This window comes from Methanothermobacter tenebrarum, assembly GCF_003264935.1.
Taxonomy (GTDB): domain Archaea; phylum Methanobacteriota; class Methanobacteria; order Methanobacteriales; family DSM-23052; genus Methanothermobacter_A; species Methanothermobacter_A tenebrarum_A.
In genome coordinates this window covers 1-57,404 of record NZ_QLOE01000001.1, presented here as the reverse complement: position 1 = coordinate 57,404, position 57,404 = coordinate 1, and the positions used below count along the sequence as shown (strand labels likewise).

Genomic DNA, 57,404 nt, shown 5'->3' with positions numbered 1-57,404 from the left:
TTATTCAAAAGAAAATCCCAGTTAACATTCACCCCACATCCCCTCACAGTCGAAAAAGTCTATAACGATCTTAAAAAACTGGCATACATAACAGGCAAAGGAGCCCAATCAAAAAAAATAGACATACTAATAGGCATACTCTCATTAGCCTCCCCAATCGAGGCCAAATATATAACAAGAACAATACTTGAAGAATTAAGGGTTGGGGCTGGTGAGGGTATTATAAGTGATGCCATATCACTAGCATTCAACATCGACAAAGAAATTGTTGAAAGAGCCTACATGCTCACCAACGACCTTGGGATGGTGGCCAAGGTTGCCAAGAGTGAAGGCGAAGCTGGACTCCGCAGACTCTCACTAGAACCTGGAAGGCCAGTGAAGCCAATGTTAGCCCAACTTGCAGAAAGCATAGAATCTGCCATAGAAGAACTAGGGGAGGCGCTCTGCGAAACCAAATATGATGGTGTGAGAGTCCAAATACATAGAAAAGATGATAAAATCCTCATATTCACCCGCAGGTTAGAAAATATAAGCAATGCTGTGCCCGAGATCATCAAGCGCGTGGAAAAATCGTTACCCCAAGAAGATTTCATAGTAGAAGGGGAAATCATCGTAAACATTGAAGGAAGACCCGGTTCATTCCAATACATCCTCCAAAGGGTGAAGAGAAAATACGACATCGAAGAAATGATAACCAGGATACCCCTCACACTCTACCTCTTCGACATCCTATATTATAGGGGGCCCCTCATAGACGAACCCTTCAAAGAGCGGCGCAAGATCTTGGAGTCTATAATCAGGCCCATAGATGGTAAGATAGAATTAAGTAGACAATTGAAGGTCACTACCGAGAATATCAAGGATGGCATATCACTCTTCAGGGAATCTATAAAAGAGGGACATGAAGGTATAATGATAAAAGATCCAAACGCACCATATATACCCGGGATACGGGGCAAAAAGATGCTTAAGTACAAGGCAGAACCCGAAACTTTGGATTTGGTGGTTATTGGTGGAACATACGGCAAAGGAAAACGTGCACACCTTATAGGATCATATCTGCTAGCGGCGAGGGATGATGAAACCGGTGAACTGAAAACAGTAGCACATGTTGCAACAGGCCTAGATGATAAAACACTCAAAGAACTCACAGAAAGGCTAAAGGAGATAACGATAGAGGAAAAGGGGAGAAAAATCAGGGTAAAACCTGAAATAATCATAGAAGTGGCATATAGTGAAATAGTAAAAAGCCCAGAGTATGAAAGCGGATATTCCCTTCGATTTCCAGTGGTGAAAAGGATAAGGGATGATCTCAGCCTAGAAGACGTTGACACCATAAAACGTATAGAATCACTCTTCAAACCATAAAAAATCCCACAATTATCCCAGATTTTGCGGCTTTTCTAAAAAACTTTTGATGTGCAGGCCACAAAATATAATAATACTTAATAGCCTATAATTAATATGGTGTTTATAGTGGAGGATGAGAAGATATTTAAAATTGTCATTTTCATGGCATTAGTAGGCCTTATAGGGATGATAGTGTCGGCTGGTAGTATCACGCCTCGGGAGGTTAAAATAAAAGAAATAGACAAGGGCATGATCGACGAAGAAGTCACAGTAACAGGTTTTGTGGAGGATATAAAAAATTCAAAGACTGGTAAAGCGTCATTCATCACATTAAATGATGGTACTGGGAAGATAACAATCGTAATATTTGAATCTGTTAAAAATGAGATTGAAAGATCCGACCTGAGTATAGAAATGCTCAAATACAGAAAAATAAAAATCATAGGGAAAATAGCAGAATACAAGGGTTCAATGGAAATCATACTTGAAGAGCCCCAAAACCTAAAAATATTATGAAACAACATTTAAGAAAACCTGGGATAATAGGGATTCCCAAAGCCCATTATTCCAGCGAATGATGCTCTCGATTCCATCCATGACAGTTTATATTCTCCCCCCTTTCTTGAGTATTCTTTAGCTCATCTCCCTCTATAAAAATTATGGTTCCAAGTAAATATCCCCCCACTTCCACAAAAGAAAAATGATAAGAGAAAAATAGGCTATATAATCCTTAAAACTAATATTAATCTACAACTCATACTCAAGATTAATAATGATTTCAAAATTCCACGAAAAGGTTGATAACAATGAAAAAACTATTCGGCACTTTTGGTGTTAGGAGGATCGCGAACAAACAATTAACACCAGAATTCGCATCAAAGCTCTCAGCAGCCTTCGGCTCTCTCATAGATGGAAAAGTTGCTGTGGGTGGTGATACAAGAACCTCCACCCCCATGATAAAACATGCTGTTATAGCAGGCCTCCTATCTAGTGGATGTGATGTTGTAGATCTTGGGATCCTCCCAACCCCTACTGTACAATATGCTGTTAGAAAATACTATGATGCAGGGGTTATCATCACAGCATCCCATAATCCCCCAGAATACAATGGGATAAAATTCGTCGATGAACACGGTATCGGAGTCAAAGAAGAAATAGAAGAAAAAATAGAGAAAATTTTCTTCGAAGAAAAAGTTGAAAGAGTTCCATGGGAGAATATAGGTTCCACAACCAGAAATAGGAGGATTATCAGAGAATACATAGATGAAGTTATAAAGAGAGTTGATGCCGACATTATAAGAGAGGCTAATTTTACTGTTGTAGTTGACTGCGGATCAGGAGCAGCCTCCTATACAACACCATACCTTCTAAGAGAGCTTGGATGCGAAGTCTTATCATTGAATTGTCAACCAGACGGCTTTTTCCCCGGACGAAACCCCGAACCAACCCCAGAAAACCTGAAAGACCTAATGAACACGGTTAAAGCCAGTGGAGCCGATCTTGGCATAGCCCATGACGGCGACGCTGACAGGACAATCTGTATAGATGAAAATGGAGAGTTCATCTTCGGCGATAAAACCTTCGCATTAGTAGAGAAGAAAATGTTAAAGGAAAACAAAGGAGGCTTAATTGTAACAACGGTAGCAACCACTTCAGCCATCTACGATATTGCAAAAGAAAACAATGGAAAGGTTATAACAACTCCAGTAGGCGATCTAATCGTGGCAAGAACCCTCAAAGAAAAAAAAGGACTCTTCGGCGGTGAAGAAAATGGCGGCCTAATATTCCCAGATTTCGTATATGGTAGGGATGGAGCCCTCTCAGCCGCCAAAATACTTGAGATCATGGCCGAAGAAGGCAAACCAATCTCTAAGCTCGTGGCTGAACTACCAAAATATTATTCTGAAAAGATGAAAATAAGATGTCCAGATGAACTTAAACCCAAAGTAATGGCCACCATCCAAGAAAAAGTTGAAAAGGACCCTAAAATAGATAGAATAGACACCACAGATGGCGTTAAAATATTTAAAGAAGATGGGTGGGTGATCATAAGACCATCGGGCACAGAACCCATATTCAGATGCTTCGCAGAAGCCAAAAGCCAAGAAAAAGCCACCCAAATGGCCAAATGGGGTATTAGTATCGTTAAAAAGTCCATCAATGAGATGAGCTAAAAAGTGAACCTTTTTATAATATAAATGAACATAATTATAGTAAAATTCTGCTGGTTGTTTAAAAAATGGACTCTAAGTATATCCTATTGGCCCTTGTAATAATTATTATACTGATTCTAGTTGGAGGCATATTCTACTTTTCTAAAGAAGAAAAGGAGAATATCACCCAAAATGTCACAAAACCCCAAGAAATCCAAAATAATCAAACAGTTACCACTAGTGGGATATCAGCAGAAGAGGCTCAGAATATCGCAGCTAATTACATGGCAGCAAACCCTGCGGAATTTGGGAATACCACAACTGGCACACCCTCATTAAGAGATGGAGTATATTATGTTCCAGTAGTTGTAATTACAAGTGAGGGACAACATCCACCAGGGACCATTGTAGCCTACATCCGAGTAGATGAGAAAACGGGGACAATATTAGGCATAGAACCCATAAAAATGTACTAGAAAAAATATAAAAAGGTTTTATAATTTTTGGGGCAGGTAAGTGTCTGCTATTGCAGCTACGCCTACACCCATCTCCACATCGAATCCAAGTTCTCTTAGGGTCATTTCAAGTGCTGAGAACGTTGTTATAAGTTCCCTGTGTGTTATGTTACCCATATGTCCTATCCTGAATATTTTACCCTTCAAGTGATCTTGTCCACCTGCAAGTTCCACATGATACTTGTTTCTCATGGTACCCCGCAGTTCAGCGTCTGTCACACCCTCTGGTAATTTAACCGCTGTAACAGTTGTGGATGAAACCTCCTCGTCAGGGAACAACTCGAGGCCCAAGGCCTTTATAGCATTCCTAGTGGCCTCAGCAGCCAATTCATGCCTTTTAATCCTATTTTCGAGGCCTTCTTCCTTCACAACCTTCAATGCTTCATGTAATGCGTATACTAATGAGACTGCTGGGGTGTAAGGCGTCTCTGGGGGTTCCATGCTGCTGGTCTTCCTATACTTTTTAAGGTCTAGATAGTAGCATCTTGAATTTGTGTTATCAACAACATTCCATGCATCATCACTTAATGTTATCGCGGCTAAACCTGGAGGTGCTGCGAGGCATTTCTGCGAACCAGTGACACAAATATCTATATTGTATCCATCAACGTCTACTTCAGCCCCTCCTAATGAGGAGACAGTATCAACAATATAAAGTGCATCATAATCATCTAGGATCTTACCTATTTCTTTTATGGGATTAGCAACCCCAGTAGAAGTTTCATTGTGCACTACAGTAACTGCTTTTATATTCTCATCCTCTTCAAGGGCTTCTTTAATATCATTAGGGTTTGCCGCTTTCCCCCATTCGACCTCGATCCTCTTTGATTCGCCCCCGAACGCTTCAACAATATTACTGAATCTTTCTCCGAATTTTCCACCGACCACATTAAGTATCTTGTCACCAGGCTCCAATATATTAACTATGGCCGCTTCCATGGCCGCAGTACCGGAACCTGTGAGTATATAGGACTTATTAGTGGTTCGGAATATGTCTGAGATCATCTCACTTGTTTCTGTTAAAAATTTGCCGAATATTGCGCTTCTATGGTTCACTATATTCTCTGACATGGCCTTTAATACCCTGGGGGTGACCCTAGTTGGACCTGGGATCATCAATAATGTTTCATCCATGAAAAACTCCTCCCAATCTCTATCACTTTCATATTAATAAAGAGGATTTTAAAAAGATTTATACTTATCCAAAGACCATGACTTAATAAACTTGGTCTTTTTGAATGTGATTATAATGGATCTTAAAACATGGATAGGCTGGTATGAGAAAATCATAGAAGATTTCAAATTCGACCCCCTCGCTGATATGGAAGCCGCCGAATACCTTAATGATTTCCTCCAAGAACATGAGAATATAAAAGTTGATATGGATGAACTGCCACATAATGATAAGTTCATAATCTTTGGAGCCGGACCATCCATTAAAAAGCATTTGAAGTTCTTAAAGGAGGATTTTGACCTTGGGGTTTTCACGATGATAGCTGCTGATGGGGCTACAACCGCCCTCCTAGAAGAATCCATACTACCCGATATTATTGTAACAGACCTTGACGGTAACATTGATGATATAATCAGGGCAAATAAGGCCGGTTCTTTCGTAGTGGTACATGCACATGGTAATAACCTGGAAAGGTTAAGATTTTATCTTCCAAAGCTTAGGAACATCCTTGGAACGACCCAGACGCCACCAATAGGAGATTTGCACAATTTTGGCGGTTTCACTGATGGTGATAGGGCTGTTTTCCTCGCGGTTGAATTAGGCGCCAAGCTCATAATCTTGGCTGGTATGGATTTTGGGGATATCATCACAAAATATTCAAGGCCCCAGATAAGTGAAAAGACAGAAAAAGCAGATAAGATCAAAAGGTTGAAACTGGAATATGCCAAGAAGCTTATAGATTGGATAATGGAAAACGAGGATGTTAAAATTTATAATCTCGTGGAGGCTAAATTATTGAAAGGTTAATATACTTTGAAGGATAATTATCATATCATGGGAATAGATGATATCCTCCTACATGATGAGACAATATTCAGGAATATGCAAGCCTTCGACCCTGATTATATCCCTGAGAATTTTAAGTACAGAGATTCGCAGATGGAAGCTCTTGCAGTTTGTATAAGACCTGCCTTGATGAATGGGAGGCCCATTAATGCTGTTGTACTAGGGGCTTGCGCGACTGGTAAGACCACAGCCATAAAGAAACTTTTTGAAATGGTTGAGAATAGTTCAGAGAAGGTTATATGCTCATATATTAACTGTCAATTGCATACTACACGTTTCGGCATATTTTCACAGATATATTATAAGATCTTTGGATATTATCCTCCAGAGACTGGGGTTCCATTTTCTAGGATATACCATGACATAATGCATAAACTTTCAACAGAGGATAAGGCCCTTATAGTTGCATTAGATGATGTTAACCACCTATTCCATGACAGGAAAGCTAATAGGATATTCTATGATATTCTAAGGGCGTATGAGGCTTTTGATAATGTTAGGACGGGTATATTCGCTGTATTATCTGATATTGAGTTTAGGTATGCTCTTGATAAAAATGTTGATTCAGTGTTCATCCCACAGGAGATAATATTCCAACCCTATAGTTATGAGGAAATATATGATATATTAAAGGATAGGGCAAGGATAGGATTCTATGATGGTGTAATCTCTGATGAACTAATAGATGAGATAGCAATTTTAGCATTTGAAACAGGAGACTTAAGATATGGTATAAACCTTTTAAGGGTCTGTGGGAACCTTGCCGAGGCGGAAGCCTCTCCTAGGATTAAAAAATCACACCTTGAAGAGGCTATAAAAGACACAATATCCACAAGTTTCAATGACACAATAAAAAATCTTTCAAAAAATGAAAGAGAATTCCTAAAAATTATCATAGATGCTGGAAGTGAAAACTTAACAGCAGGCCAAGCCTATAAAGAGTTTAAAAGGAGAACAGGATTAAGTTATTCATCATTTAATAGGATACTAGAAAAACTTGAATTTCTAAGACTTATTGACACCCCATTCACAGGTAAAGGTAGGCGTGGTAACGCGCGTCTTATAATCCCAAGATTCAAAAAGGAATTAGATAAATGAAGAACAGGTTCGCTGGATAATTAGAATTTGGCGTGCTCGCGAAAAAATACACACCCCCTATTATAAGTAAAAGGACAATGAATATTATAATACAAGCTTCAATATTAAGGTCAGTGAAATTCCCTTTTTTCCTTGACCTATCCAACCTATACATTTCATTTCACCTCCATAGTATGATTGTCAAATTTGGGAGAATATAACAAAAGAGGAAGAGAGCATATGAAAACTAATAATAGGTTGGAGAAAAACATGAAGAAAAAATTCGAATATTTCGAAGTAACAGCAGACGCCGGCTATTGGGCATACGGGTCAACAATGGAAGAAGCTTTTGAAAACGCGGCCCTTGCAATGTTCGAATTAATGACAGACACGAGGAAAGTCCAACCAAAAAAAGAAAAAAGGATAAAATTAGAAGCTGAGGATGAAATATCACTCCTACATGATTGGCTCGACGAACTCCTATTCCTAAAGGATACAGAATTCCTATTCTTCTCAAAATTCAAAGTTAATATACAAAAAAATAGATTATATAGACTAGAAGGAAAAGCCGTAGGCGATAACATAAATCCTAGTATACATGAAATTCGCGATGAAGTAAAAGCAGTCACCTATCACTTGATGGATGTGCGAGAAGAAAAAGGCCAATATAAAGTTAGAGTGATAGTAGACCTATAAAAAAGAGAGACCCTCCTTTGGTGGTGGATTATAATGAACGTGAAAAATATCCTGATAAAAGTTAGAGAATCGGTATGGGAAGTCCCCACAGATTATAAAGAGTGCATGCGCGTCCCTGGGCGAATATACCTAGACGAAGAAGCACTAAAAGACTTGGAGAAAGGAGCCATTGACCAAGTGGCGAATGTAGCATGCCTCCCAGGCATACAAAAATTTTCAATTGGCCTTCCAGACATACACTTCGGCTACGGATTCAGTATAGGGGGCGTTGCAGCATTCGACGCCAGAAATGGTATCATAAGTCCAGGTGGTGTGGGATTCGATATAAACTGCGGAGTCAGACTATTAAAAACAAACCTAGACCATGAAGAAGTCAAACCAAGAATAAAAGAACTCATAGACACACTATTCAGGAACGTGCCATCAGGCGTTGGAAGCAAAGGCAAAATAAGACTAAAAGAGGGTCAAATTGATGAAGTGCTAGAAAACGGCGCTGAATGGGCTGTTGAAAACGGATACGGTTGGGAAGAAGACCTAAAACACCTCGAAGAAAACGGTAAAATGGAAGAAGCCGACGCAACAAAGGTAAGCGAAAAAGCAAAAAAGAGGGGCATACCCCAACTAGGCTCATTAGGCTCAGGCAACCACTTCCTAGAAGTCCAAAGAATAGATAGAATCTTCAACGAAAAAGCAGCAAAAGCCTACGGCCTAGAAACTGGGAAAGTAACAGTACTAATCCACACAGGATCCAGAGGCTGCGGCCATCAAATCTGCTCAGACTACCTAAAAATCATGGACAAAGCCTACAAAAAATACAACATCAAAATACCAGACCGACAATTAGCCTGCGCCCCAGTAGACTCAGAAGAGGCAATAGAATATTTCCAGGCAATGGCAGCAGCAGCAAACTATGCATGGGCCAACCGACAAATGATAGTACACTGGGTGAGAGAATCCTTCGAACAAGTATTCAACAAAAGCGCAGAAGACATGGAAATGGAAATATTATATGATGTGGCCCACAACATAGCCAAAAAAGAAACCCACCCAATAAAAGGATTGAAAAGGGAAGTCTACGTTCACAGAAAAGGGGCTACAAGAGCCTTCGGCCCGGGGAGGAAAGAAATACCCTCCGAATATAGGAAAATAGGCCAACCAGTCATAATACCAGGTACGATGGGAACATCATCCTATGTACTCCACGGGACAGAAACTGCAATGAAAGAAACATTCGGATCCACAGCCCATGGAGCAGGGCGTAAAATGAGCAGAGCAGGTGCAAAGAGGACATACCGTGGCGAGCAAGTCCAAAGGAACCTTTCAAGGATGGGAATATACGTAAGGGCCACTTCAATGCCAGTGATCGCGGAAGAAGCGCCAGGAGCCTACAAAGACGTGGACATGGTCGTTAACACATCCCACAGGACAGGAATATCACGACTAGTCGCAAAAATGATACCATTAGGCGTCGCCAAAGGGTGACATAGTTGATAGGGATAATAGGTGGAACAGGAATCTATAAAACACCACAAGATGTGAAGGTGGAAAAAAAGATTATAAAAACACCCTATGGGGATTCACCCCCAATATCAATTTTCAAAATCCATGACAAAAAAGTCGCATTCATACCCAGACACGCAGAAGGCCACGACTATCCACCACACAAGATAAACTACAGAGCAAACATATGGGCCCTTAAACACTTAGGTGTCAATAAAATAATCGCAACCAACACCGCAGGATCACTCCACAAATTCATCAAACCAGGGACAATAGTCACACCAGATGACTTCCTAGATTTCACGAAAACGAGAATAGGAACATTCTATGATAAAAATACAGTCCACGTGGATGTTACAAAACCATACTGTCCAAAACTCAGAAACATACTACTATCCTCTGGCGAAGTGGAGGATGGTGGAGTATACGTGTGTACAGAAGGGCCCCGTTTTGAAACTGCAGCTGAGATAAGAATGTTCAAAATCCTAGGAGGCACAATTGTGGGGATGACAGGATTACCCGAGGCCGTGCTCGCAAGAGAACTTGAAATGTGCTATGCGAGCCTCTGCCTGGTATCAAATTATGCAGCGTCAATCTCAGAGGATAAACTCACCATAAAAGAAGTCTTCAATGTCCTGGAGGAGAAAAGGCCCATTATAGTGGATATTATAAATAGGAGTGTTGAGATGATTGATGAATCCCCATGTGAATGTCATGAGGCGCTTAAAGGCGCCTCTGTAGATGAAATACTCAAAGGGGAGATGCCAAAATGAAAGTTTTATTATTATGTGGAAGTCCGAGGAAAGAAAGCAACACCATGACAGCCCTAGAAAGATGTGCCGAGAAAATCAGGGAAGAAGGCCTTGAAACCGAGATAATTTCTTTAAGGGGAATGGACATTAAATCCTGTAGAGCATGCTTAACCTGTGCGAAGACGGGTGAATGCGCAATAGATGATGGACTCAACACCATCATCCAAAAAATAAAAGAATCAGAGGGATTCATAGTAGGATCTCCAGTATACTTTGGAACAGCACGTGGCGATGTCATGTCAGCACTACAGAGGATAGGGATGGTTTCAAGGGCCTCTGACAGGTTCCTAAAATGGAAGGTCGGCGGACCCATTGCAGTGGCCCGTAGGGGTGGTCAGACAGCCACAATACAAGAGATGTTAATGTTCTATCTCATAAATGATATGATAGTCCCAGGTTCAACCTATTGGAATATCCTATTTGCTTGGGCTGCTGGCGAAGTTGAAGATGATAAAGAGGGTATTGAAACTGTAGAACATTTCGGCGAAAACGTGGCTAAACTAATCAAAAAAATATACTAGACCCCCCCCATTGAACACCCCATTTTAGGGGGATTGTAGATTGAAGATAGCCGTCGCATCATCTGATGGTGAAAATGTGGACTTGCATTTCGGCAAAGCATCTAAGTTTATTATCTACGAGTTCGATGGTGAAAAAGTGGAGATGATTGATGAGAGGAAAGTTAACGTTGACTTTGCTGAAAAACATCAATGGATGAAAACATTAGATGCTGTTAGAGATTGTGATATTGTAATAGCTGTCCAGGCTGGATTAAGGGCTAAATTCGGCCTTGAAGAGGCGGGTATAAAATTCGTATCAGATGAAGGGCCCATAGATGATGTTATCAGGAGGTATATTAAACATTACAAGTTCATGAAAAGCTAAATATTTAAATATCTTCTAGGCTAATAATCTACTTCAATATTTTGGAAAATTAGGACCAAAGTTTTGTAATTCTAATTTTTCATGGAAAAATTCACAATTTTAGGGTGATATAATGGCTAAAGTGAGAAGAAGAAGAGCAAGAGACACTTGGAAAGAAAAGAAATGGTATACTGTAACAGCCCCGAGTTTATTCGGGGAAAAAGAGATAGGTGTTACACCTGCACGTGATCCTAAACTATTATCTACTAGGAGAGTAGAGGCTACGATGCGAGAACTTACCGGTGATTTTTCAAGACAATATGTTAAATTAAAATTTGAGATAGAGAACGTTACAGGAGACAAGGCAAGTACTAAGTTCATAGGCCATGAACTTACAACAGATTACGTGCGAAGCATGATAAGAAGAGGTACTAGTCGTGTTGACGCTCCAAAGATAGTGAAGACAAAGGATGGTTACAAGGTAAAGATTCACACCCTCGCCATAACAACCCGACGAGCCAAATCATCACAGCAAAGATACATGCGTAAGATCATAGAGGACAAGATAGAGGAGCTCGCAAGTGAGAAAACATTCAACGAGCTCGTGGAGGGTATTGTAACAGGGAAAATAGCCTCAGAGATATACCATGAAGCCAAGAAAGTCTACCCCCTCAAAAGGGTTGAGATAATAAAGACTAGGGTATTAGAGGAGCCAGCCTAGAAAAGGAGCCCAATGATGGGGGGTCCCCCATATGAAAGACTTTAATTGGATTTATATCATTATATGCATACTTATAGGCTTTTTAACTTACAATCGGTGCGCCTTGGACTTTTGGGGGTCCCTCCTAATGGTTATAATGGGTTTTCTTATAATAGTAGCTGCTGGGTTTAATTGGCTGATTTTAATATTCATTTTTTTGATTCTAAGCCTTTTAGCCACAAAATATAAGAAAAATTATAAGAAGTCCATGAAACTCTATGAAGGTAGAAGGAACGCTCGAAACGTCATCTCCAATGGTATAATACCATTTATAATGGCCAGCTTCAGCTACTATGACGGGTTCCTCGGGGGATTCATAGGATCCGTGGCAACTGCAACAGCAGACACGCTAGCAAGTGAAATAGGAGTGTTACAGACGCCTAGACTAATAACAGATTTGACAAGGGAGGTTAAACCTGGAACAGATGGTGGTGTATCACTCCTAGGAACCGCTGCAGGCATCATCGGAGCAGGTATCATCGGCCTATCAGCATACTTTCTCAATATATGCCCTAACCCACTAATATCTGTTAAAATAGCCGTGATAGCAGGCACCATAGGATGCTTCATGGACAGCATACTAGGCGCTTTATTTGAACGAAAAAATTACATTAACAATGAACAAGTGAATCTATTAGCAACAGTTACAGGGGCAGCTGCAGGGATAATCCTCCTCCATTTCTAACATAAACAAGGTGGGAAAATTATGAAAAGCCTGATAATGATAATTGATGGGATGGCAGACCGTCCAATACCAGAACTTGGAGAAAAAACACCCTTAGAAGCTGCTGAAACCCCAAATATGGACAAGTTAGCGGAAAATGGTATTAATGGTATCATGGACCCGATAAAACCTGGTATAAGGGTTGGGAGCGACACCGCACATCTTTCAATCTTGGGATACAACCCATATAAAGTCTATACTGGTAGAGGACCATTCGAAGCCGCTGGGGTTGGAGTAGAAGTGAAACCAGGAGACATAGCATTCAGATGCAATTTCGCAACCCAAGACGAGGATGGGATAATAATAGACAGGCGAGCCGGCCGAATAAGGGAAAAAACTGACAAGATAGCTGAAACAATCAACTCCATGAAAATAGAAGGCTTCGAAGACGTTGAAATAATCTTCAAGGAATCTACAGGCCACAGGGCAGTACTAGTTTTAAGGGGTGAAAATCTTTCAGATAAGGTATCCGATTCAGACCCTAAAAAGGAGGGCAAACCCCCAAAGGCCGTTAAACCCTTAAACGACTCCCCGGCCGCTGAAAAAACCGCGAAACTCCTAAACAGACTAGTCGAAAAGTCATACAAATTACTTAAAGAACATCCAGTCAACATAGAACGTTTAAAAAGGTCTGAAAACCCTGCTAACATCATACTACCAAGAGGAGCTGGAGAAGTACCCCATATAAGAAAATTTGAGGAAAAATATGGGCTAAAAGCAGCATGTATAGCCGAAACAGGGCTCATAAAAGGTATAGGGAACCTGACAGGCATGGAAATCATAGAAGTGGAAGGAGCAACCGGGGGCATAGACACCAACCTAAAAAATATAAAAGACGCAATCATTGATACAATAAACAGCCAATATGATTTCATACTCGTAAACATTGACGGCGCCGATGAAGCAGGCCACGACGGAGACCTGAAAGGCAAAATAGAATTCCTAGAAAAAGTTGATGAAATACTCGAAGACTTCCCATTAGATGAAATGTTTTTTGTCTTCACAGCTGACCACACCACCCCAATAAGTGTAAAAGACCATACCGGAGACCCAGTACCCATCGTAATTAACGGTCCAGGTATAAGAGTGGACAACATAAAAAGATTCAATGAAAGAGAAGCAAGCAAAGGCGGACTCTGCAGGATAAGAGGATCAGATATAATGAACATATTACTCGACCTAATGGATAAAACAGAAAAATTCGGTGCATAAAAATGAAACTTTTTGGAACATCAGGCATCCGAGGAAGATTTAAAGAAAAACTAACAGCATCATTATCGTTAAATGTTGGGAAAGCCATCGCAACCTACCTCAAAGGAGAAGGTGAAGTCGTAGTAGGATATGATCCGCGCACATCAAGCCAACTCATAGAAAACGCATTATCCGCGGGGCTGATGGAAGGAGGGTGTAACGTCATCAAAATAGGAATGGTCCCCACACCACTCATAGGATATGCCACTTCCAAACTCGAAGCCAAGGCAGGTGTAATGATAACAGCATCACACAACCCACCAGAATACAATGGAATAAAAGTATGGAACCAGAATGGAATGGCATACTCACCAGCACAAGAAAAGGAAATAGAAAGAATAGTCCATGAAAAAGATTACATTACGGTAGACTGGGACAATCTAGGAAGTTCATATCACTTGGACATTACAAAAATGTACATGGAAAATGTCCTAGAACATGTTAAGATAAAACCCGGTCTTAAAGTAGTTGTTGATTGTGGTTGTGGAGCAGCATCACATATAACCCCAATAATTTTAAGGAGAGTTGGATGCGAAGTCTTATCATTGAATTGTCAACCAGACGGCTTTTTCCCCGGACGAAACCCCGAACCAACCCCAGAAAACCTGAAAGACCTTTATCATTGAATTGTCAACCAGACGGCTTTTTCCCCGGACGAAACCCCGAACCAACCCCAGAAAACCTGAAAGACCTCATGAACGCGGTTAAAGCCAGTGGAGCCGATCTTGGCATAGCCCATGACGGCGACGCTGACAGGATGGTGGCAGTTGACGATAAAGGCAGGTTCGCAGACTTTGATAAACTTCTAACACTCATTGCGAAAGAAAAAGGTGGGAAGATCATCACCACAGTAGACGCATCCATCAGCCTTGATGAATGTTTAAAAGAAGTCGGGGGAGAGGTCATAAGGACAAAGGTTGGGGACGTGCATGTTGCAGAAGCCCTAATCAGAGAAAAAGGATCATTCGGAGGGGAACCATCCGGCACATGGTTACACCCAGAATTCTCCCTATCACCCGACGGAATATTCTCCGCCCTCAAACTCGTTGAAATAGTATCAAAGAAAGGCCCATTATCCAAATTACTCGATAGAATACCATCATATCACAATATAAGGGATAAAGTACCCTGTCATGATACGAAAAAAGGTAATGTGATGGACAAAGTTAGAAAACAACTACCAAAACAATTCAAAGAAAAAATCGAAAAAGATAACATAGACGGTACAAGAATATCACTAAAGGATGGCAGCTGGGTACTCATAAGACCATCAGGCACAGAACCATATATAAGAATCAGAATAGAAGCTAAAGATGAAAAAACAGCCAAAAAACTTCATAATATAAGCCGATCATTCATAGAAAAAGTTATAAGGGGATTATAATGCAAGCAGTCATCCTAACTGCAGGTGAAGGGACAAGGATGAGACCCCTCACACTCACAAGGCCCAAGACAATGCTCCCAATAGCAGGCAAACCCATACTACAATATAACATAGAAGCCCTAAGAGAAAACGGCATCAAAGACATTATAATGATAACAGGATACCATGAATCAAAGGTGAAAGAATATTTCGATAACGGGGACAAATTCAACGTAAATATAAGATACCATACACAAAAGGAGCAACTAGGAACAGCACACGCAATAAAATATGCCAGAGAATACATAGAAGATGATTTCATAGTACTCAACGGCGACATCATCACAGAACCAGCCACCATCACAGACCTACTATCACATTATAAAAAAGCAGACACCACCATAGTACTCAGAGAAGTTAAAGATCCAAGCCAATTCGGAGTTGTTACACTAGAAGGAGACAATGTAAAAGATATCATAGAAAAACCACCAGCAAATAAAGCCCCAGGGAACCTAATAAACACTGGAATATACCTATTCAACCATAAAATATTCGATTACATTGAAAGGACAGAAAAATCACCCCGCGGAGAATACGAGATAACAGATTCCATCAAAATGCAAATAAAAGACAATTTAACAATAAAAGGTATAATATCCAAAAGGCATTGGGTAGACGTTGGAAAACCATGGGAACTACTAGAAGCCAATGAAACACTCCTTAAAAACATGAAAGAGGATATAAAAGGTGAAATAGAGGACAACGTCACAATCCATGGGCCGATCATCCTAGGAGAAGATAGCATAATAAGATCAGGAACATACATTATAGGCCCCGTCTACATAGGAAAAAACTGTGAAATAGGACCCAATTCCTACATCAGAGCAAACACGTCAATAGGAGACGATGTAAGCATAGGAAACGCCGTTGAAATCAAAAACTCCATAATAATGGATAAAACAAATATAAACCATTTATCCTATGTAGGAGATTCTGTCATCGGAGAAAACTGCAACCTCGGCGCGGGAACAAACATAGCAAACCTCAGATTCGACGATAACCATGTAAAGATGACTATAAAAGGGGAAAAAATAGACACAGGCCGCCGCAAGATGGGGGTGATCTTCGCAGATAATGTTAAAACTGGTGTCAATTCCTCCTTTAACCCAGGCATTAAGGTAGGTGTTGGATCCCACATAGGACCTGGGAGTATAATATCACATGACATACCATCAAACAAACTAGTAATAGTAAATCAAGAACATATAATCAGTAAAAGAAACTAAATTCGCAACCTAACCCCCACAAAATTTAAGGTTTAGAAGCCCTCCTACTGTATCTATAGGATGGCCCAAAAATCCTATTATACGGATTCTTATCACGTCCAAATAAAAGTTTTATTTTAATCCTTCACACCCTAGGCGTGGGAATAGATTCTTAAGAAAATACTTATTAACTCTATATACTAATTATATCATAACGGCCTCTAATTCAGGTGTAGAAGATGGGAAAGAACTTTAAAGTCTTCAGTGGAGCTAAAATAATAGGTGAAGTCGAAATAGGGGATCATTCATCAATCTGGTATAACGCCGTGGTGAGAGGTGACATCGAACCCATCAAGATAGGCTCATATTCCAATATCCAAGACAATTGTGTAGTACATACAAGCAAAGGCTTCAAGACCATAATAGGAGACTATGTATCTGTAGGACATGCAGCTGTATTACATGGTTGCAGGATAAAGGATAATGTACTTATAGGGATGAACGCAACCATCCTCAACGGCTCCACCATCAACGAAGATTCCATTATAGGAGCGGGTACTGTTGTAACCGAGGGAAAAGAATTCCCACCAGGGAGTCTAATACTCGGCGTCCCAGGGAGGCTAATAAGAGAACTTACAAAAGAAGAGATAAAATCTGTAAAAGACAATGCACTAAGATACTCTAAACTCGCCAAGAAGGGGTTATAATGGCCAAGATAAGGGATACCATACTACAAATAGAACCATATGTACCTGGAAGATCAACTAAAGAAATAGCTGAAGAATACCATCTTAAAGAAAGCGAAATCGTGAAACTCGGATCCAATGAAAACCCCCTCGGACCTTCACCTAAGGCTGTTAAAGCAGTGAAACGCGAAACCAAGAACATGCATAGATACCCCGAATCGGGATTGGATGATCTTAAAAAAGCAATTGCAGACTATTCAGGAACATCCCCCAATCAGATAATAGTTGGGGGTGATGGCGCCGATGAGATAATAGATCTACTCGGTAAAACCTTCATGGAAACTGGCACAGAATTCATCGTACCAATACCATCCTACATGTATTATGAATATACTCTACGCCCATATGGTGCAAGACCAGCCTATGCAAAATGGGACATGGAAAAGAATACCGTTGATACAAAATCTGTCATAGAATCCATAAATGATAAAACACGGCTTATATTCTTGTGCACTCCCAACAATCCTACCGGTGGCCTGATCCCAAAGGATGATATAATCAAGATACTTGAGTCAACCTCTGCATTAGTTGTGGTGGATGAAGCCTATTTTGAATTTGCACGTGTCAGTAACATAGAACTTCTCGAAGATTATGAGAACCTGCTCATCCTAAGAACATTTTCAAAGGCTATGGGCCTTGCTGGTATGCGTATAGGTTATGGTATTTCAAATCCCAGGATAATAGATTATATGCATCGTGTTAAGCCTGTTTTCAGTTTGACTAGACTTTCGCATGTAGCCGCCCTTGCAACATTATCTGACAAGGATTATATAAAGAGATCTGTTGAATTTTCAATTAAAAGTAGAGAATATCTATATTCCAGACTTCTACAAATGGATAAGATCAGAGTCCTCAGATCCTATGCAAATTACCTACTAGTAGATATACGCGAAACTGGCATGAACGCGGGTAAATTGACGGATGAGCTGCTGAAGAGGGGTGTTATAGTTAGAGATTGCACATCATTCAAGGGCTTGGATGAATATTGGATACGTGTGAGTGTGGGGACAATGAAAGAAAATGATAAGTTCATAGAAGCCCTTGGGGATATCATAGAGTGATTTTATGAAGATTGGAGATTATAGTATTTCTACAGTGGATTTTCCAGGCACGCCATCACTTGTAATATTCCTCGCTGGTTGTCCGCTTAAATGTCCATATTGCCATAATCCAGAACTAATAAAAGGAGGAAAAAATGTTTCACTCAAAGACATTTACAAAAAGATAATAGAATCCAAGGATTTAGTGGATGCTATTGTGATAAGTGGTGGCGAACCACTCCTACAAATAGACGAACTAGTGAAAGTTCTAGAATTCGCCAGGTCACAAAACCTTAAAACGAAATTGGACACCAATGGCTACCAGCCAAAACATGTCAAGAGGATAAAGGACTTATTAGATTATGTTGCACTTGACGTTAAATCCCCATTTGAAAAATATCGGAAGCTCTTCGGTTTGGATGGGGATAAGGTTAAAGAAACAATGAATATATTATCAGAATCCAAGGTCTTTCTCGAGTGCAGGACTACCTATGTCCCTAACCTGTTAAAACCAGGAGACATTGTAAGGATTGCTTCTCAAATCAATTGCGACCTTTATGTGATACAACAGTTCAGGAACAAGATGGTACTCGACCCCAAACTCAAGAATGTTAACCCACCATCGCCTTCCATTTTAAAGGACATCGCAAAAAAAGCTAAAAGGTATTGTGAAAACGTGAAGATCAGAACGCAAGAATTTGGAGAAGAAAAAATATAAGTAGCAGTGGAGGGGGTGAATTGCCCATCCTATCATTCAACAGCCGCCAAATCAACCTTATAACCGGCGAAAAGAACATGACAATACGTAAACTGTGGAAGAAACGCCTAAAGGTAGGTGATAGACTCCACTGTTACTGGAACCTCATATCAAAAGAGCGTCAAAAAGTTTTCGAAGCCGAAGTTACAAGTGTAGAAATCATAAAATTCAAAGACCTTATAAAAGATGATAAACTAGCCCAAGAAGACGGTTTCAAAGATGCTAATGAACTTAAAAGAGAATTTGAGAGGATATATGGGGAAGTGGATGATGAAACCGAATTTCAGATTATAAGATTCAAAAAATTGCCAATCGAAGAATGGGAAGGCGAAAAAATAGACCAAAAGGCCATGATAATCCAAAAAGCAGACATACTATTCGACCTTGGAAAATATAAAGAATCAAAAACATGCTATAATGCAGCTTTAAAATTAGACCCAGAAAATGTCTACATACTAAATAGGCTAGCAGACAACCTCACAAGACTTGGAAAATTCCAAAAGGCAATAGAATACTATGACAAGGCATTAGAATTAGAACCAGAAAACGAACACATATGGAACAACAGGGCAATCACATTACTCAACGCAGGTAACATAAAAGGAGCATTAAACTCCAGTAATAAAGCTCTCAAAATAAATCCAAAGGATACAACCATATTATACTGGCATGGAGTGATACTAGAGATTATGGGAGAAAAAAAAGAAGCACTCAAATACTATGATAAAGCTATTAAAGCAGATAATAAAAACGTAGGAGCATGGAACGCTAGGGGCGATCTACTATCAGAACTCGGAAGAAAAGAAGAAGCCATAAAATCTTATGAAAACGCATTAAAGTTCGCATTAGAAGATGATGAAAGTGCAACGCTCTGGAATAGGAAGGGCAATGCACTATTCGAACTTGGAAGATTTCAAGATGCCCTAGAATGCTATGACAGGGCATTAGAGTTAGAACCGGAAAATGATATATTTTGGAGCAACCGTGGCGTCACATTACTCGAATTAAACCGCTTCGAAGAAGCCCTCGAATCATTCAACAGAGCACTTAGAATAAACCCAAAAAACGAAGACGCCAAAATACTTAAAGAAGAATGCCTAGAAAACCTCTGAACACCCTCAAACCCCATCACAACTAATATAAGCTCTGCAAACATCCCATAAACCCTCCAAAAAGGAGATTCACCCCCATCAGTTGGAAGCCCCCTTTAATCGATAAAATTTGGCGGCAATGGGATATCTTCTTCCTCAACTTTTATTTCAACCAAAATTGGCTCATTCATCTGAAGAATACTTGAAAATGTATCATCTAACTCTTCTGGCTTTTCTATCCTAAAAGATTTTATATTATATGATCTTGCTAATTTAACAAAATCCGGATTTTTAAGATGGACTTGGTAGCTTTCGCCATACTCCATCTCCTGCCATTGCCTTACTATACCCAAACTGGAATTATTCAATATGCATATTATAATAGGCAGTTTCCTCTCCATTATTGTCCCAAGCTCTTGCATGGTCATCTGAAAACCTCCATCACCTACTATCAAAATTATCTTCTTTCCGGGTCTTGCCAAGCCGACTCCAACTGATGCTGGAAGTCCATAGCCCATAGGCCCGAACGCCCCTGAATATATTAATGAACGGCTTTCCAAGACCCTCCTATAAAGTGTAACCCACGTTGTATGGCTTCCAGCATCATTCACTACAATAGCATCAGGGGCCAGATCAAATATCCTGGATATAACTTGGCTGGGTTTAAGGGGATAATCTTTCAAGAGCGGCGGATCATCATATGCTGGGGGATTCTTAGTCGAATACTCCTTCAATTCTCTGATCCAATCAGTATAGGAACTCACTTTGGATTTTATTATTTCTATGAATTCCTTAACATCCATTTGGAGATTAACATCGCCTTTGAATGTTTTCTTGTCGATATTCACATGTATTATTGGCGAATCTCCAAACCCTATTATGGTTCTTTCAGATATTCTGGAACCTAATGCTATGATCAAGTCACAGTTTTTCCCGGCATAATTAGCTGTGGGAGTGCCCCTCGTGCCTATCATACCCAAACATAGTGGATGATCTTCACCTATAACACCTCTCGCAGGATATGTTGTCGCAACTGGTATATTATGGGCTTCTATAAGTTCTCTGAGATCATCTTCGGCCCGACTCCAGAGCACACCAGCACCTGCAACTATGAGAGGCCTTTTAGACGATTCTAATAAGCTGATAGCCTCTCCCATGCTAGTATAATCCCTCATGGGAGAATATTCTACCTCCTCTATTAGTAAATCTTCCCTTATCTCCTCTTGGAATATGTCCTTATTTATGTTAATGTGGATGGGGCCCATAGGTTCTCTACTAGAATATACTAGGGCCTTTTTCAACATTGATATGGTTTCTTCACCATTTCTTGGTTTGAAGGTGTATCTTGTGATTGGCTTGAATATTTTCTCCAATTCAACTTCCTGGAATACGTTTAACCCTATCTGGTTCCGTGGAATATCCCCTGTGATCACGATTAATGGTATGGAATCCTTATAGGCTGTTGCAACACCCATAACAAGATTCAGGGCACCTGGACCCCCTGTGGATATGCAGACGCCGATTTCCCCAGATGCGCGCGCATACCCATCCGCTGCATGCGCAGCCCCTTGTTCATGCCTTAAAAGTATGTGTTCAATGCTTGAGGTCCTCATGGAATCATAAAGGGGTAATACATGTTCACCTGGATGACCGAAAACATATTTTATACCAGCGTCTTCTAATAATTTTATGATAGCATCGGAACATTTCATAGACCAAATCCCCTAAATATAACTTTAAAATATTATCTCAAACCAAAAATACATATAAGGTGAGAATTTATGAGCGACCATCTAGATGCATTACTCCATGAGAAGAGAATATTCTATCCACCAGAAGAACTTGTTAAAGAAAGCAATATTAGGAAATGGATGGACGAAAGGAATATAAAAGGTTACTCTGAACTCATTAAAAGATGTGAAGAAGACCCAGAATGGTTCTGGGACGAGTTAGCACAAGAATTGGACTGGTTCGAACCCTATACTAAAATATTAGAATGGAATCCTCCATATGCCAAATGGTTTGCAGATGGTAAATTTAACATAGTCCACAATGCACTTGATAGGCACGCTAAAGGGTGGAGAAAAAATAAAATAGCCTACATATGGGAAGGAGAGGATGGTAGGCGAAGGAAATTAACATACTTCGACCTCTACAGGGAAGTGAACCGATTAGCAAATGCTCTGAAAGGATTAGGAGTCAGGAAGGGGGATAGAGTAAGCATTTATCTTCCGATGATACCAGAACTGCCCATTGCAATGCTGGCATGCGCAAAAATCGGGGCAATACACAGCGTAGTCTTCTCAGGATTCTGGGCCAAAGCATTCAAAGAAAGGGCAATAGACGCGGGATCGAAGATAGTGATAACAGCTGACGCGTTTCACCGACGAGGAAAACTTATAAAACTCAAAGACACATTAGACACAGTCATAGATGATATACCGACCATAGAGAAGGTCATAGTTGTAGAACACTTAAAGACAGAAGTGGATATGAAAGAGGGAAGAGACGTCTTCTGGGACGACCTCCTAAAAGGACAAGAAAAAGAATGCGAAACCGAAATACTAGGAGCCGAGGACACATTGTTCATACTCTACACCTCAGGAACGACAGGCAAACCCAAGGGCGTGGTACATACACATGGAGGATACGCTGTGGGAACCTACACAACAATGAAATTCGTCTTCGACATCCGAGACGATGACATCTATTGGTGCACAGCAGACATAGGATGGATAACAGGCCACAGTTACGTAGTTTATGGACCCTTGATAGCAGGGGCCACATCAATTTTATATGATGGCGCTCCAGACTATCCAGACCCTGGAAGACTTTGGAAGATGATAGAAGATTACGGGGTTACAATATTCTACACTGCACCCACCCTAGTGAGGATGTTCATGAAATACGGTGAAAAGTGGCCCCAAGATCATGATCTGAGCAGTTTGAGGTTGCTAGGATCTGTGGGGGAGCCTATAAACCCAGAGGCGTGGATGTGGTATTATGAAAATATTGGTGGAAGAAGATGTCCTATAATGGATACATGGTGGCAGACCGAAACAGGAATGCACATTATAACACCTTTACCTATAAGCCCATTGAAACCAGGTTCAGCATATAAACCCTTCCCAACGATAAAAGCTGATGTATTAGATGATGATGGTAACAGTTTAAGGGGTGAAGGTGGGCACCTTGTAATTAAGACTCCATGGCCGGCGATGTTCAGAACACTTTACAAGGATGAGAAACGTTACATTGAGTCCTATTGGAGTAAATTCCCCAACATTTACCTTACAGGGGATGTTGGGAGGATAGACGAGGATGGTTACTTCTGGATACAGGGTAGGGAAGATGATATCTTGAATGTTGCAGGTCACAGGATAAGTACTGCAGAGGTTGAATCTGCGCTTGTAAGCCACCCCCTTGTGGTGGAGGCTGCAGTTGTTGGGAAACCAGATATTCTCAAAGGAGAGGAAATAGCGGCTTTTGTAATATTAAAAGAGGATGTTAAACCGACCCAGCACCTTAAAGGAGTGCTCAGAGAGCATGTGCGGAAGGAGATAGGCCCTATAGCAACTCCAAGTTATATTGGGTTCGTGGATGATCTTCCCAAGACTAGATCGGGTAAGATAATGAGGCGGATAATAAAAGCGAAACTTATAGGGGAAGATGTGGGTGATACGAGCACCCTCGCGAACCCCGAGGCCGTTGATGAACTGGAGAAAGCATTATAGTGGTTCCTGGTAGCTTCCGTTATATTCTCCAGAGCCCTTAACTTTGAATACAATGGCCTGCGCTATTCTCTCCCCTCTTTTTATTTTATATTCAAAGTCCCCGTAATTATAAACCAAGAATCTTAATCTTCCTTGGAATCCTGGATCTCCAAGTGCTGTGTGTACTCCTATAAAAGATCTTAGTAGTGTTGAACGAGGGAGGTATATCATAGCATAACCCTTTGGGATTTTTATTTTTCTGTCCACGGTTACAAGGTAAGCTTTTTTAGGTTTTAAATTATAAAGTGGAGGTTTTAACTTTCGGAGTTCTGGTAATCTTTTTTTATCATCTAAGAGCGATGCGGGGCCGGCTTGTTCGAATACTTCGTCAAGGCGCAAGTCTATACCAGCTGGTTGTATTAGATCTTCGAATTCCGGGAAAAGCTTTATAAGTTCTTTTTCTCCTAACATCTTATTTTGCTCCCGTCAATATGGTGAATTTCGGGTGTGTTCCTATGATGATGGTTTTTCCCAAATTTTTTTAAGTTCTGGGTGTATTCCATCTATTATTCCAAGTTTTTCCATCGCCTTGCCATACGTTTCATGGATTGTTTTAAATTCTGGCCTTATCATACCCCTAAACGCATCATATCCCATTACTCTACCATAATTTTCTGTTATAGACCATATTATTTTATTAAGATCTTCTATGATGTCTTCTGGTTTGTATTGGGATCTTTCTACATTAGATTTTATGGTGTTGAATTCTATGGCTGCATTTGCTTTAACTTCAACGTCTTCGAGGATCTGTGGACATTCTTTGTATGGTAATGACTTTTTTAACATTCCCCTGGCTGGTGCCACTCCCATTATTTTACTGGCTCCAATTGACATTGCAAGTAGTATGTTTTCATATATTTCAAGGGTTAATCTGGTTTTTTCTTTTTCATTAGTGGGTATTTTAACCTCTTTTTCCATCCTGGGGAGTGAAATTGGCGGTTTTATTTCAGGTAAACCTTTAACCTCCTCCTTTGGATGGGTTAATTCCCCTTCTTCCTCGGGTAAACTTTTAACTTCTTCTGGAATGGTGATTTCTTTTTTTATCTTGGGTGGAACTTCACCAGCCTTCTTTTTGATTTTTGGTGTTTTTTCTATCTGGTGGAGTTTTTTTCTATTTTTTTCTGATACGAGGATTATGTGGCCGAGTTTGGCGCCTTTGTCTGCTATTACTATAAGGTGGATCTCTTCAATACCTAGTAGTATCATGTTATTCTTTTGGAATTCTAGAATTATTTTCTTGCAGCGGCCTTGTCCTGTTCTTTTAAGCAGCTTTTGGGATGATTCGTTTATAACCCTTGCCATGGACTCTATCTGTGTTTTATCGATCCTTGGTGTTATTCTGTCATATAGGATGCTCTGATTATCTATTATTATCATACCGTTGAATCCATTTATTTTTTCGAAATCTTGGTAGATTTCATCGAAGATGTCCATTTTAAAAACCTCTTATTGAGTGTTTATAAGTTCGCAGTATGTTATCCACGCAGCATCTGTTCTCCCTGGAGGGTAACATGTTATGAGCATTAGTCTTGCTTTTCCTGTCTGTGCGAATCTTATAGGATTTTCTTTGTAGTCCCATCTTATATCTTCACCATTGGATATTACCTTGTATGTGTATTTTTTGGAGGTTATGAAGTCCTCTATTATCACTATGTCTCCTGGCTTTAAGTTTCCTATTAATTGGAATGGCCCTGAATATCTTGTTCTATGTCCGAGTAGGCCGCAATCTCCGGGTTCTCCCGGCATTACGCTTTCAGGGTAATGGTAGACCGAATCATAGGCGTTAACTGTGTCTTCTCTTATCCAAGCTTCCAAGCCTATGCTGGGTATTATCAGTTTCCCTATGACAGTATACCCTGTATTAGTGTGTATTTCTGGGTTTAAAAGTTCTTTTGGGGCTTTCTTGTACTCTTCGAGGTGGCGTTGTGAAGTTTCCACCTTTTCAATGTCATGGCACCCTTTTATTATAATGAGGGATGATATCATTATAGAAATGATGATTATAATTATTGAGTATATTTTGTATTTTCTCATTTTTCACCTTTTAATAAGTTTTTTGATATTTTCTCCTATTATAGACTTGTAATAGACAACTTTATCTGTTTTGTCAGTCCAAGCTGTTACTTTAGCGATTATACCAGTATCTGCAATCTCCAATATGATGAGATTAGGTTCTGGTTCTGGTAAGAGACCATCTATTTTACTGATTATCTCTTTTATCTTTTCTTCAAATTCTTTTATATCAACCTCCAGGGGTATGTTTACCTTGAGATCTATCCTACGCTTATGGGACGCTGTATAATTAACATAGGGGTTTTTTGAAAAAGAAGAATTTGGTATTGTTATAATTTTATTGTCAGGAGTGCATATTGTTGTTGTCCTGAAACCCATTTTTATAACGGTACCTTTTTGGTTGGAAATTTCGATGACGTCACCAATCTTGAAACTTTTATCTGCAAGTATGAAAAGTCCTGATATAAAATTTGCTAATGTATCTCTAGCAGCGAAGCCTACTGCAACACCTACTATCCCTATACTTAAAATTAGCCCGGTAAGATCGATCCCGAACCATTTCAAGATTATGGCCACTGCTAATATATATAAGGTGTATTTTATTATATCATTTAACACATGTATTACTGTTAAATCTAATTCCCATTTTTTCGCGCTTTTGTAAAGCAGACGCGAAATCCACCTTGTTATAACTAATGTGGCGAATATTGTAACCCCTATAATGACTAAACCTTCAATTATCATCTTCGGTTGCATATTTCCTCACCTCAACAGACATGAGGTCATAGGCTACTATAGTATTCTTAAATATTTCCCTGGCCGCCTTTTCGATAATATCAGATCGTTTATAACGGGTGCTAAGGTGTGTTAAGATCAGGTTTTTCACATTGGATTCTTTAGCGATCTCAGCAGCCTCAGAAGCGGTGGAGTGTCCAGTTTCAAGAGCTTTATCTTCTTTACCTGCTTCGAATGTGGCTTCATGGATGAGTATATGGGAATTTTTAGCCAATTTTACAAGATTCTCGGATGGTCTTGTATCACCTGAATATGTTATTTTAATACCCTTCCGTGGTTTTCCAAGAACCTCTTCCGGTCTTATGATCCTGTCACCTAAACGTACTGGGATGCCCCTATGGAGCTTCCCAAATGCTGGTCCAGGTCTTAAACCCAACTTTATAGCCTTATCCCTTAAAAACCTAGGCTTTTTCTTTTCCTCGAAACAATATGATAGGTTAGGTACTGTGTGCTCTGTCTCAACACAACTTATAACATATTCTTCCTTTTCTATGATCTTACCAGCACTTATCTCATGCACATAAACGTCAAAGTTCATTGAAAAATATCCAAGTTTCATCGCCGCCTCAAGCATTTCCTTGAGGCCTGCTGGGCCGAATATGTGTAAGGGTTCTTCTCTCCCACGGAATGCCATTGTCTGGATCATCCCAGGCAAACCTAGGAGGTGGTCCCCATGTAAATGGCTTATGAATATTTTTTCTATCTTCATTGGACTTACCTTTGCCTTCGCCATCTGCCGCTGAGTCCCCTCTCCACAATCGAATAGGAACACTTCACCGAATGCTTTTAAAGCTATTGCGGTATGGTTTCTTTTCTTTGAGGGTATTGCTGCCGAGGTTCCGAGGAATATTAATTCCATTTTTATCACACCAGCCTTTGTAAAAGGTTTATAATCCCATCGTTAATATATCATAAAGGGAGGGTGAACATTTTGATTGATATGTTAAGGAGATTAATAAAAGAGGATATGGGCTTTGAGGATATAACAACTAACGCACTTATAGAAGTTGGCTTGGAAGCCGAGGCAGAGGTCATATCCAATGATGATGGTATAATAGCTGGGGTTGAGGTTGCAGAGATTACATGTGATGATTTCAATTTAGACTTTAAAGCATATAAGTTAGATGGTGATAAGGTTAGAGAGGATGAAATCATACTCTCAATGAAAGGGGATGCAAGGCATATTCTCCTTATTGAAAGAACCCTCCTTAATCTGATGATGAGGATGAGCGGTATAGCCACTACCACATATAATTTAGTGCAGAGGGCGCGAAAATATAACCCCAAGATTATAATTGCTGGAACTCGTAAGACAACACCCGGCTTGCAATGGTGGGAAAAACATGCCATCCGTATTGGTGGGGGTGACACTCACCGTTTCAGGCTTGACGATTGTGCTATGATAAAAGATAATCATATTTCACTCATCGGAGATTTGGAGGAGGCTATCAGGAAGGTTAGGTCCTATATAAGTTTCACGAAGAAGATAGAAGTAGAGGTTGAGTCTGTTGAGGATGCTATTCTAGCTGCAAGGTGTGGTGCTGATATAATACTCCTTGATAATATGAGGCCATCAGTTATTAAGGATGTTATCAGTGCACTTGAAAGGGAAAACTTGAGGGATAATGTTATCATCGAGGCTTCAGGTGGCATAAACCCTGATAATATTCATAAATATGCTGCTACTGGGGTTGATGTGATATCAATGGGTTTTATCACACATTCAACGCCTGTATTAGATTTAAGTTTGGAAATGAGCAAATTGTGACCTGTTTTAATCTTGCTTAAAATTGCTTTTAATATTTTCTAAAATATACCCCCAGCCCATTTAAAAAATTTAAGATTATTTCAATTATCCAAATATTTATATAACCGGCAGGCTAATCATATGGTAGAAGGAGGTAAAATTTTATGGTGCAGGAGAGTGAAAAAGAGGAATTACCATTTGCAAAGGCTGAGGTTGTAAGACTTATGAAGCAACACCTTGACAGTGACAAGATGATAAGGGAAAGAGTCAAGGTTGAGATGAACAAATTTCTAGGTGAAATATTAGCGAAAATCTGCAAAGAATTAAACAAGTACCCCTATGCGACAGTAGAATATGACATGTTCAAAGAATGCATCTACCCCTATAAGAACATAGAAAGGATAAACAAGGAAAAAGAGAGGATAATAAAACACTTAGAGGCTATAAAGGCAGACTGCGACTCTCTGTCCATGGATATTGAACGTACAATGAGATTAAAAGAGGAATGATAGAGACTATCTCTCGATTGTTATAAAACCTGTTTTAAGTTTTTTGATTTCCTCACTGGTTAACCTGCGCTTCGAAGCCTTTGGATGAGCTATAAAGCTTTGACCCATAGGATCCTCCAATATGACCTTAACCTTTTTCTCACCATTCCTAACCTTTTTAAGATCCTCAAGTAAATTAAGGGATCTTTCCTGGGCTTTCTCATCCTCGAAGAGTTTTAAAGCCATTTTAACAGCTGCTTGGAATCTCTCGATAACTCCTTCAATATTTGAAATATAAGCTGTAGACCGTGGCCCCGGCTCGACTTTCAAGCCTAGTTCTGGTATTTTTATAGTGGCTGATTGTGATTTAACCACTCTCGCATTTAGGGTTTCAGATTCAACCCATAAAGAGTATCTCATAGGGTCTCCCTGATCTAGGCAGAGAACGTCACTGTAGCGATATCCACATTCATGACATATAAGCGTTGATTCCATGACCTCGCCAAAATATGGTATCTTCTCCAAATGCGTGCTAATATCCAATGATTTTTGGCCATGACATAATGGACAGTCAATTTTCATTGTTGATCATCTTCTCCTTTGTATATTAGTCCTTTTTTGTCGAGTTCTTGTGTTATCTTAGTGAGACTTTCCTTGTCTGGTGCGCATATTATATGTGAGTGTATATTATTTGATAATTTGTAGAGTCTTTCAAGGTCCCTTTTTCGTTTAGGATTGCTTTGAAGCCTGTCAAGGAATCTCTGAGCCTCTCTGGGATCATATACATTCACTTCCCTTTTAAGAGGCTCTGTAAATCCTGGTATATAATAAGCGACGTCTACTATTCGTCCACCATACTTTCTAATCACTATATCTATAACTTCAGGTAGTTTATCCACCGAGTGTTTTAATGTTATCAGTTTGCAACACTCTCTTATGAATGATAGCATCCTTTTTATTGTGCAGGTTACGCTTTCATTGTCAATCACTGGTACATTATGTTCTTTCGCCCTCTTCACTAGATGATCATGTATGATCCTGTTTTCTTTGAAATATTCAAGGTGCTTACCACCTCTTTTGATTTCCATGGCCCTTTTAACGAATCTTTCTTTGTGAATTTCTTCATCCGCGGATAATATGAAAAAGTGTATTGAAGCTTCATCCTTGAATTTGGCTGTGTCTAAGAAGCCTGGGATTAAGTGTACTCCTTCTATGACTATGTCATCGGCGTCTTCAATGGCTCTCTTTATAACTTTTTCAATGGCTGGTATGACAAAGGAAGCGTGTTCTTCAAATCCCGCGCTTACTAGTGATTCATAGTCTCCAAATCTTTCTTTGTCTCTCAAGACGGTGTAAGCATCAAAGGATGATCTGTGGAGTACTGGAGCATAATCTGGTCCAATGATCCCCCTCACAACTTCTCGGATAAAATCTGTTTCTATAAGATGTTTTATATTTAATTCACTGGCTATGGCAGCGGCTATTGTGGATTTACCTATGCCGGAGGCGCTTCCTATCAGTATTACATATGGTTTCCTCAATATCCCTACTCTCCAAAGGCCAACTTTTGAATGTTTCAGTGCATCTTTTCAACTAAAAGGGAGATCTAAGTTCATGTTAGTAGGTCTTTCACCCTTTCCGCGCTTCTTTTCATCTCGAGCCTTATTAGCCCAAGGTTTATATCGACATCTGTTATAACTGCAAGTATGCCCTCACCAGCATCTATCATCAATGTTTTACCCCTACTACCCTCTATTGTCACCTGTTCGAGTGGTTCTTGTTGTATCTCCTCGGCTGACCTCTCAGCCGTACCGAATACTGCTGATGCCATCGCAGCTACAAGTTCCGCATCTATACCTGATGGGACTTCGCTCTCTATTATGAGACCATCCTTTCCAACAACCAGAGACCCGTTAACACCATCAATTCTACCTAGATCTTTAAGTACTCTTTCAATCATTTCAACCATATTACCTATCCCCTACATTTATATATTCATCAACATTTTATTATTAGGTAAGTACACATAACTAATTAAAGTTTCTATTATCTTCGACATTAAAATATTAAGGAGTGATTCTTTGTACATCTTATCTTCTGTAAAAGAACTTCAAAAACTCAACCCATTCATTGTAATAGGCTGCGGTGGTGGAGGAGAAAAATTCGCAAACTTCGAAGGAGTGGAAACAGTAGGATTTGTAGATGACGACCCATCAAAGCATGGAAAAGAATTCTGCGGCTCCATAGTATCATCAGATCTCCTCGAACTCCTTAAAAAGACACCTGCAAAGAGTGTTGCCATAATGTTACCTATTGGAGCCGAAGGAACCGCATTAAAGTATGCAGTCCAAGCAATAAACGAGGGCAAAAACGTTGTAACATCATTCAGATCGCTGCCACTCGCCGAAAACCAGTCACTGGTAAAATTCGCCCAGGAAAAGAACGTATCAATCCTAGAAATAAGCCCCCGTTTGGATAACGTCCGCAAAGTCATGGGAGTGGCGCCACCAAAATGTACAGAAATCTTGCCAAAAATAAATTACAAACCCAAAACCCCAGTAGTGTACATAGGGGGAACCTCACAAGAATGTGGCAAACGAACCACCACAAGAATGCTAGGCATCGAAGCCAAAAATAGGGGCATAAAACCGGCGGTAATATCCACAGATGAAATGGGATTAGAGCCACCAATTGATATCAACTTCAGAGCAGGCAGCCTTTCTGTAATGGATGTCGCAGCCGCCCTAATGGGCACAATAAAATACATAGAAGAAAAAAAGGATCCTGATATAATATTCATTGAAAGTCAAGCTAGTTTAACAGAAAGGAAAAACCCCCATCCCAGGGGATTATCAGCCGCAATCCTAGTAGGGTCGATGCCAGATGCATGCATAGTATGCCACAGGCCCAGACACCCATACAGGCACCCTAGAGGCATAAAAGAAGAAATAAGAGCAATAGAAGCTGTCGAACCCACAAAGGTCGTGGGCATCTCCCTAAATCTGAGAAACATAAATGATTATATAAAAGAAAAATTAATAAAAAGATATGAAAACCAATATAACCTTCCAGTTGCAGATGTGAAAGAAGGGGGCTCCTCCAAATTATTAGATGCCATCATAGATTATATAGGAGAGATATAAATTGCGAGATGTTATAAATTTCTTAAAAGAAACCATGGGCTTGGACGAGGAGGAGAAAAAAGAAGAAACCGAGACAATCATAGTACCAGAACATTCTTTCTATGAGATAATATTAATGAAAGCGAAAAACCTCGAGGACATCGATGACGTTCTAGTACAAATAACAGAAGAAAAAAATCCGGTAATACTAGACCTAAGCCGCCTAAAAACAGAATCTTTAGAAGATTTCAAAATAGCGGGGGAGAAAATAAAAAATTTACGGGAAACAGAAAAGGCCGAGGCCATACTATTATGTAAAAACGAAAAAGAGATCATAATCATCACCCCTCCAGAGATAAAACTCATAAAAAAAGAATAGCAGATTCCGAGGGGAGTAGTGAATGGAATTACCAATCACAAGACCAACATACATTTCCTATGGTGATGAATTAGATTTCAATAAATTTTTAGAAAAACTTGCCAGAAAAAAACATAATGGATTTATCAGAGTCACCCACGCCTCAAGCGAAGGTCACATATTAATCAAGGATGGCATCCCAATAGCAGCTTCATATGACAGATACATGAAATCAAAGGCCATGGAAAAAATTCTAGAAATCATTAACAAAATGGACACAATCATAGAATTATTTGAAGTGAGGGAATCACAAATAGACTATATAATAGATATAAACAAGGTATATAAACTTGAACCCACTCCACCCAAAATAGAAAAACCCACACCAACAACAGAAGAAAAAGAACGCCCAAAAATAACACCAGTAAAAGAAAAACCCACACCAACAACAGAAGAAATCCCAACAGAACCCGAAACCCCAGAAATCACTGAAGAAACAGAAAAAATAGAAAAGCCCTTGAACAGGGAAGAAGTAATGAAAAAGTATGGATTGAAGGATATCGACGAAGAAGAAGTTGAAAAAGTCCTTGAAAATTATAAAGGGGGCGCCATAACTACAATAGATATAGAAAGGGTAGAATTGACCTTAATGAACAAAATAAAAAAATCAATAATAGGAATACCTGATATAAAAAGTGTTGAAGTCATGGTTTTCCTAGAAAACTTGCCAGAACTTGAAGGGGATATAAAAGTACTCATCGAACGTGAAAGTAAAGGATTATTATCCCGTTTAATGGGTGGAGCTATGAAAGAAGAAGAATTAAAAGAACACGTTAATGATATAATCGAAATGGAGATAAAAAGAACATTCAGGGGTTATCCCAAAATCATAGAAAATTTTAATGTGAATATCGAAATACATTAAAAGATTAAATTATGGGGGCATAAAATGACAAGAGTCATAACAATCGCTTCTGGTAAAGGAGGAGTCGGAAAAACAGTAGTAACCGCCAACCTAGGAGTTGCACTTGCAAGTTACGGCGAACGTGTAATAGTATTGGATGCAGATATCGCAATGGCCAATTTGGAACTCGTACTTGGAATGGAAGGCAAATCAGTCACCTTACACGATGTACTCGCAGGCAAAGCCAACATAGAAGATGCCATCTACGATGGCCCAGAGGGTGTGAAGATAGTTCCTGCCGGCATATCATTAGAAGGGCTGCGGAATGTGAAATTAGAACGTTTAGAGGAGGTATTATCTCATCTAATCGAAGATGCTGATATTCTATTAATTGATGCCCCCGCCGGCCTTGAAAAAGATGCTATAGCAGCACTTGCCGCTGCTGAGGAACTTTTACTTGTCACAACTCCTGAGATCCCATCCATAAGTGATGTTCTCAAGACAAAAATAATTGCAGATAAGCTAGATGTTAAGATCATAGGTGTTGTAGTAAATAGAGAGCAACATGATAAGACCTTCCTAACAGTTGACGAGATCGAAACTATACTAGAAGTTCCAGTAATTGCAGTTATACCTGAAGATCCTGAAATCAGTAGATCAGCAGCATTTGGAGAGCCTATAGTTATAAAGAATCCTAAATCACCTGCAAGCAATGCTATCATGAAATTAGCCGCCGATTTATTAGGTAAAGAGTTCCATCCAATTGAACCTGATAAGAGAGGTATCATCGCGAAATTAATAGCAGGTTTAACAGGGCGCAGATAAACTTTCCCACGGTGGGGATTTTTTTTGGATATTGTAAGTGTGGGAACCGCTAATATAGATTTTATCCTAAAGGTTCCATCCTTTGTAGAGCCTGATACCGAAATGAACATTGAAAAGTTACATCTCTCACCTGGGGGATCCGCCCTTAATTTCGCAGTTCATGCCACTAGAAATGGTCTTAAAACGGGTATAATAGCAAAGGTTGGTCTGGATTATTTTGGTGATATAATCTATAATAGACTCAAGGATGAAGGAGTCGATATAAAAGGTCTTTCAAGGACTACTGGGAGTACTGGGATGGCATTCATAAGTGTGGACGGGACTGGTAGGAGGTCCATTTACTCATTTATAGGTGCGAACAAGGAGCTTAAGATTGGAAAAAGGGAAATAGAGTATATTTCAAGGGCTGATTTCACCCACTTGGGGGGTACATACCTTGAAATAGCGTTCCCAGTAGCTGAACATGCGAATCTCCTTTCATTTGCGCCTGGAGCTCTCCTTGCAGCTTATGGCGTGTCCACACTAAGACCGATACTCCAGAATACAGATGTTCTTTTTCTCAATGAACATGAACTTAAACTTTTAACCGGTAAATCTCCCAAGGAGGGTATTAATCTCCTAATCAATGAGGGGATCCCTCTAATAGTGATAACGAGAGGAAGTAAAGGCGCAGAAGTTTATACAGAAAAAGATGTGGTCAAGTATAAAGTTAAGGAAGTTGAGGCTCTTGACACAACCGGCGCAGGTGACGCCTTTGCCGCGGGTTTTATAGCATCATGGACCAAAGGTGAAAGTTTAAATTCTTGCCTTAAAAGAGCGCATGAATGTGCCTTGAAAAATCTTAAAAAATTAGGTGCAATATAGTTTTTCAACAAAAAAAAGGATTTATAATGGGATGATGGCCTCGATAGCAGAAACTAATTTATATTTTAAAGAACTTTTCAGCGTTCTTTGAGGATACTCTAAGTATTTCTGAGTCATTGAAACCTTCGAGACGCATCTTATGGACTGTTTTCGGCACTGAGAGCGGGTCTGATGGCGCCGAACTTATATCACTGTTTAACAGGAACTTGTCTATACCATATTCTCTCATGATCATAACAGCTTCAAATGGCGTTATTTTACCTGGTTGTATGGTGAGTCCAAGCATTGATTCATGTTCGATGACTTCTTTGATTATCTCAGTATTTATGTGATCTATTAGTACTCTTGAAGTGTCGATATGACCTTCTATGACTTGGAGTAGGATTTTTGTCATTTTCTTCTTGTTTTTGCGGGGTGTGTGTATTATCACGGGGATTTTCAGTCTATCCGCTAATTCTAATTGTTCCTTCAAGACTTTTATCTCTACTTGGGTTCCTTTTTCAATCCCGATTTCTCCTATGGCCACGACCCTTTTATTTTCTAGAATTTGTGGTAAGTTTTCTATGACATTTTTATAGTCTCTGGGTATGCTTCTTGGGTGTATTCCTGCTGTTACGTATAATCTGATGCCGTTTTCTTTCGCGCGTTGGGTATCTACTTCTAGTAAGCGTTGTATGTGTTCAAGGGTGACTGTTGAGACTTTCATTGGTAGGGGATCGTGGGCGCATGTTATGGTTTTCTCTATACCTGCTATTGCCATTTTCTCGAAATCTTCATAAGGGCGTGTGTCTGCGTGTATGTGGGCGTCTATCATCCTATTTTCACCTGTTAGTTTTGGATTTTATAGGAGTGTGAAAGGTCTTGGAATTTCTTCCGTCTTTTCAAGAGATCTTCCAGGATCTTTGTGAGTTCTTTTATTGGTATCCTGACCTGTTTTGTGGTGTTCCTGTCTCTTAGGGTGACGTTATGGTCTTTGAGTGATTGGTGATCCACTGTCACCGCGAATGGCACTCCTATTTCATCTATACGAGCGTATCTTCTGCCTATTGTACCTGATGCGTCGAATTCTGCGATGAAACCATTATTTCTAAGATCCTCTTTTATATTTAGTGCTAATTGGACAAGTTTTTCCTTGTTTATTAAGGGTAGGACTGCAACCTCTACTGGTGCTATATCAACTGGGAAGTTAAAGTAAGTCCTACCTTCCTCTTTTTTATATGAGTGGAGTAAGAGTGAGTATATTATTCTGTCAATGCCAAAGGATGGTTCTATTACATGGGGGAATATCCTTTCACCTTTTATGGTTTTTTCAACTTCTTTGAATTCAAGGTCTTCTTCTATTAGGGTGTAAGTTTTATCTAATTCAAGTTTGAATTGGCCGTTTTCTTTAAGTTCTTTTTTGACGATTTTAGGGTCCAGGCCTTCTAGGGCTTTTATGATCTTAGCGGCGTCTTTTTTAAACTTTGGACCGATTTTATCCATCTTGGCTTGGATTGTTTCCTTTTTTATTATTTTGGGTTTTTCGTATTCTATGAAGACTTTAAGATCTTCTTTGCTGTGTTCGCTATGGGATTTGAGGTCGTAGTCTGTCCTGTCTGCTATGCCTATTATTTCGATCCATCCGTATCTGTTGGTTTTTATTTCAACGTCCCAGCAGTCGATTGCATAATGAGCCATTTCTGTTGGGAGGTGTTGTCGGAATCTTATGACCTCTTCTGGTATTCCTATATCTACTAGGAATTTTTTTGCTAACCATAGATGGTATGTTAGAAGTTCACTTGATATTATGCCTTTTTCAACGGCTTCTCCTGCAGTTATTGTTATGGGCTTTTTGTTTTTTTCTTGGTTTTCTGCTGGGTGGAGTCTTAGTTTCTCTGTTTTTATTGTGTGGAATCTTGGGTGTGTCTTCTCTTTGGGGTTTACGAATATTTCTGCTTCTGCTTGTGTGAATTCTCTTAGTCTTATGACGCCTTGGCGGGGTGATATTTCGTTTCGGTAAGCTTTTCCGAGTTGGACAACACCGAATGGTAATTTGTTTCTGAAGAATCTTAGAAGTCTTTTGAATGGTGTGAATATGCCCTGGGCTGTTTCGGGTCTGAGGTATCCTATTTTTTTGCCTTTTGCCCCGATTAGCGTCTGGAACATGAGATTGTAACTCCAAACGTGTGTGAGGTGTCCGCCGCAACGTGGACATCTTATCTTCTCCTCTGAGATTATTTCTGTGAGTTTCTGGTTCTCTAAGCCTTCAACATCCCGACCTGTAATTTCTTCGATTATGTGATCTGCTCTGTATACTTCTTTGCATTCTTTGCATTGTGTCATCGGATCATTGAAGTGGTCCACGTGGCCTGAAGCCTTAAAAACTTCTTCGGGCATTACTGTAGGTGATTCCATCTCATAGAATCCTTCTTTTATTATGTAGTATTCTCGCCATTTGTTCATGATCTTATTTTTTAATAGGGCTCCTAGTGGGCCGTAATCTACGAATCCTGCCACTCCTGAGTAGATTTCAAATGATGACCATAGGAATCCTCGTTTTCTCGCGATTTTCATCACTTCTTCGTGGCTCATTATTATCCTCCTTTTTTTGTTCTGAGTCTTCTGAGTTCATAGTCTTCTTTTATCTTGCTTGTTTCAGGTTTGAGTTGACCCATATATTTGCTTTCCCTTTCAGGGTGCCCGTAGGGTTTTTCTGCTGGTGAGGTCATTGTTTCGAATACTATCTGGCATACTCTCTGTTTTGGGTAGAGTGCTACTGGCATTTTCCCAATATTTGAGATTTCGAGGGTGATTCTGCCATGGAATCCTGGGTCTATGTATCCTGCTGTGACATGCATTGTGATACCGAGTCTTCCGATGGATGATCTTCCTTCTACTCTTGCGACAAGGTTGTCTGGTAATCCTATATATTCGTATGTTGTGGCTAGTGCAAATTCTCCTGGGTGTATTATGAAGGATTCTCCATCTTTTATATGGTATGATTCCATGTAAGATTCTATGTCCCCTGGTTCTTGGGGGTCTATGCATGGTTTTCTTATGATCTTGAATCCTTTGAATTCGTTCCCTATCCTAAGATCTACTGATGATGGTTGTATTTGCCTTTCAGGATCTTCTAGTGGGTCTATAATTATTAAACCCTTCTTTAGATACTTTTTTATGTCATGGTCGCTTAGGATTGCCATACTCAGTCTTCCTTTTTATCGTCTTCTTCCTTTAATTTTATGATTGATGAATCTTCGACTATGTTGGGTATGCCACAACTGTTACCCACTCCTACGACGAGTATGTTTCCCTTTTCTGTCCTTTCTATGCTGGCTTTGACCCTTTCAAGGGCTGTTTCACATCCTCTGAAAATCTTTTTATCCATCTGGGTTATTGCCTCTTCTGGGCCCATTTTAATCACTATTGAATTTATTTCAATATCTCTTTTGAGTATTTTATCTTCGATGAACCATTTCTCGACTCCGGTACCCCCTATTACGATACCAACACCTTCCGCGATTTTGCCTGTTTCTTCACCTTCCATTTTAACGGCCGCATCTACCATTATAATCTTTTGGATGTTGAACTTGTCTATTAGTGTATTCACAACCCTTGCAACTTTACCTAGTCTTGCTCCTGGCCCTTTTGGTCTGAGTATGATAAGTTTTCTACCGTTGTATTCTCTTTTTGTGTAGATCATTTCGTCTATGGATTCTATTTTATCATCTTTTTTTAGGAGCATTGCTACTGTGAGTGGACCTGCACCATCGCCTACGGGAAGACCTTTGGAAAATGCTTTAGCACCTTTAAATTGGGCTTTGAATATTCTCATGATGAGTGGCATGTTCATTTGTAAGGCTAGGAGTATTTAGAGGTTTCCTGTTTTCTTTGCGAGTTCGAGGTTGTGTCTTATCATCTTATATACGCTATTGAGTCCTATGGCAACTTTTAAGGTCATTATTACATTTGCTTTTGTTTCTGTGCTGGCGTTTGGTGCTATTATGTCAACCATGTTTTTGAATCGTGATTCGCTTAATTCAAGTATCCTGTTGAATTTTTGGACTATACCGTTAGGGTCTAGGTCTGTTGGTGGTACTATAAAGAAGTCTAGGAATTCATTAACCTTTTCTTGGATGATTTTTTTATCTTCTTCCTTTGAGAATTCGATTATTATGTCTTTTGATTCTTTTATCATGTTCTCCATTTCTATTAGGGCCTTTTGTAGTGTTGAGAATATTCGGATCCTCATTATTATTGGTAGGAATATGATGAGGATTACAAAGATTATTATGCTTAAAATATCCCAGCTTCCTAGTCCAAAAATCAGCTGAAAACCCTCCTATAGTTTGTTTTTTATCCTCCTGAGTATCCCTTTTAGGGTGTGGGCTTCTCTTCCTGTGATGAAGGCCCTTCCTATGAGGTTCTTGAAGGCTCTTAAAGCTACTCTTTTTTTATGGTCTGGTAATGCGAGTGAAGATATTATATCTTCCATGTCGGATACTAGGAGTCTTTTTTCAAGTCCTGAAGCCTCTTCAACCCCCTCACGGTTATAGTCTCTTTTTTTGAATATTTCGTAGAATATTATCGCGGCTGCGTGTGAAACGTTCATTATGGGATACTCCTGACTTGTGGGTATGCTTACGATAATGTCACATTCTCTTATTTCCTCGTTTGTGAGGCCATTTCCTTCTCTACCGAATAATATGGCTATCTTTGCCTTTGTATTTAATGCCTTTGCAAATTGTTCTGGTCTGAGAGGTATCCTTTCTATTTTGTAGCTTCCACCTGGCACTCCTGTTGTGCCAACGATGAAATCTGGTGAAAGCTCTTCTAGCATCTCTTGGATGGATCTGAATGTTATGGAATTTTCTAGGATGTCTGTTGCGTGCATTGCATGTAGGTATGCTTCATCGTTTAATTTGCATGGGTTTATGAGGACTAGTTTTTTTAGTCCGAAGTTTTTCATGGCTCGGGCTATGAAACCGATATTTCCTGGCGTCTCGGGTTCGACGAAGACTACTATAATGTTCTTTTCAAGTTTTTTTATCTTTTCCTGTTCCATTTTCATTATATGCTAAGTCTAATAATTCTAGTATGTTCATGACCTTGATGTTTTCTAGTCCTTCCCTTTCTAGGGAGTCTTTTATGTGTAATTGGCAGAATGGGCATATTGTTATGACAGCGTCTACGCCTAGTTTTTTTATCATGTCGGCTTTCTTTTTCCCTAGACTATATGCTAGGTCTGGTTTTCCAGATTTCACCCCACCTCCAGAGCCGCAGCATTGGTCTGGTTTTTCCATTTCAATGAATTCTAAGCCTTTTATCCTTTTGAGTATTTTTCTTGGTTCTAGTCGTATTCCTTGGCCTCTTGCAAGGTGGCATGGGTCGTGGTATGTTACTCGCATGTTTACTGGTTTCATGTCTTCTGTGTTGAGGTTTTCTGCTAGTAGTTCACTTATGTCTAGGACGTTTAATTTTAGGCCGTATTTTGGGTAGTCGTTTTTGAGTGTTGAGCCGCAGCCTGCGCAGACTGTTATAATGGCGTCATATCCTTGTAATGCTTTCTTGTTTTGAGCTACGAGTTCTTTTACTATGTCGGTTTGGCCGGTGCGTATCATGGGTGATCCGCAGCATACTTGGTTTGCTGGTACGTCGATTTCTATTCCATGCTTTTTTAGGACTCTGAGTAGTGCTAGTCCTACTTCTGGTATCCTGTAGTCTACTAGGCATCCTGTGAAGAATCCTAGTTTTGGATTTTCACCCTCTAATTCTAGGGATTCTATGAACCCCTCCTTTATATGTTCAACGGATCTTCCTGTTTCTTCTATGAGTTTTTTAACCTTCTTGTGAGCTTCTAATGGTCCAATATCCTGTTTACATGCTAGTGCTCTTAGTTTTTCGATGGCGTCTCCAGGTATGTTTAATTGTTTTGGGCAGATTTCTTCGCATTTTGCACAAGTTGTGCAACAGTATAATCCTTCTTCGAATCCTTTCTTTGCCCTGTTTGCTTTGTCTCTGGGGTCGAATGCGAACTTTGATAGGTAGTTCATGAAGTATGGTCCTGCGAATTCTGAGCTTTCTTTGATAACTGGGCATGCTGCTATGCATGAGAAGCATTCGATGCAACTTCTAAGTTTTTTTGAATCCATATAATCTTCTGGTCTGATCTTCTGGAGGCCTTCACCTGTTGATTCTAAGTATAATCGCATTCTCCTGGCTTTTTCCTCTATTTCACCCCTGTCAACTATGAGATCCTTTATTACTGGGAGGTCTAATGGTTCTATCCGTGCTCCGTCCTTTACTTCTGCTTTACATGCTAATACTACTTCGCCGTCCATTTTAACTGCACAGGATCCACATTGTCCGGCCCTGCATGAACTTCGAAATGCGATGTTAGCCCCATATTTGTCATTGACCAAGTTGAGAGCGTCGATTATCTTCATTTTCTCCTTAAATGGGATCCTATATTCTTCAATGTATGGTTCATTGTCTTTTTCCGGGTCGAACCTTAATATTTTAATTTTTATCATATTCTTTTTATCTCCAAAATTTTATGGGGGAAATTATAAAAGTCTAGGAAAATTAGATTGGAATTATAAAAACTTTAAATTTTTTTCATTATTATAATTTTCCCCTCGTGGGTTACTAATCCCCCCCTCAAATTTAAGCTTAATGGTAGGTGATCATATGATCAAAATATTAAATGCAACAGAAGGTGATGAAGTTTTCCTATTAGGCAACGAAGCCGCTGCAAGAGCAGCCATAGAATCAGGAGTTGGTGTTGCAAGCACTTATCCAGGAACACCATCATCAGAAATAGGTGATGTTCTTTCAAAAATAGCATCTAAAGTTGGAATGTATTTTGAATTTTCAACAAATGAGAAGGTTGCGGTGGAAGTGGCCGCGGCGGCAGCGGCTTCTGGTGTAAGATCATTCACCTTCATGAAACATGTAGGAGTTAACGTAGCATCAGATTCACTTGTAAGCATAGGATATACTGGGGTCGAAGCAGGCATGGTCATATTATCAGCAGATGACCCATCAATGTTCTCATCACAAAATGAACAAGACAACAGACACTATGCGAGATTCGCGAACATCCCACTCCTCGAACCTTCAAACCCCCAAGAAATCCTCGATTTTACAAAATACGCCTTCAATTTATCTGAAAAGTTTAAACTACCAGTATTGGTCAGGACAACAACAAGAGTATCCCATATGAGAAGCAAGGTAAAAGTGGGTGGAATCCAAAAGATGAGAAAAAAAGGACAATTCAAAAAGGATCCTAGCAGATTCGTCCTCGTACCATCAACCGCAAGGACCATGCACAAAAAACTTATCAAGAAAATTAATAAAATATCCAAGATCGTGGACAAATCACCATACAACCAAATCTACCATGCCAATGGTAAATATGGGATTATAACAAGTGGCGGTGCATTCAATTATGCCCATGACCTAGTAAATGAAAAAGAACTCCCAATATCCATCCTAAAATTAGGCTTCACATACCCCCTCCCAAGTGGGCTAATATCCCAATTCCTAGAAGATCTTGAAAAAGTTTTCATAATCGAAGAAGTCGACCCCATAATAGAAAAAGACGTACTATCCATAATCGGCCAAGAAAACCTCGAAGTAGACGTTCATGGGAAACTAGACGGCACATTCCCAAGAATATACGAATACAACCAGGACATAGTGGGAGCTTCCATCGGAAAACTAATACCCCTAAAATTGGAAAAGAAGAAAGCTTTGAAAACCCATTTACCTGAAAGACCCCCAACATTCTGTCCTGGATGTCCCCACAGGGCGACCTATTATTCTATTAACAAGGCACTCGAAGAATTAGAAATGCAAGTTATCTTCTCAACTGATATCGGATGCTACACCCTAGGTATAGAGAAACCATATAATACGGCAGATTACCTCCTGTCCATGGGTTCGAGCATAGGGGCTGCCTGCGGTTTTTCCAAGGCAACAAGGCAAAAGATAGTGTCATTCATAGGTGATTCAACATTTTTCCACGCTGGGATACCACCACTCCTGAACGCTGTTCATAACAAACATGATTTCCTTATCGTAATCCTTGATAATGGTACAACTGCCATGACAGGAGGCCAACCACACCCTGGCCTCCCATTTGATGGTATGGGTGATGAAGCCCCGGCGATCTCCATCGAAAGTATCGTTGAAGCCCTTGGCATAAATGTTAAAGTGATAAATCCCATGAATATAAAGAAGAGCATCCGAACCTTCAAAGAAGCTTTAACCACACCATCCCTTAACGTTGTAATTGCAAGATACCCATGTCAACTTTCATTTAAAGCAAGGGGAAAACCTGTTAGAATAAATAACAATCTTTGCAATGAGTGTTTAGAGTGTATTAATAAACTTGCATGTCCAGCCATAACATATGACAATGGCATTAAAGTGGATCAGAGATATTGTCGAGGATGCACTGTTTGCGTCCAAATTTGTCCAGAGAAAGCCATCAAACCTAAAGGGGGGAGTTCAGAGTGAAATTATCATATGACATTTATATTTGTGGTGTTGGCGGCCAGGGAATCATAAAAGCTGGTGAAATCATAGGATGGGCTGCCATGAAAGAGGGAATGGATGTTGTGATGAGTGAAATACATGGAATGGCCCAAAGAGGTGGTGGGGTGTCTACTGAAGTTAGGATAGGCAAGGCAAAGGGTACTATAATCCCAAGTGGCCATGCAGATCTTATGATGGCATTCGAACCCCTTGAGGCACTAAGGGCTGTTGAAAAGATGAGGAAAGATGCCTATCTGATAGTTAATCTAACCCCTATTCCTCCATTTAATATAAGCCTTAGGGAGTATCCGCCAGTAGATGAGATAATAGCAGAACTTGGAAAATTTTCAAGAAACTTATATGCTTTTGATGCTGATCGTGTGGCCTTGGAGGCTGGTCATCCTCTTTCAATGAATATGGCGATCTTGGGAGCTGCCACGGCCACCCCAGGCTTCCCTTTATCTGAAGATGCTATAATAGAATCCATGAGAGAAAACTTGCCTGAAAGATTATTCAAGGTTAACTTGAAAGCGTTCAAGGGGGGTTTTATGAGCTTAGAGTACTGAAATATCCTCTGATGATAATAGTGGCACCTTAGCCTCCTTTAATACTCTTATACCTTTGTTGATGTCTTCTGTTCTTATCACTACGATCGCTTTTTCACCCTTTTTTTCCACGAAGGCATAGATATATTCCACGTTCATGTCTGCTTTTGTGAGGATTCCTAGTATTTTATCGAGTCCTCCTGGCCTGTCAGGTACTTCGACTGCTATGACATCATTGAGTTTAACCACGAAATTGTTTTCTTCAAGGACTTTCTTCGCCTCTTCAGGGTCTGGGACCATGAGCCTTAGTATTCCGAATTCGGACGTGTCGGCAATGGATAAGGCCCTTATATTTATATTGGCTTCGGCGAGCGCATGCACCGCCTTTTTTAACCTTCCTTTCTTGTTTTCAAGGAATACGGAAATTTGTTTCACTTTCATCTCAAATCCGCCCCTTTAGAACTTTCGTTTATCGATAACCCTTATGGCTTTCCCTTCGCTTCTGGGCAGACTCTCAGGTTCTACGAGTGTTACATTAACCCTTAATCCTATCTCCCTTTGTAGGTGTTCTTCTATCATTTTCTTGGCCTCTTCCACGTGTTTCACTTCATCTGAGAATAGTGCTGGTGAGGCTTCAACTTGGACTTCGAGTTCGTCCAAGTATTTTGGTCTTGTTACCACTATCTGGTAGTGTGGTTCGAGTCCATCGATTTTGAGGAGGGCCTCTTCGATTTGTGATGGGAATACGATAACTCCACGTATTTTTAACATGTCATCGCTTCTTCCTGTTATACGGTCCATTCTTATGAGGGTTCTGCCACATGGGCATTTACCTTTTCTTAGGGTTGTTATGTCTCTTGTGCGGAATCTTATTATGGGCATGGCCTCCCTTGTGAGGGTGGTTAGTACTAGTTCTCCTTTTTTTCCTGGGGGTAGGTTTTCTAGGGTTTCTGGGTTGATTATTTCGGGGTAGAAGTGGTCTTCGAATATGTGTAGGCCATTTTTTTCATGGCATTCCATCGCGACTCCTGGACCGATAATCTCTGTCAAACCGTAAATGTTGAGGGCTACGAGGCCTAATCTTTCTTCTATAGCATCTCTCATCTCCTCTGTCCACATTTCGGCCCCGAATACTCCTGCCTTGAGTTTTAGGTTGTCTATTTCAACATTTTCTTTTTGGAGGACTTCGGCGAGGTATAGTGCATAGGATGGTGTGCATGTGAGTATTGTTGTTTCGAAGTCTTGCATGATTTCGATTTGTCTTTTGGTGTTACCTGCTGATATTGGGATTACTGTGGCTCCTATCCTCTGGGCCCCGTAGTGTATTCCCAGGCCGCCTGTGAACAATCCGTACCCGTAACAGTTTTGTATGCGGTCTTTTTTTGTTGCTCCTGCCATTGTTAGGGCCCTTGCCATGACTTCTGACCATAAGTCTATATCTGCTTGGGTGTAACCTGAGACTGTTGGTTTGCCTGTGGTTCCTGATGATGTGTGAACTTCTATGATGTCATCATCTGGTACTGCGAACATCCCAAAGGGGTAGGCTTCTCTGAGATCCTGTTTTGTTGTGAATGGCAATCTTTTAATGTCTTCTAGGCTTTCTATGTCTTCTGGTTCTATTCCAAGTTCATTGAATTTTTTATGGTAGTATGGGACGTTTTCATAGGCTCTCTTCACGGTATTTTGGAGTCTTTTAAGTTGTATTTTTTTTCTTTTTTCTTCGTCCATGCATTCTGCCTTTGGATTCCATATCATTTTGATCTACCCTTTTAATCTGCCTTAACATGTCAAGTGATGATAAAATTTATAAATTTTATATTTTCATTATATTCTTTTATAATCTTCCTATTCCCATTTTTTGGAGGTAAAGATAAATATGAACATAGTAGTCCTTAGTATAGTTATATTGGTCTATTTTATCATGGTAGGATATGCAGGTTATGTTGCATGGAGGAGAACTAGCACATCAGAAGATTATATGGTGGCTGGTAGGAAAACGCACCCTTATATTATGGCTCTTAGTTATGGGGCTACTTTTATTAGTACTGCTGCCATAATCGGTTTTGGTGGGATGGCTGGCGTCTATGGCCTGGGTATACTCTGGCTTGTATTCCTTAACATACTCGTGGGGATATTCATAGCCTTTGTATTTTATGGTAAAAGGACTCGTAGGATGAGTGAGAACCTTTCAGCTTTCACTTTCCCAGAGTTTCTCTCAAGGAGGTTCAAGAGCAGGTTTATACAATATTTTGGTGGTGCTGTGATATTCTTGGGAATGCCACTCTATGCCTCGGTGGTTCTTATAGGCGCTGCAAGGTTCCTTGAAGCATCATTAAAATTGAACTTTAACATTGCACTTATTATAATGGCATTAATAGTAGCTGTTTATGTTGTTATGGGAGGTATAAGGGGGGTTATGTATACTGACGCCCTCCAAGGTACTATAATGTTCATTGGCATGATATTCTTGGTTGTGTCAACCTATTATATGCTCGGTGGTGTTACAAGCGCCCATAAGGCCCTTACAAGCATGGGACATCTCATACCAGCATCTGCCAAGAGTGTGGGTGCGACAGGCTGGACCAGTATGCCCGTATTCGGAAGTCCATATTGGTGGACCCTTTTCTCTACCATAATACTAGGTGTTGGTATAGGGGTTTTGGCTCAACCACAACTGGCAGTAAGGTTTATGACAGTGGAATCCAACCGTGAACTTAATAGGGGGGTTCTTATAGGTGCGTTGTTCATATTTGTCATGACATGGGGTGCTTATGTTGTTGGTGCATTATCAAATGTTTACTTTTTCCGAGAGAAGGGTTTGCTCGCGATCCATGCAAGTGGTGGTAATGCTGATAAGATAATACCCGTTTTTATAAATTCGGCGATGCCTGAATGGTTCACATACATTTTCATGTTAACTTTGCTTTCAGCTGCTATGTCTACTTTGAGCGCCCAATTCCATGTGCAGGGAACATCTATTGGCAGGGACGTTTATGAAACCTTGAAGAGAGGTGGAAGATCTGTGCTTATCACAAGAATTGGTATAATAATCGCTGTTATAATAGCGGTTATACTAGCCTACATCCTCCCGGGTAGTATAATAGCACAGGGGACTGCATTATTTTTTGGTTTGTGCGCTGCCACATTCCTTTCAGTTTATACTTGCGCATTGTTCTGGAAGGGGACGACAAGGGCTGGTGCAATAGCTGGCATGGTCTCAGGCGCCGCTATAAGCATGTTATGGCTTCTTTTCGTCTATAAGAAGACCGCCACAGCTCTTGGCTTGGCAAAGTTGCTCTTCGGTGGGTTACTCATTAGGACTATGCCATGGCCTTTCGTGGATCCTATATTGGTGGCGGTCCCAGCTTCGATGATAATAACAGTACTTGTGAGCCTATTAACAGAAAAATTTGATGATGATCATCTTAAAGAATGTTTTAATGGTGGTGTATGATCATGGAATTCCTCGGCATACCTGATCCATGGGTTTGGAGCGCCTACATATCCTGCATACTAATAACAATAGTATGTATAGCCTATGGTCTAATAAACTGGAACAGAAACTAATTGCCCCCGGTGTGGGTATCAAATCCTTTCCAAAATTATAAATAATCACCAATAATATAAGAAATATGGGGTGAATAAAATGAGAGTTGTTGAAGATATTATAGGTAAAGAGGTTCTTGACAGTTCAGCTAATGTAATAGGGAAGGTAAAGGATATCGAAGTAGACTTGGAAACAAGAACCATAGAAGCACTCGTACTAGGTAAGGGAGGACTATCAGAGGGCCTTGGATTATCTAAAGGGGAAACAATAGTACCCTATGATATGGTTAAAAGGATAGGGGATAAGATACTCCTCGAAGGGCCGATAGAATGACCCTCCTTGGGCCTCTTATTATTTTTGGGTGTTAGAATTGGAAGTTAGGGGTGTGTGCAGCCTCTGCGGTAGGGTGGCATTTTTACATACTTGTCGTCTATGCGGAGCCCTCGTATGCTCAGATTGCTATGTTCCAGAATTGGGAGTTTGTAGGATATGCGCGGGGAAACTGAGAAGAAGAAAATCAAAAGGCGCCTTTTAGAGCTACTGCGGGGAAAAAAAGTTATAAAAACCGGTTCTTTCATTCTCTCCTCCGGGAAAAAAAGCAACTATTACGTAGATATTAAAAATGCTATAACAGACCCGCAAATCCTAGATCTGATAGCGGAACTGATAAAAATAGAGATAACAGGTGCAAAAATTGATAAGATAGCCGGACCAGCCTTGGGGGCTGTGCCTATCGCCACAGCAGTATCACTCAAAACCAAAAAGCCACTTGTCATAATAAGAAAAGAAAAGAAGGAATATGGAACATCAAAATTGATCGAGGGCAGTATAAAAGAGGGCGACCAAGTGGCGATAGTTGAGGATGTTACAACAACAGGAAACTCTCTCCTAAGGGCCATCAAAGTAATAGAAAAGAATGGTGGCCGAGTTAAGAGGGTGTTCGTGATAGTAGATCGTGAGGAAGGGGCGCAAGAAAACCTTCAAAGAGAAGGTTTCATTCTAGAACCTTTATTCTCTATCAGCCAAGTGAAATAATTTAACCTATCTTTTTTTGGATCACACCCCTTGTGGGGGGGTAATCTTTATATGTGGGGGACTTGAATATAATGTAAGTAAGTACCTACATCCTTCTTTGTGGTATCATGAAAACTACACGAGAAAAAATACTCGAAGCCGCAAGGGAAACCTTCATAAAGAAAGGATATAAAGGTGCTACAACACGCAAAATCGCCCAAAAGGCGGGTGTAAGTGAAGTCACATTATTCAGGAAGTTCAAATCAAAAAGCAGCCTACTCAAGGAAATACTAAACGAAAACGCCATCTTAACATCCGAGATATTCAAAAAACTCTCAGAATCAGAGCTCAGAGACAAACCCAAAGAATTCTTATATAAACTAGCAGAAGAATTCTTCAAACTGGTCGTTGAGAAAAAAATAGACCTAATATTCATAATACTCGTGGAAAAAGAACTAGAAGAACACGGCCTAGAAGAATGGGAACTACTAGACTCGATCAACAAGACACTATATACCTAACCAATTATTTCAAAGAACAGATTAAAAAGGGCAACATCCGAAAGATCAGCCCAGAAACAGCAGCACTCATCTTCATAAGCTACCTCTCACATCTAAACCTATTATCACACTTCAAAGAATGTGAAATACAAGAAGAGAAATACATCAAAAACTTCATCAACATCCTCCTAAACGGGATAAAAGGGGGGCATCAAAATGCCAAGTAGAGGTGAGGATGAAACCAACATGGGAGACATGATCAACACATTCAAAAGAATAGCCGAAAATCCCTTATCAAGACTCCTAATAAACCTTATGCTCCACAAATGCAGAAAGGATAATAAAACACGCCTAGAAGCCGCCCTAGACAATTATATAAATGGTAGAGATTGTTGTATGGAATGCAAAATCCTATCATACTTCCTCTCACATATAATAAAAAGCGGAGCAAAAGCATTCGGAGTAACAGAAGAAGAACTAAAAGAACAAATGAAAGACCAATACTGGTTAAAAGGTCTGATAAATGTCCTTAAGGGTATAGGCATCTTCGGGGTTAGAAAACCATTCGTGCCAGGGGCGCCATTCCAGGTTGTCTGGAACATCACACACCGCTGTAACATGAACTGCAAACACTGCTATGAAACCGCAGGCACCCCACAAAAAAATGAACTAGACAAAAATGAGGTGATAGAGGCCATAGACATCCTAGCAGATAATGGTGTCACATCACTCGCATTTTCTGGCGGGGAACCAAGCATCCACCCAAATATACTCGAGTACATATCACATGCAAGGGAAAGGGGCCTATACGTTGCAATGGCAACCAACGGTTACATATTAGCTGATGAATGTCGTTGCCAAAAATTCGTGGATGCAGGCTTGCAATTTGTCCAGATCAGTATTGATAATTTAAATCCAAATGTCCATGACACTTTTCGCGGCGTTAAAGGCTCATGGGAGCGGGCCTGCAAGGCTGTTGAGAATTTCTCAGTCCATGATGTTTTCGTTGAAGTGGCGATGACAATAACAGCCGAAAATTATCATCAAATCCATGGTATGATAGAATTAGCAAGCAAACTTGGCGCTGATTGGCTCATGCTATTCAACTTCATACCTACAGGTAGAGGAATGGAAAATATAACCCTTGACATATCACCTAGTAGAAGGTATAGGATATTGCGTGATGCATATTATGGCAATTTCAACGGTGATATACAAGTGCTTTCCACAGCACCACAATTTGCAAGGGTGGCCGAAGAGCTTAACACTTGCGATAATCAGATTATACCCACGCATTTCTACAATCCAGAGTATACAAACCCTGACTTGAGACAGTTAGCAGATTTTATAGGTGGCTGCGGAGCTGGGAGATTCTACCTAAGCATGGAACCCAACGGGGACATATATCCTTGTGTATTCTTCCCACACAAAGACGAACTTAGAATAGGTAACATCTTAGAAGAAGATTTCGAAAAACTTTGGAAAAATAATAGCATACTAGAAATTCTTAGGGATAGAGAACAGCTCCATGGCACTTGTCACACTTGCAAATCGAGGAATATTTGTGGAGGGTGCAGGGCAAGGGCATATGGATACTTCAAGGACCTATGCGCCCCAGACCCTGGATGCATAAACAACAAAAACTTATGGAATAAAGTAAAGGAAAGCGCACTTGCAAAATAAATGGGAGAGTGTTAAATGTGGGCGTGGTCCTCTTAAACCCCCAAGATAAAACCGCAGTTAAAAACAAACTAGGATTAAGTCTACCACCATTAAACCTAATGTATCTTGCAGCATCATTAGAGAAGGCATCATTTTCTGTCAAAATAATAGATGATGATCTCAAAAGGTGGGGGTATGAAAAAATAGCTAAGATAATAGAAAAACTCAACCCCCTCATTGTGGGTGTCACAGCAACCACAGCAACAATCAAAAGCAGTCTCGAATACATCAAAGCCATAAAAAGTTTACTACCGGATGTTCTCACAGTTATAGGAGGACCCCATCCAACATTTTTACCATTAGACACCTTAAAAAGTCTAAGGGAACTCGACGTAGTTGTGATAGGTGAAGGAGAAGAAACCATCACAGAACTCGCCGAAAAGTATGAAAGGAAGGACAAGAAAGGACTGGAGGAAGTTAGGGGGATCGCATACCGTACAGGGTCCAGGTTAAAGATTAACAGGCCACGTCCACTTATAAAGGACCTTGATAAGCTCCCATTCCCTGCAAGACATCTCATACCATTCCACGAATATGAAACTTCAAATGAAGAAGCTGGGGGGATGATAACAAGCAGAGGCTGCGTATACTCTTGTGAATACTGCTCATCTTCCCTTATCATGGGAAAAAAATTCCGTTTCAGGAGCCCTGAAAATGTGGTGGACGAAATCGAAGAACTCGTATACAATTATGGCCTCCATGACATAGCATTCCTTGATGATACATTCATGTTACATCGTAGAAGAGCCCAGGCCATAGCAGATGAAATCAAAGCAAGGGGCATAGATGTTAGTTTCGTGACATCATCAAGGGTCGATATGGTGAAAAGGTCAATTTTAGAAAAGCTCAAATCTGCTGGTATGAGCACAATCTACTATGGTGTCGAATCAGGATCGCAGAGGATATTGGATCTTATGAAAAAGGGTATAACACTCCAACAGGCAAAGGATGCTGTTAAAGCCGCTAAAAGTGTTGGGGTGGATGTTATAGCATCATTCATATTAGGTTATCCTGGTGAGACGCCAGAGGAAATGGATAAGACAATAGATTTCTCAATTAAACTGGACCCAGATTATAGCCAGTATTCTATTTTAACACCATTTCCTGGAACACCTATATACTATAAACTGAAAAAGGATGGTCTGCTTGAGGAAGACTGGGACAAGTATACTGTGATCCATCCAGTGATAAAATATGAAAAATTGGGCTTAAGCAAAGAACTCGTGAAAAGAAAACTTGTAAAAGCATACTTCAAATTTTATTCAAGACCATCATACTTGCTGAAACACACTCACATGATAAAAGTATTCCTTGAAACATTCTATAGGACTTATATTAAGCCAAATCTCCCATTTAGGGATGTTATCGCATCTAAATCAGCGTAGCCCTTTTAGGGATTCCATCTCTTTTTCTATGAACTTTTTTATATCATTTATACTTGACATGAATTGGGCTGGGAATATTATAGTGGAATTTTTCTCTGTGGCTATTTCACTGAGCACTTGCAAGTTTCTAAGTTGTAATGCTATAGGATGTTGCGCTATAACATCAGCAGCCTCGCCAAGTTTTGAAGCTGAGAGGTATTCACCCTCTGCTGTGATAATCTTAGCTCTCTTCTCTCTTTCAGCCTCGGCTTGTTTGGCCATGGCCCTTTGCATGCCTTCTGGTAATTTAATGTCTTTTATCTCTACTGTGGTAACATTTATACCCCATGGTTCACTGTGGCTGTCAATGATCTCCTTGATCTTCTCGTTGATCTTAGCAGTTTCTGAGAGCACTTCATCAAGGGCGAATTGTCCTATCACGTTTCTTACTGTTGTCTGGGATATTTGGTTCACCGCCCCATAGTAGTCTTCTATGGCCACAACAGCCTTTAGGGGGTCCACGACCTTAAAGTATGCTACTGCTGCAACGTCAATAGATACATTGTCTTGGGTTATTATTTTCTGCGATGGTATGGGCATTGTCACTATTCTAAGGGAAACTTTAACCATCCGATCAATAAATGGGATTATAAGACGTAAGCCAGGTTCTCTGACGCCTATAATTCTCCCTAGTCTGAAAACAACACCCCTTTCATATTGTTTGACAATCCTTATAGAGAGGGACGCTATCACAAGTAATATTATAGCAGCAAGTATTAATAATAATGGGTTCATTGGATTTCACTCCCTATATTCCATTTTGTAGGAATTTATGTTCTTTGTATTATATTTTCTCAATTAAGGCTAATTTTTATGTTAAATTGACATTGAAGGATTATTATCCTGCTAGTTTTAAGAGGACTAATGTTATTGTTTCGCCTATTTTTTTGATGTCTTCTTTGTCGAGTTTGTCTGCTGTGTTCTCGGAACTCCAGGGTGGTACTTCGAATGGCTGGCTCATTACTTGGCAGACTGGCACTTTTTTGATGTTATTGTGGTAGAATGGGTAGGTGTCACTGGGGTATGTTGTTTCTCCAGCAGTGGCTGGATGGCCTAGTTCTTGGGCGCATTCCATTGTGAAGTTGATCAGTTTAGGGTCTCCTTCAACTGGTCTTGGCTGGTAACTGTATTGTGTTAGGAATATGTTTTCACCGGCACCTACACAGTTTAGGTCTATCATTGCTTCACAGTTTCGGACTATTTCTGGGTGTTTTTTCACGAAATCTTCGGAGCCTTTAAACCAGAGCTCTTCACCGCCAAATCCTATGATTAGGATGGTTTTCTCGGGTTTGAAGTTTTTAGAGGATAGTATCCTCGCGATCTCGGCTTGTATTCCCAGTGCGGCTGCGTCATCTGTGGCTCCTTCGCAAAATCCTGGGGAGTCTATATGCGAGCCTATGATAATGTATTTGTTTGGGTTGGTGCCGTTGATGACTCCAATAACGTTGTATGTGTACTTGCCCCCGCCAATGTCCACTTTTTCTTTATAGGCTTCTATACCATTTTCCTCGAGTTTTTTCTCCATAAGATCCGCAGCTTTTAACTCAGCATTGTTGCCACCGTATCTTGGCCCCAATTTACATATTTCTCTGCTAAATGTCAAGGCATTTTCTGCATTAAACTCTCTGGCAGCTGCAGACACGTTAAGGACTTTTATTTCTCCTTCTTTTTTTTCTTTGAATGGCATGTAAAATACTAGCCCCCCTGCTAGTATGGCAATTATAGCCACGATCAAAACAATCTTATATTTCAAGGTCTTAACCTCCCAATCTATATTAATTATTATTATCTACTAAAATATGTTAATAGTATATTGGGGGTCTGAGAGTATAAGGTTAGGGTTTTTTCTAAATAAGTATTCATGGATTGTCTTTTTGATTATACTGGCTTCTGTGATTTCAAGTATAACATTATCCTGTGGGATGCGCCCTATCCAAGGAGGTGACTGTTGTCTTGTCTTGGCCTATCTTGGGGATAATCATGATATTATATCATATAGGAGAGATGCCAAATATCCTGCGGATATAATAATAGAGAAGACAAATTTTAGTGGTCATGAGGCAATACATCAATATAAAGAGGATGGTGGATACTTCACCCATCTTATCATAACAAAAGAAGACTGGATAATAGGGATAGGCGGAAAAGACGATTCAAGTATAAACAAAAGATTGGAAAAACTTGGAAGTGAAATAGTATCTAAAAAGGGAATAGGAAAAGAAGACTTAGAAGAGGCGAATAGTATTTTAAAAGAGAACCAGTGGGGATTTTTCATCATCAAATCACCAAGTGAAAAGGTTGGACTAACAGCCTATGATAAGAGAATAGAAGCAAATACAATCGAGATGTTCAAGATAAATAAAGGAGAGTATGTTAAGGTGACTAATAATCCTAATTATTGTGAACGAGGAAATTTTAAGGAATTCGACCCCGATCCTTTAAAAGCCATCCTCAAAATCGCAGCCACAGATCCTTATGGTTTACATAGAAGAGACATCACCCTTTATGAATACAACCAAGGGGAAGTGAAAGTATGGGCATCATTTGATGGTGGAAGATTATTAGAGGGTGCTACAGGCTCTCCAGATGATATAAAATTCCTAGGACATGAAATATCCAGCGAAGAAATACCAAATGTACCAAATAAAAAATTCTTGGGAAATGAAACGCTAATCCAAGAAAAACCCAAAAGACTATCAATAACACCAATAATATCAATGGCCATCATCGTTACCCTTATCCTAATATTCATAGCCTACAAAGACTAACCAAATCCTTGAAGAGTTGGTTCGGAAGACATGACCACGCCAAATATTCTAAAATTTTGTAAATTCACCGATTTTCCTAATCAAAAGAAATAAGGGGGTTGAATGGATGAGAATTAAATATGCCACGATAATAGTGAATGAGATGGATGAATCCATTAAATTTTACACTGAAGTGATGGGCTTTAAAATAGATAGTCAGTATGATCTCGGATCTAAGGGGATGATCACATTACTGAAAGGTGAAGGAGAAACCATGTTAGAGCTCATCAAAAACCCAGTGGACGAACCTGGATTATTCTCTATAGGAATAGAAGTCGAAGACGTGGAAGCCACAATCAAAGAACTTAAATCTAAAGGCGCTAAGATCACTATGGAGCCAACGCCAATAACAGTTGGACTTCTCGCATTTATAGAAGACCCAAACGGGGTGCGTATAGCCTTAATCCAACATCAATAACTATAATATTATGAATTTAAGTATTTCTGAGCGTGCGGCTGCAGCCGTTGAAAATGTAGATGAAAAAATATTAAGAAAAGTTAAAGAAGGCTGGGAGAAAGCATTAGATCAAGTACTAAAAGATTTCGATTTTAAAAGGGAAATCTATCTTGAATACAATCCTCTAATTTGGCACGTCGCCAAGTATCCTATAGGTATTAGAGTCTATCGTAGCATAGCAGGTATTATAACAATCATAGAGTTTTCCACGCCCAATAGGATGATACCTTTTGATATATTTCATAGTTTTGAATCGAAGAGGGCTGTTATAGCCCATGAGATCGCCCATATAATCGATGACAAAAAATGGTATTCTATGGATTACGAAAGAATAGCATACGAGGCTCAAAATTATATTTCAAGGGAACAGAGGGCAGAGTTATTAGCATTCTTTTATGAGCCCCTTGGCATAATACATTCTAATATTTCACTTATCAAAGTAGCATCCTATATTTCCAGGACAGAACTTAAAGACCAATACATGTCAGGTTATGGTATTTTAGAAGCTCTTGGTAGGATTGGCATGAATAGGACCATTAATGTACCCCTATTCTTCAAAAAGATGAGTGAATACCATGAAGATGACCTTTCAGGGCTTCTCAGATCACATATAACCCACCCTTATTCCTTCGCGGGATTAATAACTTCGCCGATGGACGAGCCTACTGGGATCCTGAAAATATCAGATCTTATCAAATGCCGAGAAAAACTGATAAATTACCTTAAGGGCCGGTTAAACTTCCAAAAATTGGATAAAGAACTCAAAAGAATAGGTTACACTACAAGAACTGAGAAGGAAAAACTTCAAGAAAACTTGGAAAAGATACTAATCCCAAGAATATTAAACGCTTCTTCTTCTAAGCAGATGAAAAAAGCCAAAAAGTATATAATAGGGCTTAAATTCTCAAGATTGAAAAATGACATGCTAGAAACTTTAAAATTGTGTGAAAAATTCCTAAAGAGGTAAATATTCAATGGAAAGAGATAAGTAAAAAGAGCACCCTTATAATAACTAAAAAGGCAAAAAAGTTTGGGGGTGAAACCATGGTTAAATTACCAGAAGAAGCCCAAGAAATGTTAAATAATGAATTCTGCAATAAAGAAAAACCACTAATCTGGATTGCAACAGTCAATGATGGGAACCCACACTTGGCTCCGGTCTGCTTTGTTAAAGTTATTGACAGTGACAAGTTACTCATCGCCGTAAACTTCGCCAGCAAAACCATGAAAAACATCCAAAAGGGTTCGAAGGTTGCTATAGGCTCTGCAAAATACTATGATGGGTATATGATAAAAGGAACTGGGAAAATAATAAAAGAAGGGAGCCACTTCGAAGAAGTCAAGAATATGGTGAAAGAAAGATTCGGTGAAAAGATAAAACCACAAGCAGCTTTGCTAGTAGAAATAGAAGAAATATATTCACTCAAACCAAAACCAGGAAGCAAAAGAATAGCATGAAGGAAATTTTTGAAAATCCCAAATTTTTAGCCGAAAAGATTTACACATTATCCTATCAACTCTCAAAGGTTGGTAGAGAATCTTATTTCGGGTTGTGATGTTTTTCCTCAAAAATTAGGAGTGATACCAAGGGAATTGTAGGTGATTCCTGCTATAGCCTCTGCTGTGGAAATTATGGATAAAAAAACCTAATATAAGGATGTGTAGATAAATAGACTATCTTAAAATTCTTTGTTGGTGATAATCAGTTGGGATATTCTTACAATGAGGAAGGGGCTGCGGATACTTAAGTTTTGCATGACGAAGTTCTGTTAAATTGTATGAGTGTGAGTAGGGCGTTTTCAGATTCTATGCGATACAAATTGATTGTAGCAAGCCATGTTGTCATTTTATTAAACTTTTTATATTCTTTTTTTGTATTTTAGTTCTTTGAATGTTATGATGGTTTTGTTGTTCTTTGTTTGTAGTTTTGCGTCAAGTTGTTGGGTTAATGCTTTTACAAGGAAGCCCTCCCCCCCCCGTGAGCGTGTTCCATTG

General features: G+C 39.8%; 62 protein-coding genes and 1 pseudogene (1 of these 63 running past the window's edge). 42 read left to right on the top strand and 21 right to left on the bottom strand.

The window, feature by feature from the left end; genetic code table 11:
- The 4 genes from DPC56_RS00310 to DPC56_RS00295 all read left to right on the top strand — a co-directional run.
- Positions 1-1,368: the 3' portion of an ATP-dependent DNA ligase gene (locus DPC56_RS00310; protein ID WP_112093281.1), read on the top strand. The gene continues 288 nt to the left of window position 1, outside the view; 1,368 of the gene's 1,656 nt are visible here — the last part of the coding sequence; its start codon lies beyond the left edge, outside the window; its stop codon occupies positions 1,366-1,368.
- Positions 1,369-1,464: 96 nt separating this feature from the next.
- A complete protein-coding gene (locus DPC56_RS00305) occupies positions 1,465-1,866 on the top strand; it encodes an OB-fold nucleic acid binding domain-containing protein (protein ID WP_112093079.1) in 402 nt (133 codons plus the stop codon).
- A gap of 290 nt (positions 1,867-2,156) precedes the next feature.
- A complete protein-coding gene (glmM, locus tag DPC56_RS00300; RefSeq protein WP_112093078.1) occupies positions 2,157-3,524 on the top strand; it encodes a phosphoglucosamine mutase in 1,368 nt (455 codons plus the stop codon).
- Between the two features lie 65 nt (positions 3,525-3,589).
- Entirely contained in the window at positions 3,590-3,979 is a 390-nt protein-coding gene (locus DPC56_RS00295; protein WP_112093077.1) for a hypothetical protein, read from the top strand.
- Positions 3,980-3,997: 18 nt separating this feature from the next.
- On the opposite strand, the gene DPC56_RS00290 is transcribed toward DPC56_RS00295, so the two are convergent.
- A complete protein-coding gene (locus tag DPC56_RS00290) occupies positions 3,998-5,152 on the bottom strand; it encodes a pyridoxal-phosphate-dependent aminotransferase family protein (protein ID WP_112093076.1) in 1,155 nt (384 codons plus the stop codon).
- 115 nt (positions 5,153-5,267) lie between these two features.
- On the opposite strand from DPC56_RS00290, the gene DPC56_RS00285 reads away from it, so the two are divergent.
- The 16 genes and pseudogenes from DPC56_RS00285 to DPC56_RS00210 all read left to right on the top strand — a co-directional run bounded on the left by DPC56_RS00285 (position 5,268) and on the right by DPC56_RS00210 (position 20,005).
- The gene (locus DPC56_RS00285) at positions 5,268-5,999 is read left to right on the top strand and encodes a 6-hydroxymethylpterin diphosphokinase MptE-like protein (protein ID WP_112093075.1); all 732 of its coding nucleotides are present in this window, start codon (positions 5,268-5,270) and stop codon (positions 5,997-5,999) included.
- Between the two features lie 27 nt (positions 6,000-6,026).
- The gene (locus tag DPC56_RS00280; RefSeq protein WP_112093280.1) at positions 6,027-7,136 is read left to right on the top strand and encodes an ORC1-type DNA replication protein; all 1,110 of its coding nucleotides are present in this window, start codon (positions 6,027-6,029) and stop codon (positions 7,134-7,136) included.
- A gap of 249 nt (positions 7,137-7,385) precedes the next feature.
- A complete protein-coding gene (locus tag DPC56_RS00275) occupies positions 7,386-7,811 on the top strand; it encodes an archease (protein ID WP_245923797.1) in 426 nt (141 codons plus the stop codon).
- A gap of 33 nt (positions 7,812-7,844) precedes the next feature.
- Entirely contained in the window at positions 7,845-9,293 is a 1,449-nt protein-coding gene (locus DPC56_RS00270) for an RtcB family protein (RefSeq protein WP_112093073.1), read from the top strand.
- Between the two features lie 5 nt (positions 9,294-9,298).
- On the top strand, positions 9,299-10,084 hold the full coding sequence (gene mtnP, locus DPC56_RS00265; RefSeq protein ID WP_112093072.1) for an S-methyl-5'-thioadenosine phosphorylase: 786 nt from the start codon (positions 9,299-9,301) through the stop codon (positions 10,082-10,084).
- Complete coding sequence (locus tag DPC56_RS00260) at positions 10,081-10,644, top strand: flavodoxin family protein (RefSeq protein WP_112093071.1); 564 nt, start codon at positions 10,081-10,083, stop codon at positions 10,642-10,644. The genes mtnP and DPC56_RS00260 overlap by 4 nt, the downstream gene beginning before the upstream one ends.
- A gap of 40 nt (positions 10,645-10,684) precedes the next feature.
- Positions 10,685-11,008, top strand: coding sequence for a NifB/NifX family molybdenum-iron cluster-binding protein (locus DPC56_RS00255; protein ID WP_112093070.1), 324 nt, complete (start codon positions 10,685-10,687; stop codon positions 11,006-11,008).
- A gap of 112 nt (positions 11,009-11,120) precedes the next feature.
- Positions 11,121-11,708, top strand: coding sequence for a 30S ribosomal protein S3ae (locus DPC56_RS00250; RefSeq protein WP_112093069.1), 588 nt, complete (start codon positions 11,121-11,123; stop codon positions 11,706-11,708).
- Between the two features lie 31 nt (positions 11,709-11,739).
- Positions 11,740-12,432 carry a TIGR00297 family protein gene (locus tag DPC56_RS00245; RefSeq protein WP_112093068.1) on the top strand — a complete coding sequence of 231 codons (693 nt, stop codon included), beginning with the start codon at positions 11,740-11,742 and terminating at the stop codon, positions 12,430-12,432.
- 21 nt (positions 12,433-12,453) lie between these two features.
- Complete coding sequence (locus DPC56_RS00240) at positions 12,454-13,683, top strand: 2,3-bisphosphoglycerate-independent phosphoglycerate mutase (protein ID WP_112093067.1); 1,230 nt, start codon at positions 12,454-12,456, stop codon at positions 13,681-13,683.
- 2 nt (positions 13,684-13,685) lie between these two features.
- A pseudogene (locus DPC56_RS00235) lies at positions 13,686-15,106 on the top strand (phosphopentomutase/phosphoglucosamine mutase).
- Positions 15,100-16,371, top strand: a complete 1,272-nt coding sequence (gene glmU, locus DPC56_RS00230) for a bifunctional sugar-1-phosphate nucleotidylyltransferase/acetyltransferase (protein WP_245923812.1) — start codon at positions 15,100-15,102, stop codon at positions 16,369-16,371. The pseudogene DPC56_RS00235 and the gene glmU overlap by 7 nt, the downstream one beginning before the upstream one ends.
- 218 nt (positions 16,372-16,589) lie before the next feature.
- Positions 16,590-17,057, top strand: a complete 468-nt coding sequence (locus tag DPC56_RS00225) for a gamma carbonic anhydrase family protein (RefSeq protein ID WP_112093065.1) — start codon at positions 16,590-16,592, stop codon at positions 17,055-17,057.
- Positions 17,057-18,157, top strand: coding sequence for a histidinol-phosphate transaminase (gene hisC, locus DPC56_RS00220; RefSeq protein WP_112093064.1), 1,101 nt, complete (start codon positions 17,057-17,059; stop codon positions 18,155-18,157). Before DPC56_RS00225 ends, hisC begins: the two co-directional genes overlap by 1 nt.
- 4 nt (positions 18,158-18,161) lie before the next feature.
- A complete protein-coding gene (locus DPC56_RS00215) occupies positions 18,162-18,854 on the top strand; it encodes an anaerobic ribonucleoside-triphosphate reductase activating protein (RefSeq protein WP_112093063.1) in 693 nt (230 codons plus the stop codon).
- 20 nt (positions 18,855-18,874) lie between these two features.
- The gene (locus DPC56_RS00210; protein ID WP_112093062.1) at positions 18,875-20,005 is read left to right on the top strand and encodes a tetratricopeptide repeat protein; all 1,131 of its coding nucleotides are present in this window, start codon (positions 18,875-18,877) and stop codon (positions 20,003-20,005) included.
- A 95-nt stretch (positions 20,006-20,100) separates the two neighbouring features.
- Here DPC56_RS00210 and DPC56_RS00205 read toward each other — a convergent pair whose 3' ends face one another.
- Positions 20,101-21,696 carry a thiamine pyrophosphate-binding protein gene (locus DPC56_RS00205; RefSeq protein ID WP_112093061.1) on the bottom strand — a complete coding sequence of 532 codons (1,596 nt, stop codon included), beginning with the start codon at positions 21,694-21,696 and terminating at the stop codon, positions 20,101-20,103.
- 69 nt (positions 21,697-21,765) lie between these two features.
- On the opposite strand from DPC56_RS00205, the gene acs reads away from it, so the two are divergent.
- Entirely contained in the window at positions 21,766-23,718 is a 1,953-nt protein-coding gene (gene acs / locus DPC56_RS00200) for an acetate--CoA ligase (protein WP_112093060.1), read from the top strand.
- On the opposite strand, the gene DPC56_RS00195 is transcribed toward acs, so the two are convergent.
- Genes DPC56_RS00195 through rnz form a run of 5 tightly spaced genes read right to left on the bottom strand, consistent with a single transcriptional unit; the run spans position 23,713 to position 27,424 of the window.
- Complete coding sequence (locus tag DPC56_RS00195) at positions 23,713-24,168, bottom strand: dCTP deaminase (RefSeq protein WP_112093059.1); 456 nt, start codon at positions 24,166-24,168, stop codon at positions 23,713-23,715. The genes acs and DPC56_RS00195 overlap by 6 nt on opposite strands.
- Before the next feature lie 42 nt (positions 24,169-24,210).
- On the bottom strand, positions 24,211-25,191 hold the full coding sequence (locus DPC56_RS00190; protein WP_112093058.1) for a roadblock/LC7 domain-containing protein: 981 nt from the start codon (positions 25,189-25,191) through the stop codon (positions 24,211-24,213).
- A gap of 12 nt (positions 25,192-25,203) precedes the next feature.
- Positions 25,204-25,791: a class E sortase gene (locus DPC56_RS00185; RefSeq protein ID WP_112093057.1), complete on the bottom strand. Its 588-nt coding sequence runs from the start codon at positions 25,789-25,791 to the stop codon at positions 25,204-25,206.
- Positions 25,792-25,794: 3 nt separating this feature from the next.
- Positions 25,795-26,526 carry a mechanosensitive ion channel family protein gene (locus DPC56_RS00180; protein ID WP_112093056.1) on the bottom strand — a complete coding sequence of 244 codons (732 nt, stop codon included), beginning with the start codon at positions 26,524-26,526 and terminating at the stop codon, positions 25,795-25,797.
- Positions 26,504-27,424, bottom strand: a complete 921-nt coding sequence (rnz, locus tag DPC56_RS00175) for a ribonuclease Z (RefSeq protein ID WP_112093055.1) — start codon at positions 27,422-27,424, stop codon at positions 26,504-26,506. Before rnz ends, DPC56_RS00180 begins: the two co-directional genes overlap by 23 nt.
- Positions 27,425-27,505: 81 nt before the next feature.
- Here rnz and nadC point away from each other — a divergent pair, with 81 nt between their 5' ends.
- Together nadC and DPC56_RS00165 are read left to right on the top strand one after the other, a co-directional pair.
- Entirely contained in the window at positions 27,506-28,333 is an 828-nt protein-coding gene (gene nadC / locus DPC56_RS00170; RefSeq protein WP_348638827.1) for a carboxylating nicotinate-nucleotide diphosphorylase, read from the top strand.
- Between the two features lie 143 nt (positions 28,334-28,476).
- Positions 28,477-28,821 (top strand): hypothetical protein, encoded by a 345-nt coding sequence (locus DPC56_RS00165; RefSeq protein WP_112093053.1) that lies wholly within the window; start codon positions 28,477-28,479, stop codon positions 28,819-28,821.
- A 6-nt stretch (positions 28,822-28,827) separates the two neighbouring features.
- On the opposite strand, the gene DPC56_RS00160 is transcribed toward DPC56_RS00165, so the two are convergent.
- The 3 genes from DPC56_RS00160 to DPC56_RS00150 form a co-directional block, all read right to left on the bottom strand.
- Entirely contained in the window at positions 28,828-29,382 is a 555-nt protein-coding gene (locus DPC56_RS00160) for a ZPR1 zinc finger domain-containing protein (RefSeq protein WP_112093052.1), read from the bottom strand.
- Positions 29,379-30,341, bottom strand: a complete 963-nt coding sequence (locus tag DPC56_RS00155; protein ID WP_112093051.1) for a 3H domain-containing protein — start codon at positions 30,339-30,341, stop codon at positions 29,379-29,381. The genes DPC56_RS00160 and DPC56_RS00155 overlap by 4 nt, the downstream gene beginning before the upstream one ends.
- A gap of 71 nt (positions 30,342-30,412) precedes the next feature.
- A complete protein-coding gene (locus tag DPC56_RS00150; RefSeq protein WP_112093279.1) occupies positions 30,413-30,760 on the bottom strand; it encodes a roadblock/LC7 domain-containing protein in 348 nt (115 codons plus the stop codon).
- Between the two features lie 121 nt (positions 30,761-30,881).
- On the opposite strand from DPC56_RS00150, the gene DPC56_RS00145 reads away from it, so the two are divergent.
- Genes DPC56_RS00145 through DPC56_RS00125 form a run of 5 tightly spaced genes read left to right on the top strand, consistent with a single transcriptional unit; the run spans position 30,882 to position 34,873 of the window.
- Positions 30,882-31,943 (top strand): DUF1611 domain-containing protein, encoded by a 1,062-nt coding sequence (locus DPC56_RS00145; RefSeq protein WP_112093050.1) that lies wholly within the window; start codon positions 30,882-30,884, stop codon positions 31,941-31,943.
- A gap of 1 nt (position 31,944) precedes the next feature.
- Complete coding sequence (gene sepF, locus DPC56_RS00140) at positions 31,945-32,301, top strand: cell division protein SepF (RefSeq protein WP_112093049.1); 357 nt, start codon at positions 31,945-31,947, stop codon at positions 32,299-32,301.
- Positions 32,302-32,323: 22 nt separating this feature from the next.
- On the top strand, positions 32,324-33,205 hold the full coding sequence (locus DPC56_RS00135; RefSeq protein WP_112093048.1) for a DUF2226 domain-containing protein: 882 nt from the start codon (positions 32,324-32,326) through the stop codon (positions 33,203-33,205).
- A gap of 24 nt (positions 33,206-33,229) precedes the next feature.
- Positions 33,230-34,009, top strand: coding sequence for a cell division ATPase MinD (minD, locus tag DPC56_RS00130; protein ID WP_112093047.1), 780 nt, complete (start codon positions 33,230-33,232; stop codon positions 34,007-34,009).
- Between the two features lie 24 nt (positions 34,010-34,033).
- Positions 34,034-34,873 carry a carbohydrate kinase family protein gene (locus DPC56_RS00125; RefSeq protein WP_112093046.1) on the top strand — a complete coding sequence of 280 codons (840 nt, stop codon included), beginning with the start codon at positions 34,034-34,036 and terminating at the stop codon, positions 34,871-34,873.
- 58 nt (positions 34,874-34,931) lie between these two features.
- Here DPC56_RS00125 and DPC56_RS00120 read toward each other — a convergent pair whose 3' ends face one another.
- From DPC56_RS00120 to tfrB, 7 genes are read right to left on the bottom strand one after another with little or no spacing between them, the layout of a single operon-like run.
- Positions 34,932-35,687, bottom strand: a complete 756-nt coding sequence (locus DPC56_RS00120; RefSeq protein ID WP_112093045.1) for a TatD family hydrolase — start codon at positions 35,685-35,687, stop codon at positions 34,932-34,934.
- A 14-nt stretch (positions 35,688-35,701) separates the two neighbouring features.
- Positions 35,702-37,444, bottom strand: coding sequence for a glycine--tRNA ligase (glyS, locus tag DPC56_RS00115; RefSeq protein ID WP_112093044.1), 1,743 nt, complete (start codon positions 37,442-37,444; stop codon positions 35,702-35,704).
- 2 nt (positions 37,445-37,446) lie between these two features.
- Positions 37,447-38,055, bottom strand: coding sequence for a dCTP deaminase (dcd, locus tag DPC56_RS00110; protein ID WP_112093043.1), 609 nt, complete (start codon positions 38,053-38,055; stop codon positions 37,447-37,449).
- Positions 38,056-38,057: 2 nt separating this feature from the next.
- A complete protein-coding gene (locus DPC56_RS08550) occupies positions 38,058-38,699 on the bottom strand; it encodes a DUF1512 family protein (protein ID WP_463510141.1) in 642 nt (213 codons plus the stop codon).
- A gap of 24 nt (positions 38,700-38,723) precedes the next feature.
- Positions 38,724-39,140, bottom strand: coding sequence for a DUF1512 family protein (locus DPC56_RS08545; RefSeq protein WP_463510142.1), 417 nt, complete (start codon positions 39,138-39,140; stop codon positions 38,724-38,726).
- Between the two features lie 54 nt (positions 39,141-39,194).
- The gene (locus tag DPC56_RS00100) at positions 39,195-39,917 is read right to left on the bottom strand and encodes a TrmJ/YjtD family RNA methyltransferase (protein WP_112093278.1); all 723 of its coding nucleotides are present in this window, start codon (positions 39,915-39,917) and stop codon (positions 39,195-39,197) included.
- Entirely contained in the window at positions 39,889-41,385 is a 1,497-nt protein-coding gene (gene tfrB / locus DPC56_RS00095; RefSeq protein ID WP_112093042.1) for a fumarate reductase (CoM/CoB) subunit TfrB, read from the bottom strand. The genes DPC56_RS00100 and tfrB overlap by 29 nt, the downstream gene beginning before the upstream one ends.
- Positions 41,386-41,542: 157 nt before the next feature.
- Between tfrB and iorA the strand changes: the two genes are divergently transcribed.
- Together iorA and DPC56_RS00085 are read left to right on the top strand one after the other, a co-directional pair.
- Complete coding sequence (gene iorA, locus DPC56_RS00090; protein WP_245923796.1) at positions 41,543-43,375, top strand: indolepyruvate ferredoxin oxidoreductase subunit alpha; 1,833 nt, start codon at positions 41,543-41,545, stop codon at positions 43,373-43,375.
- The gene (locus DPC56_RS00085; protein ID WP_112093040.1) at positions 43,372-43,959 is read left to right on the top strand and encodes an indolepyruvate oxidoreductase subunit beta; all 588 of its coding nucleotides are present in this window, start codon (positions 43,372-43,374) and stop codon (positions 43,957-43,959) included. Before iorA ends, DPC56_RS00085 begins: the two co-directional genes overlap by 4 nt.
- Here the strand turns inward: DPC56_RS00085 and DPC56_RS00080 are convergent.
- Complete coding sequence (locus DPC56_RS00080; RefSeq protein WP_112093039.1) at positions 43,948-44,379, bottom strand: ACT domain-containing protein; 432 nt, start codon at positions 44,377-44,379, stop codon at positions 43,948-43,950. The two genes, DPC56_RS00085 and DPC56_RS00080, sit on opposite strands and share 12 nt — an antisense overlap.
- Before the next feature lie 15 nt (positions 44,380-44,394).
- A complete protein-coding gene (locus tag DPC56_RS00075; RefSeq protein WP_112093038.1) occupies positions 44,395-45,693 on the bottom strand; it encodes a phenylacetate--CoA ligase family protein in 1,299 nt (432 codons plus the stop codon).
- Positions 45,694-45,814: 121 nt separating this feature from the next.
- Between DPC56_RS00075 and DPC56_RS00070 the strand changes: the two genes are divergently transcribed.
- From DPC56_RS00070 to DPC56_RS00035, 8 genes are all read left to right on the top strand, one after another.
- Entirely contained in the window at positions 45,815-47,392 is a 1,578-nt protein-coding gene (locus DPC56_RS00070; protein WP_112093037.1) for a sodium:solute symporter family protein, read from the top strand.
- Between the two features lie 2 nt (positions 47,393-47,394).
- Positions 47,395-47,505, top strand: coding sequence for a symporter small accessory protein (locus DPC56_RS08490; protein ID WP_348638823.1), 111 nt, complete (start codon positions 47,395-47,397; stop codon positions 47,503-47,505).
- Positions 47,506-47,584: 79 nt separating this feature from the next.
- Complete coding sequence (locus DPC56_RS00065) at positions 47,585-47,818, top strand: PRC-barrel domain-containing protein (protein ID WP_112093036.1); 234 nt, start codon at positions 47,585-47,587, stop codon at positions 47,816-47,818.
- Between the two features lie 156 nt (positions 47,819-47,974).
- Positions 47,975-48,520: an orotate phosphoribosyltransferase gene (pyrE, locus tag DPC56_RS00055; protein ID WP_112093035.1), complete on the top strand. Its 546-nt coding sequence runs from the start codon at positions 47,975-47,977 to the stop codon at positions 48,518-48,520.
- Between the two features lie 107 nt (positions 48,521-48,627).
- Entirely contained in the window at positions 48,628-49,020 is a 393-nt protein-coding gene (locus DPC56_RS00050; RefSeq protein ID WP_112093034.1) for a TetR/AcrR family transcriptional regulator, read from the top strand.
- A complete protein-coding gene (locus DPC56_RS00045) occupies positions 48,978-49,226 on the top strand; it encodes a hypothetical protein (protein ID WP_112093033.1) in 249 nt (82 codons plus the stop codon). Before DPC56_RS00050 ends, DPC56_RS00045 begins: the two co-directional genes overlap by 43 nt.
- Positions 49,216-50,682, top strand: coding sequence for a radical SAM/SPASM domain-containing protein (locus DPC56_RS00040; protein ID WP_245923795.1), 1,467 nt, complete (start codon positions 49,216-49,218; stop codon positions 50,680-50,682). Before DPC56_RS00045 ends, DPC56_RS00040 begins: the two co-directional genes overlap by 11 nt.
- Before the next feature lie 17 nt (positions 50,683-50,699).
- Positions 50,700-52,106 carry a B12-binding domain-containing radical SAM protein gene (locus DPC56_RS00035; RefSeq protein ID WP_112093032.1) on the top strand — a complete coding sequence of 469 codons (1,407 nt, stop codon included), beginning with the start codon at positions 50,700-50,702 and terminating at the stop codon, positions 52,104-52,106.
- On the opposite strand, the gene DPC56_RS00030 is transcribed toward DPC56_RS00035, so the two are convergent.
- Together DPC56_RS00030 and DPC56_RS00025 are read right to left on the bottom strand one after the other, a co-directional pair.
- Positions 52,098-52,880: a slipin family protein gene (locus DPC56_RS00030; protein WP_112093031.1), complete on the bottom strand. Its 783-nt coding sequence runs from the start codon at positions 52,878-52,880 to the stop codon at positions 52,098-52,100. The genes DPC56_RS00035 and DPC56_RS00030 overlap by 9 nt on opposite strands.
- A gap of 103 nt (positions 52,881-52,983) precedes the next feature.
- A complete protein-coding gene (locus DPC56_RS00025) occupies positions 52,984-53,898 on the bottom strand; it encodes a M28 family metallopeptidase (RefSeq protein ID WP_112093030.1) in 915 nt (304 codons plus the stop codon).
- Between the two features lie 169 nt (positions 53,899-54,067).
- Here DPC56_RS00025 and DPC56_RS00020 point away from each other — a divergent pair, with 169 nt between their 5' ends.
- From DPC56_RS00020 to DPC56_RS00005, 4 genes are all read left to right on the top strand, one after another.
- Positions 54,068-54,913, top strand: a complete 846-nt coding sequence (locus tag DPC56_RS00020; protein WP_181454344.1) for a hypothetical protein — start codon at positions 54,068-54,070, stop codon at positions 54,911-54,913.
- 106 nt (positions 54,914-55,019) lie between these two features.
- Entirely contained in the window at positions 55,020-55,370 is a 351-nt protein-coding gene (locus tag DPC56_RS00015) for a VOC family protein (RefSeq protein WP_112093028.1), read from the top strand.
- Positions 55,371-55,380: 10 nt separating this feature from the next.
- Entirely contained in the window at positions 55,381-56,376 is a 996-nt protein-coding gene (locus DPC56_RS00010) for a hypothetical protein (protein ID WP_112093027.1), read from the top strand.
- A gap of 77 nt (positions 56,377-56,453) precedes the next feature.
- A complete protein-coding gene (locus tag DPC56_RS00005) occupies positions 56,454-56,867 on the top strand; it encodes a pyridoxamine 5'-phosphate oxidase family protein (protein WP_112093026.1) in 414 nt (137 codons plus the stop codon).
- Positions 56,868-57,404: the final 537 nt, after the last annotated feature.

Excerpts from the sequence above, each read along its gene's own strand:
- DPC56_RS00080 (WP_112093039.1), bottom strand. The coding sequence starts at position 44,379 with ATGAAAGTGAAACAAATTTCCGTATTCCTTGAAAACAAGAAAGGAAGG.
- DPC56_RS00135 (WP_112093048.1), top strand. The coding sequence starts at position 32,324 with ATGGAATTACCAATCACAAGACCAACATACATTTCCTATGGTGATGAA.
- acs (WP_112093060.1), top strand. The coding sequence starts at position 21,766 with ATGAGCGACCATCTAGATGCATTACTCCATGAGAAGAGAATATTCTAT.
- tfrB (WP_112093042.1), bottom strand. The coding sequence starts at position 41,385 with ATGATAAAAATTAAAATATTAAGGTTCGACCCGGAAAAAGACAATGAA.
- glyS (WP_112093044.1), bottom strand. The coding sequence starts at position 37,444 with ATGAGCCACGAAGAAGTGATGAAAATCGCGAGAAAACGAGGATTCCTA.
- DPC56_RS00165 (WP_112093053.1), top strand. The coding sequence starts at position 28,477 with ATGGTGCAGGAGAGTGAAAAAGAGGAATTACCATTTGCAAAGGCTGAG.
- DPC56_RS00195 (WP_112093059.1), bottom strand. The coding sequence starts at position 24,168 with ATGTTAGGAGAAAAAGAACTTATAAAGCTTTTCCCGGAATTCGAAGAT.
- iorA (WP_245923796.1), top strand. The coding sequence starts at position 41,543 with ATGATCAAAATATTAAATGCAACAGAAGGTGATGAAGTTTTCCTATTA.
- DPC56_RS00075 (WP_112093038.1), bottom strand. The coding sequence starts at position 45,693 with ATGATATGGAATCCAAAGGCAGAATGCATGGACGAAGAAAAAAGAAAA.
- DPC56_RS00045 (WP_112093033.1), top strand. The coding sequence starts at position 48,978 with ATGGGAACTACTAGACTCGATCAACAAGACACTATATACCTAACCAAT.
- DPC56_RS00100 (WP_112093278.1), bottom strand. The coding sequence starts at position 39,917 with ATGGAACAGGAAAAGATAAAAAAACTTGAAAAGAACATTATAGTAGTC.
- DPC56_RS00005 (WP_112093026.1), top strand. The coding sequence starts at position 56,454 with ATGGTTAAATTACCAGAAGAAGCCCAAGAAATGTTAAATAATGAATTC.
- DPC56_RS00160 (WP_112093052.1), bottom strand. The coding sequence starts at position 29,382 with ATGAAAATTGACTGTCCATTATGTCATGGCCAAAAATCATTGGATATT.
- DPC56_RS00275 (WP_245923797.1), top strand. The coding sequence starts at position 7,386 with ATGAAGAAAAAATTCGAATATTTCGAAGTAACAGCAGACGCCGGCTAT.
- nadC (WP_348638827.1), top strand. The coding sequence starts at position 27,506 with ATGTTAAGGAGATTAATAAAAGAGGATATGGGCTTTGAGGATATAACA.
- pyrE (WP_112093035.1), top strand. The coding sequence starts at position 47,975 with ATGCGCGGGGAAACTGAGAAGAAGAAAATCAAAAGGCGCCTTTTAGAG.
- DPC56_RS00180 (WP_112093056.1), bottom strand. The coding sequence starts at position 26,526 with ATGCAACCGAAGATGATAATTGAAGGTTTAGTCATTATAGGGGTTACA.
- DPC56_RS00290 (WP_112093076.1), bottom strand. The coding sequence starts at position 5,152 with ATGGATGAAACATTATTGATGATCCCAGGTCCAACTAGGGTCACCCCC.
- DPC56_RS00040 (WP_245923795.1), top strand. The coding sequence starts at position 49,216 with ATGCCAAGTAGAGGTGAGGATGAAACCAACATGGGAGACATGATCAAC.
- DPC56_RS00245 (WP_112093068.1), top strand. The coding sequence starts at position 11,740 with ATGAAAGACTTTAATTGGATTTATATCATTATATGCATACTTATAGGC.
- DPC56_RS00285 (WP_112093075.1), top strand. The coding sequence starts at position 5,268 with ATGGATCTTAAAACATGGATAGGCTGGTATGAGAAAATCATAGAAGAT.
- DPC56_RS00270 (WP_112093073.1), top strand. The coding sequence starts at position 7,845 with ATGAACGTGAAAAATATCCTGATAAAAGTTAGAGAATCGGTATGGGAA.
- DPC56_RS08550 (WP_463510141.1), bottom strand. The coding sequence starts at position 38,699 with ATGCCACTCATCATGAGAATATTCAAAGCCCAATTTAAAGGTGCTAAA.
- DPC56_RS08490 (WP_348638823.1), top strand. The coding sequence starts at position 47,395 with ATGGAATTCCTCGGCATACCTGATCCATGGGTTTGGAGCGCCTACATA.
- DPC56_RS00010 (WP_112093027.1), top strand. The coding sequence starts at position 55,381 with ATGAATTTAAGTATTTCTGAGCGTGCGGCTGCAGCCGTTGAAAATGTA.
- DPC56_RS00030 (WP_112093031.1), bottom strand. The coding sequence starts at position 52,880 with ATGAACCCATTATTATTAATACTTGCTGCTATAATATTACTTGTGATA.
- minD (WP_112093047.1), top strand. The coding sequence starts at position 33,230 with ATGACAAGAGTCATAACAATCGCTTCTGGTAAAGGAGGAGTCGGAAAA.
- rnz (WP_112093055.1), bottom strand. The coding sequence starts at position 27,424 with ATGGAATTAATATTCCTCGGAACCTCGGCAGCAATACCCTCAAAGAAA.
- DPC56_RS00015 (WP_112093028.1), top strand. The coding sequence starts at position 55,020 with ATGAGAATTAAATATGCCACGATAATAGTGAATGAGATGGATGAATCC.
- hisC (WP_112093064.1), top strand. The coding sequence starts at position 17,057 with ATGGCCAAGATAAGGGATACCATACTACAAATAGAACCATATGTACCT.
- DPC56_RS00295 (WP_112093077.1), top strand. The coding sequence starts at position 3,590 with ATGGACTCTAAGTATATCCTATTGGCCCTTGTAATAATTATTATACTG.
- DPC56_RS00250 (WP_112093069.1), top strand. The coding sequence starts at position 11,121 with ATGGCTAAAGTGAGAAGAAGAAGAGCAAGAGACACTTGGAAAGAAAAG.
- DPC56_RS00240 (WP_112093067.1), top strand. The coding sequence starts at position 12,454 with ATGAAAAGCCTGATAATGATAATTGATGGGATGGCAGACCGTCCAATA.
- DPC56_RS00280 (WP_112093280.1), top strand. The coding sequence starts at position 6,027 with ATGGGAATAGATGATATCCTCCTACATGATGAGACAATATTCAGGAAT.
- DPC56_RS00225 (WP_112093065.1), top strand. The coding sequence starts at position 16,590 with ATGGGAAAGAACTTTAAAGTCTTCAGTGGAGCTAAAATAATAGGTGAA.
- DPC56_RS00190 (WP_112093058.1), bottom strand. The coding sequence starts at position 25,191 with ATGGACATCTTCGATGAAATCTACCAAGATTTCGAAAAAATAAATGGA.
- DPC56_RS00065 (WP_112093036.1), top strand. The coding sequence starts at position 47,585 with ATGAGAGTTGTTGAAGATATTATAGGTAAAGAGGTTCTTGACAGTTCA.
- glmM (WP_112093078.1), top strand. The coding sequence starts at position 2,157 with ATGAAAAAACTATTCGGCACTTTTGGTGTTAGGAGGATCGCGAACAAA.
- DPC56_RS00205 (WP_112093061.1), bottom strand. The coding sequence starts at position 21,696 with ATGAAATGTTCCGATGCTATCATAAAATTATTAGAAGACGCTGGTATA.
- DPC56_RS00120 (WP_112093045.1), bottom strand. The coding sequence starts at position 35,687 with ATGATAGACGCCCACATACACGCAGACACACGCCCTTATGAAGATTTC.
- DPC56_RS00260 (WP_112093071.1), top strand. The coding sequence starts at position 10,081 with ATGAAAGTTTTATTATTATGTGGAAGTCCGAGGAAAGAAAGCAACACC.
- dcd (WP_112093043.1), bottom strand. The coding sequence starts at position 38,055 with ATGGCAATCCTAAGCGACCATGACATAAAAAAGTATCTAAAGAAGGGT.
- DPC56_RS00305 (WP_112093079.1), top strand. The coding sequence starts at position 1,465 with ATGGTGTTTATAGTGGAGGATGAGAAGATATTTAAAATTGTCATTTTC.
- DPC56_RS00020 (WP_181454344.1), top strand. The coding sequence starts at position 54,068 with ATGCGCCCTATCCAAGGAGGTGACTGTTGTCTTGTCTTGGCCTATCTT.
- DPC56_RS00050 (WP_112093034.1), top strand. The coding sequence starts at position 48,628 with ATGAAAACTACACGAGAAAAAATACTCGAAGCCGCAAGGGAAACCTTC.
- DPC56_RS00215 (WP_112093063.1), top strand. The coding sequence starts at position 18,162 with ATGAAGATTGGAGATTATAGTATTTCTACAGTGGATTTTCCAGGCACG.
- DPC56_RS00185 (WP_112093057.1), bottom strand. The coding sequence starts at position 25,791 with ATGAGAAAATACAAAATATACTCAATAATTATAATCATCATTTCTATA.
- DPC56_RS00070 (WP_112093037.1), top strand. The coding sequence starts at position 45,815 with ATGAACATAGTAGTCCTTAGTATAGTTATATTGGTCTATTTTATCATG.
- DPC56_RS00150 (WP_112093279.1), bottom strand. The coding sequence starts at position 30,760 with ATGATTGAAAGAGTACTTAAAGATCTAGGTAGAATTGATGGTGTTAAC.